The sequence below is a fragment of the Pseudomonas sp. LBUM1651 genome (assembly GCF_059716135.1).
On the sequence record NZ_CP166805.1, the window covers coordinates 6,190,759 to 6,242,728 of the forward strand.

Consider the following 51,970-nt stretch of genomic DNA (forward strand, 5'->3'; position numbering starts at 1 on the left):
GTTGCCCGCGAGGTTCTGCGTGACTGCCCGCCGCCGAATCCTCCGCTTCCTGCACCTCAGCGAGAATTCTCCGACAGTCTTCAAGATACCGCTGACCGGCTTCGCTCAAATGCACACTGCGGGTGGTGCGAGTCAGCAGCGACGTGCCAATGCGTTTTTCCAGCGCGGCCACTGCACGGGTGACACTGGCCGCCGACAGGCCCAAACGCCGCGCCGCCGCCGAGAAACCTTGTTCCTGGGCGACGGCGGCGAAGACCTGCATTTCCTGGAACCGGTCCACTGGGCATGTCCTCCATTCAAATAAAAATCGCAACCGTCAGGCTGCGATTTTGAGCGCGGCGTCGAAAACGACCTAGTCTGACATGACCGGGGAACAGTGAGGTCTTGGTCATGGCGAAGGACAAGAAGCGGGCACAAAAGCAGCGAATGGCTGACAGCTCGAAAATGAACAACAAAGACTACCTGAAAGCGCTACGCGAACTGCACGTCGAAACCGTCAAGCTGCAGGAGTGGGTGCGGCACAAGGGCATCAAGGTCTGTATTGTTTTTGAAGGGCGCGACGGTGCAGGCAAGGGCGGGACCATCAAAGCGCTGACCGAACGGGTAAGCCCGCGCGTCTTCCGGGTGATTGCGCTAAGTGCACCTACAGAACGCGAGAAAAGTCAGATGTATGTACAGCGCTACCTGCCGCATCTGCCGGCGGCGGGCGAAGTGGTGATCTTTGATCGCAGTTGGTACAACCGTGCGGGCGTGGAGCGGGTGATGGGGTTCTGCACCCAGGAACAAGTGGTGGGCTTCCTGAAGGCAATCCCGCTCGTTGAACGCGCAATCGTCGATTCCGGTGTCATCCTGATCAAGTACTGGCTGGAAGTGAGCCAGGAGGAACAGACACGACGGCTTCAGGCTCGCATCAAGGACGGACGCAAAATCTGGAAGCTCACCGGCATGGATCTCAAGTCCTACAGCCGCTGGTATGACTATTCACGCGCTCGTGACGACATGTTCAAGATGACCGACACCGAACATGCCCCGTGGTTTGTGGCCAACTCGAATGACAAGCGACGGGCTCGCCTGAACATCATCACCGACCTGCTCAGTCGCATTCCCTATGAAGATGTTCCGAGGGAAGCCGTGAAGTTGCCCAAACGCCAGAAGCCGGGCAGCTATCGAGAACCGGATTATCCACTGCGGTTGATTGCGGAAAAATTCTGAGCTGAATGTAAAAGGGGCAAGGTCCTGTCAATGACAGCGACCTCGCCCCTTGGATTTTGAGAATTAAAACTGTCGCGCTGGTGGTGCTTATTCTGCGGTCTCCAGGCTGCTGCGGGAAGATCGCAAAACTGTCGCAACTCCTCACATAGCCGCTTGAGCGCCATGTGCTAGAGAATTAAAACTGTCGCAGCTGGGAATACTCCTAACCGTCCGTCGCCACCAGCGGAAGATTGAGGCCCTAAACGCGGGCACTAGAGCCATCCGCATGACGACCCCTGCGAAGTTTTCATTCTCCGAATCCACCTGTTAGGGCCTTCCGCTAGCAGAGGGTAGACCCCTGGCAATAACACGGCGCGCGCCACGCTATCGTACGCCTCGCTCCGAAAAACCGCTGCAGCTCGACCGCCTCGTCGAACACGAAAGGCGCCTCAATAGCCTGCCGGGTGTAGCAGCATAAACAATGATAACGCCCCCCAGCAACGGTACAGGCAGCAACTCAAAGCCATTATCCTGCAAGCTGCTAACCTGATTCAGAACATTCTTCTTTGGGGGCCTTTCTGATGATGGATTTTCTAGGAAGCGCTGTTGCAGTCGCCGGAATTGGCGCGGTGGGCTTTGCGATTTTCTATCTATTATGCAGAGAGATTATTCGACAAAAGATATTCCCCAATTTAACCAAACAGCAAGCATATAAAATCATCAGGCTTATTATAGTTCTTGCATTTGTTGTTTCAATGGCTGGATTATTTGCATGGCTGTATGACAAATCCCCCTACACGCCAGTAGCAAAGCTTGAGTGGATAGAGGAAAAACAAGAATCCAAATCTGCTCTTTGGAAACTAACAGTTACGGGCGCTCCAATTAGCAACCTAGATGTTAACTCCATTGAATATTTAACCCTTGGCATCAATAACAAGGTCATAATGTGGACTTCTTGGCCACTTAGAAGAGATGACTCCGCTAATTATTATATAAATTTTGTGCAAGTTGACCACGATATAGAATTAATACTTAAGTCTTTAAATCAAGACGACCTCCCTTGGTTAATGCATTATACATTTCTAGCGAAAGCCACTTACGACAATGATATAACTGGAGCAAAATTTGAAAAAGTATGGGAATTCTCTTTCGAAATTGATAGAGAAACTACGTTTTGGTCAAATTCTGCAAAGGCTAAATCTTCTACTACAAGCCAGTATGAATATGAGAAATCACAACACAAAGAAATAGAGAATTGTGGACGGATTTTCTATGGACCAGGCGCGGTTATTACATTCTCGCTCATGCCGGATGAAGTTTATACAAAATACAAAATGCAAAAGCCAAAACCCGTGGATTGGAATGCTGTAGCGAAAAATAAGGATTGTATTAAAACCTAGAAGTGATGTAAGGCCTTCGCCGATAAGAAGCAGATTTGTCCAATGATCTCAGTAAGCCTAGCTCGTACTTGACTAGGCTAGCCCCGTACGGAGCTAAGCATCAGCGTTGCCATTTCAGTACTTTGGGCGTAAAGCGACCTCAGCAGGATACTCAATTTGGTGGAGTCGTAAATCCAAAACTGGCGCAGCCATAACAACGCGGCTTTGACTTATATTCCAGAGCACCGGCGGCTAATCTGCCGCCGGGCCTACGAAACCGCGCATAACCCCCTCCAGCCTTACTATCGACAAAAAACTGGTCGCAGCAGATAGCCTGTTCTTTGTGGCCCTGTCAGGAAATGAAGTTGTTGGCACCGTTCTCGCCGGATACGACGGCCATCGTGGATGGTTGTACTCGGTCGCGGTGCACCCGTCGCACCGCAGAAAAGGCATTCGTTGGGGCTAGGTTGGGCAAAAAGTGAAAACTGTCTCAACACCGATTTTTGAGAGTGTTAGCGCATGGCTTAGCAAAATACAAACTACAGACTCTATTTAAGCCATTGATTTAGCTATTTTTTTCGCATCACATGAAAAATTATGTGTGGCTAGCAGGCACCGCGTTGCCCCCAACAAGTGAATTTCCTACCTATCCGCCGGGCAATCCTGGCGACAGGACCATGCCATATTGATATCATGAGAGTCATTACCCAATAATGGAGTTCAAGATTTAATGGACTATATAACTAAGAAAATCGGCGACAAGTCTAATCTCTTCCAATTTAACGGTGACCATAGAGAGGCTGCAACCCAAGAACAATCTAGGCTAGAATATTTACTGATACTTATACTAAGCTACCTATGGAATAGAAACATAGATAAGATTGATAAAGATATTAGAGATCGTTGTATTCGCGAAATAGACCGCCCTTCAATCGGCTCAATATTAGAAATCTCAAGAAGCTTGGATATAGACAACGAATCTTTTGGAAATAATCGATTTAAGAAATTCCGCGAAACTATAAACTCTTATCCAAAAATAAGAAATGAGAAAATTGGGCATGGCTTTTCATTTGAAGATGACTCTGTAGAGCTTTACAAAAAATTTATTGATCTCTATGACACGCTAACAAAATCTCCTCCGGACTTCTTAAAAGGTGACATTGATATTGTCAAAGTCATGAGTTCCGATGAGAAAAATTATAGAGCTATAATCTATAAAGCTACTGGCGATTATGCACCAGTAACGATTCCAAAGCAGAAAGTTGAGCTTCAAGTAAACTCAACTTATATAAAATCGAAAAACTCATACAGCAAAATCTCACCCTTTATTGTAATAAGCGGAATTGATGAGTTTTATATTTATTCTTATACTGAAGACAAACTTGCAGCGCGAGCATTATTCAACAGATTGCTCACAACAGAAAGAAGGTACTTCGACGTACCCGAAATAACTTCAGCGTCTATTGAAGATTATGATTCAAGGAGACGTTCAGCGAATGGGACCATCGTAAACAACTATGTCAACAATTACAAAAAGTACATTGATACAAGCATAGTAAAAAAACTGCTAAATTTCCTAAAGAATAATAAATCAACCGTTTTTGCAACATTATGGGGGCACGGTGGCGTAGGAAAAACTGCCGCTATCCAACGTGTATGCGAAACATTGTTACAGGGACAGCACAAACACTTTGACTACATAGTATTTGCATCCGCCAAGGATAGGTATTACAACTATTACACTGGAGAAATAGAACAAATTGATAGTTCTGCAGACTCCCTTGACGCGATAATCAGATTTATAAATAAAACCATATTCAATCAAGAAAGCGCAAATGACGAGGAAATAATAAACTTCCAAGGTCACTCTTTGATTGTCTTAGATGATTATGAAACATTTTCTGCCGAAGAAAAAATCAAAATAATAGAATTTATAAAAAAACTTAATATCTCGCATCACAAAGTCGTAATCACAACAAGGTCTGCGAGTCACATCACGGGTGAAGAAATTCAAGTAGAAGAGCTAACATCAAAAGAAACTTTGGAGTTCTTCGATAGCGTAATAGAAAACGAGTTGAACATCGACCCCAGCCAATACAGACGCTTACTTGACTTAGCTGACTTCGAAAAAAAACTCCACGAACTAACCAGTGGCAGACCACTTTTCATATTCCAGGCAGCAATGGTTTACGGAGAGTCCGGCTCTATATCCGAAAGCATAAAAATAAATCTCGGAACACAAGAAACAGCAATGCAGTTTCTATACGGACGAATTTTCAACTATTTGTCAACTGACGCAAAAAAAGTCTTCAGTGCTATTGGTCTATTAGTTACAGAGGCAGATTTAACGAATGTACTCTCAAAGTTAAGATACATATTAAACATGGAAAGCGACACCCAGCGTTTTGAGCTTGCAATAGAAGAACTTACAAAGTTAAAAATTATAAAAATAACTGACTCGAAATTTTTTAAAGTGTACTCATCTGAAATTGCAAACATGATGCATCAATCATTTAAAGACGAAGGTGATGCAGGTGGTATCAAACATAGGCTATTGCTAATTGGCAGCGACAAAAAACTAGATACAGATCTATCGCTGCTCGATGACGCCGACAACTCTAGAGTTTCACGGAGACTTACCGACGTAATTAATAAGTACAGGCACATCATCTCTCGGCAAGCAACGCCAGAAAACATAAAAATAAAGGCAATTATAAACCTTGCAAAATATTTAATAGAAGATGAAGGCGACTTTGAGCAAGGAATAGCTACCTTAGAAGAATTCCATCATCGCTATAGCTCGAACCCCCACTTTGTAAAAATTTATGCAGCATACATGTGGCGCGGGGACGAAGCAGAAAAATATAAGGCTATAGATGCGGTGCGCACGGTAATTAACTCAAGGATATTAGACGATAACTCATCTGAGAAATACATTTTCCTCTCCACACTTATGAGCTACGAGACGTCCTTACTCACTCAACAAAGAGAGGATATCAAAAGCGCTCTGAATCTAGACGAAATATCAAAAGAAAATTACAAAAAAATATTTTCTGAACAAAGAGATTCTTTTTTTAGGATATATAAGCACCCTGGAGAACTAATACTTAAAACTGTGCGAGAGGACACACTTAAAGATTTTGATAACGAAACCAAACTCAGCTGCCTGAGTGGGCTATCCAGTCTTTTAGAAGTTTGTCTACGCCGGCAAATGTATGAAGAAATAGATGAGATACTAAAATACACTTTTAATAATTTAAAGTATAATTATCACGATGGATTAAAACGAAAACTTGAAAGAATAAATCGAGTTAGAAGTTCCGACTTAAAGCACTATGATGACTATATTACGCCGGGCAGTATTGGTGATCGTTTTAATAGCCTCCCCGCCAAACCAAAACTATCTATGAAGCCCAAAAGCTCTCTAGGGATAGCCCTGCTATCAGCGATGAAAGATGCGGAGCCTGCAGAATAAATAACCTTTCCCCGCTGAGCGCTTTTCTCAGCGGGGCCTATATTTATCCCGGTTTGCTTCGGACACGTCTCCAAACCGCCATCAGCTCAGTGGTTACGTCGCTGATCATCTGCGACTTCATTGACCCACCAATGATCTGGCGTGAAAACAGATCGAGCACCACCGCCAAATACAGCCAGCCTTCATATGTTCGGATGTAGGTAATTGTTGGGCTCTCTGACATCGAACTGGCGTTTCAGTAAGTTTGGTGAGACAACCGCTGGTTTTCCACCAGATTTTCCTGGTCGCCGCCGATACCCAGTCTGAGAACGCAAACCTTCAAGGCGCGTCAGCCTATCCACCCGATGACGGCCACAATTCACACCAACCTCGCGCAGATCATCATGGATCCTGCGATAGCCATAAACACCACCGCTTTACAGCCGGGAATGCTTGATCAAGCCGAACATTCGTTGATTCTCCTTGGCTCGTGCAGACTTTGGTTCAGATCGTCACGCGTAATAGCCGCTGGGATGAACTTTCAGCGTCAGGCAAAGCCGTCGAATGGAGTAGTCACCCGCCGGCTGCTTAATGAAGGCGTACTTCAGCCGCACTCCTTGGCAAAGTACGCGGCGGCCTTTTTAAGATGTCTCGCTCCTCCGTCACCCGTTTTAGTTCAGCACGTAGACGGCGAAGCTCAGCACTCTGATAGTCCTCTTGGACACGCTGCTCCTGAGGCTTGGTGTAGCGCTAAATCCAGGCACAGAGGCTGTGCACGGACACACCCAATCGCGCAGCCACCTCCGAAACAGGAAGCTACTTTTCGGTCACTTGGTTGACCGCCTGGATTTTGAATTCTTCGGGGTAACGCTGATTGCTTATGTCACCTCCTAATGGGCCTCATTTAAAGGCTTGGAGGTGTCTACAAACTAGGGGCAATTCACACTACATCGTCCGTGATGTTGGAAATTTCCTCCATCGCATACGCATAAATTTCCTGATTTTCAACAATACTCATATCGGTCCATCTCGTAGATAATTTGCAGGCACTAGATTGCCATCCTTCGTTCATTGTTACTCTTGGAACGTGACACTGTTTATCGGCTACTTGGCCAACGCTAAGTAGCGCTCAGAAAATCGCCCTGTCCTAGCCTACTGCAGTGCGGGCGGCGTCCGTACAGCCTGCCTTCAGGGACTTGGTATCTCTCTGATGACGCAGTGGGATTTCGCCAGAGAGATGGCCTCTGGCGACATTGCTGTGTTCGACATTGAGGATGCCGCGCCTCCAAGCCTTCCCATCTGCGAATTATGGCCGTCGTCGAATTACCAGCCATAGCGCTACAGGAGCGCTTAAGCGAATGATGCCCATCTGAGCAATGCCGCTTGATCCTGGGCTACTTGCGGGCAGGAACCTCTTCAAAACCAGCGGCAATCAGATTCGGGCGAAGTGCTTTCAAGCAAGTATGTGGCACGGCCAGCCAGAACAGGTTCCGCGCTCTGGTCACAGCGACATAGCCGATGCGACCTTCCTCGGTAAGGGTGCCGGCAAGCAAGGCGTCAACGTTCGGCTTTTTGGTTACGTACAGAACCGCACCGATAGACTCGCCCTTCACCTGGTGGATGGTTTCCACTCTAATCCCGGGCCCCCGATCTTTCTCCTCTACCGCACCAGTTAGGGGAAGATCCAACAACCCGGTTTTAGCCAGCTTGTTGCCCAGCCTGTCTGCAGCCTTCAACCCAAATTGCCCTTCGGTGGTCGAGAGAAGCTTTTTGAGATTGGTCAGTAATTGGGGATGCCACTCGGTTTTAGCCAAAAGCGTAGATGAAGGTAGCCCGGCCTCAGCGTCGCGGATGAACCCCCACAGCAGTCGTCTAAGCCCAAGCATCCATGCATCCTGCGGGGCACCCTGAAGGTGAGTGCTGAGACCATGCGGTGGCTTATCCATCAAACCCTCCACCGCTCGGCACACAAGCTTGAAGCAGTCTTGATAGCGGCCTTGCTGGTCTCGGACCAATGCTGCTTTGGTGAAAAGAGCGACCGTACCTTGACCTGGGGGAGCAGCTTTGCCGGATAGCACTGCCGCCCGGTCAGTCCCCCGGCTGAGGATCACCGCATCTTGATACTGCATGCCCAAGTCATCAATTTGCGCTTTGAACGATTCAAAAAGCTTAGGAAGCTCGGAGTCCTTGTACCCGACGAAGTACGCCCCCCCGTTTTCAGGCTCCCGATCAGCCTCATCCTCGCGGCCACAGAGTGAATTAGCGATGCTGATGATTGGAGGCAGTGAACGATAATTGCGCGAGAGCTTGTAGTCATTCACCCCCGCACGGTTGTAATAGGTGCCGAGGAATGAACCGTCAGCTCCTGCGAAGCCGTAAATGCCCTGGTTTACGTCACCGATGAGCGAGACTTGAACTCCAGCCTTGATGAGCAATTCCAAAATAGCCTGATGCAAGGTGCCCAGATCCTGGGACTCATCGACCAAAATCTGCGGGTAGCGGGCGGCAAGCGCTCGCAAGACTGCTGGTTGCCCGATCAACGTACGGTACACCCAATACCGGCCAAGCTCGTGCGTGTAGGCCCCAATGCGGCCCAGACGCTTGATCGTATCTAATGCCTTAGCATTATCGAGCTTCACCAAATCATCGAGGGTACCGGTAAAGAAGTAGAAGTTCCCATGCTCCAGCCCCACTTTGACGTCCTTGATGAGGGTCGGACGTCCTTCCTCAGGCCAGTATTTAAAGTTTGCTAGGAACGGCTCGGTACCGGATACAAAGTACGCAGCTTGGTCTGAGGACATTGTCCGGTAAGCGTGGGGACGCAGCACATGCTGGGTGAAGAAGCCGTCTAGCGTGTCCACTTCCACGCGTTTGCGGTTGGCATCATCTGGAAGGTCTGAAGCGAGCTGGGCGTAGCCTTTGTTGAAGGTATTGACCGCAACATTCGAGAACGACAAAAGTACAACCCGACCCCGACTATTTTCCATTTTTTGCCGGACGGCAATCAGCCGCCTGATCGCTGTGGCCGTCTTGCCGCTACCGGCGCAGGCCGTAACAGCGATAGGTCCAAGAGGCGCATTGATTATTTCCTTCTGCTCATCGGAGAGCTTCATGGCTTGATCGCTCCCTGACAGACATGCTCAATCGCCTTGCGAAGATAGTCAGGTACTTTACACGTTGGCGTGCTGGAAATCTGTTCAGCCAAGGCCTGGGCAAACCGGCCCTTCTGCAGGTTACCGCTACTCGCTTTACGCTCGAACATACCGCAAAAAAGCGCCTTCGCCTTCGCGGTGTTGTCTGGCTGAGCATCGACGATCTTGCGTAACGCTGCCGAAATGATCGGATGAGGGTCAGCCAAGGCCTTGAGCATCGGATCGCGGTTCGCCTCAAGCAATGCGAGGTCGTATTCCAACGTTTTCAAACCGTGGAACACTTTGACGAAAGCGTCTTCCGATTCCTTCATCTTGACTGTGTTGCTCGACAGCCTCACTTCGTCTCCCAGCGACGGGTAGACTTCTTTCCGTTTGAGCTTCTTCTTTTTCTTCGCAGGCTCAGCCAACGGATCGTCAGCGTTAGGATCATCCGCTTCAGGACCGTCGGCGACAGGGGCATCCGTTTCTTCGAGATACGCAGCCTCGGCGAGAATGTCTTCGATGTCACCTGCATCCAGCGCACCTTCCGCAAGCCTGTTGGCTTCTTCCTCCTCGAAAGGATCGGCGTCGGTTACGACGGCAACCGGGATCCGAAGTCCGTTTTCACCGAACAAGGGTAGGAAAGAATCGAAATTGAGTCCTTCGACACTGATCAGGCTGACCCCGAACTCTCGCAGGTCCAGCCCCATGAGCGTGGCCAAAGCATCGACGAGCATGAGCTCGGCGGCGCCTTCCACGAATATTACCCGGCGAGCAAAAAAGAGTTCGGCTCGGGTCACGTCCAGATAGCGCTCCAGCTTTTCGCGTTTGCCCTTACCGAACTTGATGTCGCGCGGGAAGAAGGTCTCTACGCCGGCATCGTTCTCAACCAAACACACCAGGGATTCGAGCTTGGAGTTGCTGGCAAAATTGGGGGAGTGACTGGTGACGAACAGCTGCACCGCCTTTTCACCTTCGCTCGTTGGCACGCCTGCGAGGTAGCGCAACAACACGCGCTGCAGCTGAGGATGCAAATGGGCTTCCGGCTCTTCAACAATCAAGCTGCGATACGCGGCGTCCGGATTCTTGGCCAGCTCGCTTAGCACTACCGCCATGAAAATCAGGTTGTTGAAACCTAGGCCATTCTGCTCAATTTCCATTGCTTGAGCCGTGAGGGAAAGCCGAGCAGATAACCGCTGAAAGTCCGTCGCGCTAAGCCCAACAGCGAGTGTCTGTGCCAATTGATCGCCCATCATCAGGCCGTGTCGGGACGAAATCGCGGTATGGGTGTTCTGGATCGCTTCGGTCTGTTGGAGCTTTTCGTCCAGTTCCTTCAATGCTTGGTTAATCGCGTCACGGCCAGGTTCATCCGTGAGCATGTGAAGCAGGTGTGCCAGCTGGCTGTTGCGGCTGGGTCGAAGTCCCTGAGCGGCATCCCGCAGGGGTTGGAGATAAACGCCCCTGAGGTTTTCCATCATGTCTGAGGTAAGGGCCACGTCCTGATGATCGCCACACCAACGCTTCACCCTGAAGCGTCCTGTCTGATCTGCGTCGGTATAGCGGACATGGATATGGGCTTCCATGGTCTTATCAGCAGCAGGCTTGAGCGCAGCGATAAAGTCCGCTTCATCATCGTGGCTTAGATCACGAAAGACAAAATGGAAGGAAATGTCGCCAGCCGGCTCGCCTTCAAGCGGACGGTGCCGGTCGGCGATATCAAGGCGGGGATACGGTTCGTCATGACCGGCGAGAAGGGTCCGAAGCGCATCCACTACAGCGCTTTTGCCAACATTGTTTGGACCTACCAGCACATTCAACCCAGGCTGAAATTTCAGCTTGGCGTCACGCAGCTTGCGGAAATTCTTAATAGTCAGCTCAGCGAGGTACATGAAAGTCTCCATCCGTGTTGTGCGGATAAAAGCCTATATGAGCTGAAGTGCGCAATAGGGCGTCCTCTCTCTGACTTCCAAGGTCCGATATTGATGAAGGCGATCGTGCCTTCAGGTGCGAAAAATGGATGCTACCCCCTCCTCGCCATGTCCCTCTTCCCACACCCTACACCCAGCAGCACGGCGAGCACACTGAGTACGTCGAGTACATTCAGCACAACTGAGCACCGAAAAACAAAAATAAAAACATTAGATTCAGCAGGTTATAAATACTTTCTGCGCGATATCGCGCAATTCGACTATCAGAACTAGTCTCATATCAGGAATTTGAGTGGCCTGTATCGTTCATTCACGTGCATAGAAATGCGCGATATGAGCGTGTAATGACGGTTTGCCATCGTCAACAGATGCCCGGAAACTGGACCCAACAGAAAACGGATAAGGGCTGCACAATGGCCAACGCAAAACAGTCAGCAAAACGCCGCTTAACGATGGCGGAACGTGCTCAGCAACTGATGCTGGTCCACTTTCCCAACATTCCCGATGCGTTGAAATGGACGCGAAAAACCCACGACGGCTTTAGCACGATTCCTCGAACCCTGCCCATTGCCATGCAGATTATTGACGCCGATTCGAAGGGGCAGCCTGCCGGGCACGTGCTGTTTTGTCTATGGGCGCGTATGCCCGATCATCCGGTCATAACGATCGAGAACCCCAGCACGTTTGCGGCTGAAGCCGGGTTTCTCGGGGAGCGGGCCGTGGACACCTGGCGTCGCCGGATGAAGAAGCTCCGAGAGCTGAACTTCATCATGACCAAGCCAGGCGCATCCGGCGAATTTCACTATGTGATGCTCACCAATCCTAACGCTGCGGTCGAGTGGATGCGCAACCACAGCAAGGTTCAGGATGGCCTGTATAGCCGCTTCATCGAGCGACTTCCGGAGATCGGTGCCTATGGCGACATAGAAGCGCTCCATGCCTATTGGGCCGCGCTCAAAGAAGCAGAGAAGGCGGCTGTGGCGGCTGAAGTTGCTAAGCAGGCATCGAGCCCCTCCGTATTGGACGAGCCGGCTCCAGCTCCACCCACCAAACCCAAGCGGATCAGGAGGACGAATGCTAATGCGTAGGAGAATACGGGGCGCTAAGTGCTAATTCACCCACATCGGCGCCCTCAAAAGTAAAGCCTTGAACCAACTGAGGGTCGAGTCTTGATTGGTCAGGGCTGTGGTGGTGCAACGCTTAGCTGATTGATACAACCTAGAGGAGGCCGAAAATGCAGTTACTGAGAAGAAGAGTTGCGGGCGCCGAGTGCCAATCCACCCACCTCGGCGCCCTCAAAAATAAATCCCTGGACCAGCTGGGGGTCGAGTCTTGACTGCTCAGGGCTGTGGTGGTGCAACGCTTAGCTGAACGATACAACCTAGAGGAGGACAAAATGCAATTACTGAGGAGAAGAGTCGCGGGCGCCGAGTGCCAATCCACCCACCTCGACGCCCTCAAAAATAAAGCCCTGAACCAGCTGAGGGTCGAGTCTTGACTGGTTAGGGCTGTGGTGGTGCAAGGTTAGGGGTGCTAGACCTCGCAAGGAGTCTAGCACCCCTTGATCTTTTTACGGCAGGGAGAAGGCCTTTGAATTCTCACAGATTAACGAACACTGGTTGGATATCAGTATCTGGCTCGTGCTTGAAGAAGTTAGCACCATACTGAGCTAAGCATCAGCGTTTGGTAACTGGGCAGGGATGTTGATGATCGAAGGCCTCAAGCTGGATCGAAAGCGCTTTGAGGAGAGAAAGGAATAAATCAAACAAATTCAATTCTTGGCAAGTAGAAAAAAGATCACAAAGGAGAATGCAAAACACTGATTAAGACAATTCGAGAAATCGAGAACAATATGAACCACAAGTTCTGGGATCATTCGAAGTAACGTGGCCAGCTGAGCAGGCATGCAAGCATTCACTTAGTCAAACTGACATGTGTCATGTCTAGCTGGCCCAATGCAATCAGGCTCTCTTCGCCTGCCGCTGCCGCTGCCGGAATCGCTTGATGAAATCGGCGTCGACTAGCTCATCGACCTTCAGGTCCAACCCGCAGTTAACCAATGAGGCCAAGCCGCTGTCAGAAAGAGCAAAGCTGTTGGGTATGAAGCTGCACTCCCTCACTCTGTTGTCGTCAATACGAGCCAGGAATGCTTTCACGAAGTCCGAGCGCCCAGATTTCCGGCTTTCCGTGGCAGCCGCAGTAGCCGGATCGTTGGCGATAACCTCAGCTCTCTCAGCATCGGTGCCGATGGCCTGAACCACTTCACTCAATGCCGGCCAATACTTAAGGTCGTACTGGTATTGGAGACGATCTATATCATCCTTCACGTAGCTCTCGTATAGACCATTGTGTTCCGAAGCTTCGTGCACGATATCTAGAATGTGGTAGTGGGTATCCGAGCTAAACCCCGAATGGTTATGAAGGTCATCGCGCCGACAGAGCAATGCTGACAGCTGATCAGCGAGCTCGCTGATTCGACTGTTGAGCCCTACCAGTTCTTCACGCGCCTGGCGGGCTGCTCGGTTCTTTTCAGGATTCCAACCGTCAGCAGCGTGGACGAAGACATCCCAAAATATGTAAAGGGCCCTCGGGGCCTGAGCCAACGAGCTGTAAACCTCCTCGTAGACGTCTGCTAGCTCAATACGGCGTGTGAGCATGCCGTCAATGATGCTACGCACGTTCGGCCAGATGCACTTGGTCTGGAGATCCTCCATCATGGTGCGCAGGAGGGTCTCGCAATGTTGTACTGCTTCCGTGGGCGCTTGGGACACTTAGTGATACCTATTTGGATAACGTGTGCCAAGGCTACCTCTCGACGTAGGGGACGGCGGTACCTATGTGAAATTCTTTTTCACCTTAATAGGTACGCATCCACCACCGGATGCCAGCCGACACGCCCTCAGTTGAAGTTTGGTGATCAGGGCGGCGACGCGCTGCGCTCTTCACTCCTTAGCATTCCAGCACAGGTGGCATTTTGTAACAGCCCCTACATTTGCTGGCGATACCAGCTGACTCGATCCTACAAGCTCCGCATCTGTTGAAAGACGGTGGTGAGGCCAGCAACGTCGTTCGTCGCGCTCGAGAAACGTATCAAAAAAACTAAATAAACTTCGTTCCGGTCGATATAGATTTCAGATCCTTCACAACCTAGCTTCACGTGAATGGAGGATCTACCCAAAACGCGTTGGCACACATCTTTGGATCGATGCTAAAAAAATGGCGCGACGTCCCTGCCTTTAAACCTGAGGAGTCACAATGGCGAGCTTTACAGAAGGTCACGAGTATCAGTTCACGCTACCGGATGGGCGCATCATCGTACTTCGCTTCCAGGGATTTGCTGGATTCATGGAGCCAGTTTGGGTTGACCCACAATCAGGGGCTGAGGTCGAGCTTCCACCTTTTCACAGCTATAAGCTCGTGTAGCGCGCTCAGGATCCCAGCTTGTGAAATCTGAGCAGTAGCAGCGCAGCATGCCCATGAATAGAAGGATACGCATTGTTCTGGGCGAGGATGCTGGCACCTGAGATTGGCGATCAGTCGCCAATTTGCATTGACGACATCGTGCCTTAATCGCATCTTGCAACGGATTGTTTCGAGCTTGTCTGTCCTATTCTTTGGTAAAGCCCCCGGATTGCTTACTGCGGGACCATTCACCGTAATCTGTTTCTCGCGTCCACGTAACTATCTCCCATACATAGTGAATGCTTGCATCCAGATCAGACTCAAGTGCCTTTGCAGCCTCGGCGGTGAGCATGGAACAACAGGCGATAGGACTGGCCCAACCATTGGGATGGCTTGGCTGCCAATTCCAATACCAAGAGTTGAATTCCCCCACCTGTACATCCTGGGACATCAGAGGGATTCGGCCCGCTGCGGGTACTAGCTCTATTTGGGGCATTGATGGTGTTGAAAATGGGATGTACGGGAGGCAACCGATATAATCACTCTGCAAATAACCCACATTTGACCCAACAAGCGGCAGAACCGTAGGCGTGAAATCGAGATCGTCCTTCGCCTGCCAGGACGGACAGATAAAAGCACGAAGCCCGTCCCGCATAGGGGAAACTCTCCCAAGCATCCATCTGTGCACGCCTAACCCAAGCTGTGTGTCCGTGATGCCCGCCGAGCTGGTAATTCCAAACACTGTGAGCTCAACGTGACGATGTGCCGTATCAGAAATTGCCGCAGAGAGATGCAAAACTCTTTGCTGACCCTCGGCCTCTATCAATCGTAAGCAATCCCGTACAACTAACTCTGCCAGCTTTGAGTCGTCATCAAAGGTCTGGTGGAGATCTTGCGCCCATCGTGGTGCCCGACCCGGCAACAGTTTCAAGAAAAGAGGATCCGCTGGTAGGGCTTTACACGCATATTCGACAGCGAGCGGTTGTGGCATTCCCCATTGCTCAACGGCACAGACCAGCGTTCGTAAATATGCTGATCTCGCCAGGTGCCCCTGGGTGGCGACGAATTGCCCTCCATTGCTGCGTTCTCTCCCCAGAAAATAACTCAGATGACCATCGGCGAGATTCTTCACACGGCCACTTAGAACATCGAACTCAAATGCCCATTGCCGACTCAGGGGAATCCCGGACATATCTTCCAGATGTTCCAACGCATGCTGAAAAACGGGTGGTATAAAGGTCCCACCGGCTAACAACACTTCAGAACTGCGTACATTCACGTGATGTGGCGCTTCCCCCGAGTGACATCCTGTCCAAGCGGAAACGATTGGCGGAACCCCAGAAGCTAGCGATAGGAGGAAGTCCGATGCAATCGAAGGACGGCCTATAGCCCCACGGACGCGGTTTAACAACTCTGCTCGCGCTTGCACGATCAAGAAAACCGACAATGCTTCCAAGCACTCTGACTCCAGTTGCCTAGTGCTGATCCAGTCCACCAAGGCATCTTCAAACACGCCAGCTGTTTTAGGAGCAGTCAGCGCGTCTGCCAGGGCATGCATTACGACTAATTTCCCCGCGGGGACTGGAAGAGCCAAACGAGCCACGCTGATGTCGGCTACCTGCCGTGGAGTCATTTTTCACCCTCTTGCCACCAAGTCGGCCGTAGCAATGGCTGGCAGGCGAATTCGGCAACGGTAGAATCGATCATGGCGTTCAAGACTGATAGGGCGCGTGCGGGCTGCGCTACCGCCAGCAACAGGCGCACCAACCCAGCATCAGGAATCGTCCGTTTTTTTTCGGTGTAGTGCGGTATCGGCAATGTCGAAAGCTTCAGAAATTCTTCCCATCGTTCCGGATATAGCGATCCGACCAGACCCAAGCGTTGCTGCGAGTCCTCATGCCCATAGTAGTACTCGCTCCATCCATATCGATACTGATGAGCACGTGCTAACCACACGAATGCTTTTTTGGGACCATACAGCTTGCGAGACAGGTTGAACGCCGGGTCAAGTAGCTCGGTCCCGCGAAAAAGTGTGGTAGAGCTTTCTAACATTCTCTCGAGTGCGTTAAGGAGCTCTGCCCCTTTCCCGTTGCTTTCCCAGAGCGAGAACCATTCGATAATCAGTTTGGAGGTTGCTGTGAAATCGCGCGTGGATTCCAGTGCCTTGATGTAGTCGAGTATTTTTGAGGGAGGGAAGTCCTCCGGCGCAGGCATTGAGGGACGCTCGCGAACGGAATTGTCAACAGCGTCATCCTTGTGGCTGGCCCTTATAGGGTCACCGCGCTCGGAACGCTCTGGAATATCCCACAAGCGCACCAACGCATAGACATCATTGTTGCTCTCACGGTGGGTGCGGTTTCGGAGAGCAGTCACTGTTTTTTCGCCCGAGGCATATGCCAATGCGGCAGACACTCCCGGCGCATTTACATCAGCACTTTTAGCGAACGCTGCGAACGTCTGATCGGCGTAGTACCACTCTCCGCGCGAAACCCAATGCTGGTAGTAATGCACATAGATGGATGGTTGAAGTTGCAACAGCGGACCCGCCAAGTCACACGGACTAGCTCCGGAGTCTTCCGTCATCGCATCGATCTGGTTGTAAATGGGAGCAAGCCTTTCTATCGCATGACTTGCAAATACGGGCTCAATAGAGGAAACAGCTTCGATAACGTCCAATAACTGACATAGGCCAGGGTCCTTACGCCACCCAAAGCCTGTCACGTATTGATAGCTGCACTCAAGCAGTTCGCGGGCTAGATCAGGGAGACCATAAGCTGTCGCCCAACTGCAAAGGTCGGCGAGCTCGTTAGCTTTTTCGTTGAAGGGGCCGACTGTGCTTCTAATCTTCTGTGCATGGCTCTGTATCTGCAAGGCCGCCGTTTCCTCGCTCAGCAGGTGGCACTGACGCATCAAGTAAGCTTCGCGAATATGCTCGAGTGCGAACATTTTCGATTGCTGACACTCAGTCCATTCTGCTGTGGAGATGTACTTCATACCGCTTCGAAGCCTACAAAGCAGAAATAGGTCAGCTGTAATCAAGGCCAAGGCTTTTCGAAATGCTCGAAAATCTGCCCAGCTCTCATGATCGTGATTGACCGGCCTATCCCCCGCAACGAACCGGTAAGCGATCGGAACTGGTGGTGTATCTCCTCTTGCCAGAATCTTTGCTGAGGCGTTGGCGGCCGCGACAAGCCTTAGGAATAAAGGCGAAAGCCACTCAGAACTCTTGCTAAGAGTCACCGCTTCGTGGACAGGCGCCCCTTGCAATTGGAGGCTATCGGCAACGACTGCAAAAAAGACCGAATGTAGATGGCTTGCGAGACCTGTCTCATCTCCATCCTCGCTGACAGCAAGGGCATGCAATGGGACGTACCGTGAAGAGGCTTTATTCGCAGACCCGTCGTATAGAAGAGCCCAACAAACAGACAAAGGATGTTTGGTGAACCGTTCGAACCCGTTCCAAGAGTGAAGGCTCGCCTGCGTCCAACCAGCCACTCGGACTGCTTGGGTTTCCAACACTCGTCGAAGTCTTGCAGGCATAGGAAGAGACGCAAACGCCATGATCGGGCCTAAGTCAGCGTAGCCGCTAGCGCTCTCCAGAAATGCTGCAAATAGCTTTTCTCCGTTTCGATGCGCCAGGAAAAGCTTCAACACTTTACCGGGATCGTATCGACCGGTCCCACCAACGACCTCCAGGTAACATTCAATCGCGCGCTCGTACTCTTGGTGTTTTATGGTCCGAGCGTGCAACCGGTCATTGATTTTGTGCCGCATGCGTTCCTGCACTTCACACGCACGCTCGACTTGGCCAAGCGATAGATAAAGCTGAGCTAATTGCTCCAACGATTGCAGGCTGGATTGGTTAGCACGTGAGGCTAAAAGCAGAGCTGGGTAGGGATCGGATGTCAGCTGTAATGCAGACTTGTACAGCAGACTCGCATCGTCCATCTGAAATTCGAGACCATTACTGAGGCGGTGCTTGAGAGCTCGCTTACGAATCGCGAGTTCGTAGTCACCAAACACAAAAGCAACCTCCTCGGCAGCTTCAAGGATCCGAATGATCTGATTGATATCGAAGGCTTGAACAAGTGCATCTAGCATCCACGCCTTGGTCGTACCGGTTAACAGGCCCGTTTGCTCCCCCCGTCTCGACTCGTACAACCATAACCATCCCCAGCGTAGATAGGGCGGAGCCTGGTTGTCTAGCCAGACTTCCACTTTCGGCAGCAAAGACTCCAGTCGGATTTGGTGATCGGGTTGTTGAGAAATGAACACATAGAGGCTGCCGTGAAATGCTCTGATCCCTGCATCCACAGTTGCCAGCAGGTGACCGACTTCGGCTTCCAAATTGACCTTATCAAGACGGAGACACGGCTCGAGCGCTCCAGAAGGCCAGATGAAATTGTCCTCCGCTATGAGATGCAGCGCGTCCTTTGCATCCCAAGAGAGTCGCTGCCAAAGCGACTTGTAATAAGCACGTACATCTCCGTATGGGGCAGGATCATTCTGGCGCACCAGCGTCGCAGAGAGCACTCGATGATCGCGAATCAGCTTCATGAACGTATACGTGAGCACCAATGGGTGCCCTTCGCTCAGCGACTGGAATGCTTCGGCCAATGAGCCCAGTTTTTGTTCAGATGGAGATTCCGCAGGCAGCTGGAATGCAGCAGCGCTGTAATGTGCTTGCAGCCACGCAGTGACAGAGGGTAATTGCATTCTTGGCAGTTCCACCCACTGCTCAGGCTCAACGAACTGGTGCATTCTTGATGGCAACTGCTCTTCACCCACACGCTGAGTGCCCAGTACTATCGTGACCCCACAAGGAGCAGGAAAAAGCTGGGTAAAAAGCTCATTCAGAGGTGAAATTCGCTCGTCATTCTCTCGCCAAACATGATCTAGCCCGTCGACAATCAGTACCAGGCGCTTCCCCTGACCGACACATGCCGCTCCACACTTATTGAGCCAATTTCTTATGTCCTCAGGGCGATTTTGAAGGGGGGCGACCACCTCAGTGAATTCTGACTCCATTTGAGCCATGAGCGATCGAGCAACGCTTTTGAAACTGAATCGATCCGAGGTGTCCTGCAGATCGAGAAAATAGTGGTGCCGGATGGTAGCTACAGCTTGGGATCGCAATTGCTCGCAGACGTAGCTAAGAAAGGTGCTTTTCCCTTGGCCAGGTGACCCCCACAATACCCGTGCGCCCCAGTCGCCATTCAAGGCTTGTTCAATGAATCCCGATGCAAAGTCGGGATCAGGCGGACAGTAGCCTTCTGGAACGCGAAACTCTTGGTCTAGGGGGCGAGGTTGCCTTTCAGAGATCGTGCTGCGTAAAACATCCAGCGTAATTCGACCGTCAGCCGGGGGGGCGTTCTTATAGATGCTCCACTCAATTGCACGACGGTAAAGGGTCAACCACCCTTCATGATTGGTGTGCTTCGCTTCGAGTAGTGATGAAAGCTCCATGGATAGAGATTCATAGCCTACATAGCTATGAGTGAATTCGAACCTCTCGAAGAACTCCTGAGCATTTTTTGCCCCACCAGCATGCAATGCCAATTGTTGACGTAGAGAGTCGTCAATTAGATCCCACCCCACCTTTCCATCGGAAAGCTGAGCAACGAACTCAGCGTCGGGCCTCCGGTTCGTGATCAACTGAGCCCGGGCAAGGCGGCCCGGGCCTACACGGAAGAAGGCACGCGTCCACTTTTCAAGAAGGGATGTGCCACGCTTCCCCTTCCGAGCCGTCAGCCATTCCCATGACAAGGCATAGTCCGGCTCGAACTCACTGACTGTGAACTTGACTTGGATCAGCTCCATCTGACCGTCCGTCCGCTGAATGACAATATCATCAAGCCCGCTAGCATCCTGCTCGTCGTCAGCCTCGAACTTTATCCACTCATAGATAGAGGGGTTGTCCAGCCAATCGCAAAGAGTCTTTATGCCCACCAGAGTCTGATAGACATAACCACTAGCAGGAATAGCGCTGCGTTTGACAGTCCGGTTCATATCGAGTCGCTTTCCTTGCTAATTGGATCGGGGCTATGCGGTCAAAAAGGATCTTCTTCCCTCTTCCTGCCGACCGCCACCTTAAGCTGAGTTTGTCATTTTCAACTATCACACATAGCCCTGACCAGATTTTTGCGTATGCACCTGCGCCATTTGGGTATCGGCAAAGTCACCGTAGAATGCGGCGACATTCAGAGTGTGGCCGTTCATGGAAAAGACACAGTTGCTATTGAGCAAAGCAGGAGTGTTGGTGCAGGAGTCCCAGGCAAAGCAGGCAGCATCGGGCGAAGCCTTCAACCTATTCACTATCACGAAAATCGAGCGAGTCGAGGTCAACACCCACTCAGCGATGCTTGCGGAGATATTGAATCCCCGAGGGCGGCATGGAAAGGGACCGCTCTTCCTTGGGCTATTCCTGTCCCACATGGGGATTGAACACGAGCCTCGCCTAGCGGAGGCTCGCGTGCGCAAGGAGGAGACATTTGCTGCCGTGCAGGGGCGCGTCGACATCGTTATTCATTTACCGAACCGAATAATCCTCATCGAGAACAAGGTCGATGCCGAGGATGGGGATGAACAACTCAAGAGATACGCTTATGTCGGCCAGGCGTCAGGCAAGCAGTGGGATCTGTTGTACCTCACCCTGCTGGGCACCGACGCCGATGAGAGTAGTTGTCGAGGAGTTGCCTATCGGCGTGTGTCGTACCGGGAGCACATCCTGGACTGGCTTGAGAAATGTGTCGCTGCAGCAGCCGATACATCCGCGCTTCAGCACGCGTTGATTCAATACTCGAACATCGTCCGTAAAATCACTGGAACGTCCATGACCCAGAACACCAAGCGCGCGCTGATCCAGTTGATTTCCGCCGGCAACGACTTCAAATCCGCAGACGCTATTGCTGAGGCCCTCCCATTTGCAAAGGGTGCCGCGCTGCAGCGTTTCTTTGACTCCGTAAACCGATCATTGTCGCAGACCTACACGCGTGCACAGCCGCCGGCCGGGTTCCCAGGCTTGGAATTCAATGAGGAGATCTGCTGCGCTTGGTTCAGGATCAAGGGCTTGAGGCCAAAGAACGTTGGAATGTTCCATGACATCGGTGTCGAAGGCGCATTGCTCAGGATCGAGGTCGCAACGGATGCTCTTCACTACGGACTGGTGCCTGTCAGCAGCGGCAAGCTAGGGTGCATTGAGCAACTGAGGGAGTTTGCCCATCCAATTCCTGGGCACCTGATCTATCGGGACTGGAGGGCCTTTAAATGGCTGTCGAGCGTCTACGAGGAAAACGTAGGGCGCAACATGGATCGCCTGTTGGCCACCGACCAGTTGCTTGAGCAGGTTTTTGAAACCATCAAGCAACTGACCAAGGCGCCCTCTGACCAGGTGTAAATGTCACGCCACGGAGTGTGCCGAGTACTCCGGCAACGACGGGGCGCGCTCCCATTCATTCGACGGTCGGCGCCAACAACGAGAAGGCTGGTTGTTGGCGCTGAGGGGGCTGACCCAAACTGCCTGAGTGTTCATGCTGATACGATGTTGGCCCAGGTTGCCGGAATTCGTTGACCCTCCTGGAGGGTCAGCAAACGATGATCTTGCGCGAAAATTCATAAGCTAAGTATGGGGCAGCCGAAGTCAGCAGCTAGGTCAAAATCGTATCAGCGCCAACATGCTGACCTTTATCAGCACTTGGCCGCATGCTCATGATCAGCAAAATTGTAGTGGTCTGCTGAAACCGGACACCCAATTACCGGCAAAAAGTAAGGGACTGCTATTCACTTCTTGAGAAAGGTCACCGCAAATGAATCTCGCACGACTTGCACTACTGGTCGGCGGACACGGGGAACCCGTGAAGGGTTGTGATTTGCCAACCGACGAAGCTGAAGCCTTAGTGCGGGCTAGGTATGCACAGCATTCGTTTTGTCTGGTGCGTGACTGGACGATACTCGATCTGGTAACGACCGTTGAAGAGCTGGAAGCACTTCGTACCCGTGGCTTAGAACCGGTCATGGTCTATGCGCTAAACGTTTTACTAGACAGCCGAGGACGCTTCAATTCCGGCGATTGGGTGCGTAGCTCATTCCAATTGAGCTACAAGGAGACAGGTTTTTTCCTCACCAAAAACACGGTGTATGTCCTGCTCGGAAATGGGATGCGACAGAAGATCACTATTAGAGACCTGGCAAGCCTGAGATAGCGGTCGAAATCTCGAGCGATTCTCCGTCTCGCCTGGTAATCGCTTGCTCCGTCTCGAAAAAATCAGCTCGGCTTCTTGGGCTTGTGCGGCTGAGTTACGAGGTCGAGACGATCGAAGAAGGCTTTGGCTTGTTCGTCCTTGCTGAGCTTCTTCGCCGCCGGCTGCCGAGAAGGCTTTTTCACGACGATCTCGGTACCGTCTTCTAGCTGCTTCTTCGCTGACCGTTCAGCCTCAGTCAATGACGAGTCGAAAACCTTCGCGATCACGCGCTGGTCCCGTTCGGCCTTGGCGAACTCCACGACGTTGGTCTTGTAGGCGGCCGGAAGCTCGAATGGGCATTTCAAATCAAGCCGCAGCTTAGACTGCCGATTCCCCAGCGCCAGAATCTGCAATTCCTCCACCTCGCTCGCATTGCTTGTATACGCAGCGGAGCGGTAGGCCCGACTAAGGTCCCGAAGCTCAACCCAGTGCCGACCGTCGCTTCGACTCTCGATATAGGCCTGCTTCAACAGCTGAACCGAAAGTCGTTTGATACCGAAGGTGCAGCGATAGAGCTCAGCCGCAAAATCCCCTGAACCAGGTCGGATGGCCCCGTCACTGACCCTCACGCACTCATCGACATAATCAGTCCAATCTTTGCTCCCTGGCAGATCCGGAAGCATGACGCGGGGCTGAGACAGTAATCGCTGCTTATCCTCGCTATTGCGACCAAAGAGTTTGTGGACCAGGCTGTAGTTGCATACGTAGACCGCAGGCGGGCCGATGGACGCCAAGGTCAGAAGAATATCGGTGATCTTCGCCACTCCTAAACCAGTGTTAATAAATTGCGTTTCATCCAGCAAAACCAGTGACACTCCGTCTCTGTTGGCCCGCCTGCGGGCCTCCTCTAGAAACTTTTTCTGATATCCACTTAGGGATTTCGCATCAGCAAAAATAAATTCCGAGAGCAAACTCTTACCGCTGATTTTCTCCCTCGCACTTGCATACCAATGCGAAACCAACGTGACCTGGCCTGAAAAATGATCGGAATAAAACTCAGCAGGTGGAGGCATTACTTTGCGCAGTGCTTCCAATGTACAACTTTTACCAACTCCAGCTAAGCCGGTAAGACATATAGGCGTAACATAAACTTCTAGAGGGGTATAGACCTTGGCTCGATTCTCTACCTCGCTCTTAAAGAGACCGCAGAAGTACAGGTGTGCCCGACCGATCATTTCATCAATGAACTGTAGCGAAAACTGATTTGGCAGATAAATGCGTTTCAACGTATCGCCTAGTATTTCAGCACCTATGGCAGGCTGCACATTTGATAACGAGAAAATAGGTTCGGGTCTGACCGTTACAAGTTTTCGGATTTTCTGGGGGTCCAAACTATTGCCGAAGCGACTTGCAATGACGTCGTTCATTTGCCCTTTCCTCGTAATCTGTCATAGTCTGCTGTATCGCGCTTGAAGGCTTCGTTTTTGGGTGGCCTTCCGACCTTCCTTTCTTCCTGATCCCAGTCTTTATCTGTTTGCTGTTTATGCATATCACGGATAAATTGCTTAGCAGCTGGTCGCGCATCCAAGTGCAACGCTAAGCTTTCGAGCCGAAGTCTATTTATTTCTTCCAGATCCCGAAGAGAAATGTCGATATCACCATCAACAGTTCGCTGGGTACGTACCATGTCAAGCTCATAAAGCACGCCTGCCAACTCGACCCAGATATGACGCATGCACATGGTAAGTACATAAACTTGTGTCGGTATAACTCCAGCTTTAGACACGCGATCAAACACGCCGGTAGCGGTCAGGCCAGCTGATCTATACTTTCTACTATATAGATAAACTGCGTCCTGACGAATTGCTCCAGGAAGCACCAATAGGAAATTCCTTACAGCTGTTTCAAACTGCATGCCTATAGATGAGTCTCTGCCTCGACCACTCCAGTAATTCCAGATCCCAAGCGGCGAAGGCACGACCCCTGCTGCATACATCCTTTCCTCCATTCGCCCGCGTGCGTCAGAGGTCAGGTTATCATCCAAGACCTGAAATATTTCCCGCCTAGACATCTCTACGAAATTTAGGCCGCTCTTGACGCATGTTGGCTGATCGAGGGTTTTCTTATCACGGGGATGTGAAGATTCGATTGAAGCCTTGGACTGACCGGAAAAAGTTGGAGTAGTCTCAAAAGTTCCTAGCCAATGGATTTCAGATTCGACTTCCAGGGCGGCTCCAGGTCCGCGGTCAAACACAATCCCGCCAGAGAGTCCCTCGCATGGCCACTGATCGTGAGTGATTTCGACGCCAAACAACTCACAGAATTTGACCTTGTTCAGTGCCATAGAGAAAAGGCACATCCGATATGCGGCTAAGTTCTCTTTGCCTTCGGAGAACCCGATACCGACGATTGCTCCTGATAACGCGCACACCGCGCGTACCACACAGAAGCTTTCAACCGCACTGCCCTCAGTGAGGCCTGTAAGCTTTTCAGAGATGTTGTAACCGTCGAACTCAACACTCTGATTTACATTCAGCAATCTTTCGGCAAAGCTCCCAACATCAGCTAACAGCGCTCGGGTCTTTTGCTTACCTCTAGTCCCTATTGACCGGGTTCTTTCGGTGAATAGTTTCTTGATCCAATCCCGCACCTGTGAAAGTGATGGAAAGGGATCTCCTTGGGGGTGGCGAAACTCGAACGAGTCGCCTTTTTTTGTAGCAATACAGCCAAATTCTTCCGTGAGTATTTTGCGGTATAGCGTTTCCTTCGTCTTGAAGGCAGATCTGTATTTGACATAACCAGATACAATCTTCGCGCGCATCTCCGGATCACATCGATAACCTGAAAACTTACCTTTCCGAGATGGACGTCCCAGTTTTCGTTTGTGACCGGGCGCGTCCCTATTCCAACCTCCTATGCGGTGAAGCCGTGGCATCAGCGCCCATTTGTTCCGGCCAAACGTAATGTATGTGTAGAACCACAAACGCAAACGGGCTGCGTTCTGTTTGGATGATTGCGCTTTGGCATATGCATTGATTATTGCGTCAGGGTTATCACTAGCTAGAATCTCTGGGATACGTGAAACCAGCTCAGCGATAGCAAGAAACCGGCGATTAACCTTTTGGTCATAGGTTTCTTTATCGGACCTACGGCGGTTCTCAAGGTTGGATACATCTATACCTTGGATGGGTTCCAGCCAGGGCGGGTACATATCTATGGACCGCGTCTCCTCGATCAGGCCTACCTCAAGACCCTCTTCAAATTCAAAGGTAGTCAGCGTAACCAGGGAAGTTGTGATCTGTCGACCCTGATAATCAAATTCAACCAACCTTGCTCGGTTATGAACAGCGTCATTCACCAGGAAGTAGTACGTGGTGCCCTTTGAGAGGCTGAGATAGCCCTCAGGTGCAATTAATTGTGCTCCGGTGATCACGAGTCATGCTCCTCGAAGAGAGTGCCGCAAGCCACCAGCAAATCGCCGCCATCGGTCTCCAAGGGATGGTCGATGAGAATCGGCTTTAAGAAGTTGACGACCAGTCGGCGCTCCCAGATGTCCTGGTAGATCCGAGCAATAAACTGACCCGGCGAGCCCCAGCGTCGACCGTATTCCAAAGCCGTGTACGCCACTGGGTTGCCACTGCGAACAGCGATCTGTACATCAGCGCTGAAGTCCTCCAGCAAATCTGCTTGATGGGAGAGGTGCAGGCCATGCATAGGAAACAGCATGTCCAGATTGGCGTGAACCGTCGTACTGATTTGGTCCAGTGAGAGCTGCAGCGTTCTGATCCCGGCGCTGGCGTAATAAGCCCTCTCGAGTTCAGCCCTTCGCTGCGCGTGTTCCTGGTCATTTCGCTGCTGGGCAGGGGTTTTGGCGCTGAACAGGCGACGCTCAAAAAATGCCGCCTTGCGGTCCTTGATGCTCCAATTCACCGCATAAGGCATACCATCCGGCCCCAGCAGGTACAGCAGCAAATCGCCTTGGTAGGGGAACGGGATTCTTTGGCGGCCCCCGCCAGGCATGCTGACGGTGACTTCGTGATGCTTGTGACCTATCTCTTCAGCGATTTCCGTAGTCCCACGGATTGGCGGAGGGAACGTTCCCTTGGTCAGTGGGTGCCCCTTGAGCGGATGAGCTGCACCGTATGGCCACAACATCTTCTGTTCGTGGATATCGAGTAGATCAGGGTGGTACAGAGCGAGCTGAGTGAAAACTCTCTCGGGTGTGGACAGGGCGTGAAGGGTACGGCTTAGCTTTCGGCTATTGAGCCGGGTAGCACGAGACCCTTTGGGCGCTTCCCGCGGGACCGCCAGAGTTGAAGGGATGTAAATGTCACCCCACTGAAACCGTCCCTGACGGCTCATGATGAGGTCGAATTTCTGCTGCTGGTTCATTCAAGCATTCCAATTTTCTTGGCTACTTCTGCCGGGTGCCTGGCTGGGGATAAAAAGCTAGGCACCTAGCAAGCCCTTGCCTGACGGGCAGGCCCCTATCTCCGGCGCTGTGGATAACGCTCGGTTTCTTGTGGATGATCGAAGTCGTGCGGGACTTGACGTCCCACATGCAGGGGATAGACAATGGAATGGTCAGCCCGTTAATCTGACTTATCCACAGGGGCCCAAGGTTGCACTTGGGCTTTTGTCTATCTGACTTCTAGATTTCTACGCTGGCTAGAATTCTGTCACTAGTCTCTCCTGGTCAATTCGGGTATTGTTCTATTAATCAGAACAAGTTGCTCTTAGTTCATTCCGCTTCGGTTAACCCATGATGTTACAGCTGCTAATTAGCTGATGACAATGGAAAAATTGCGTTCGCGTAGCTGATTTTAGAGATCCAAGGCAGCGGTCAGACCGACCTCTCTGAGCCACTCCGATCCGCTAAGCCGCCAATAGGTTTGGCATTAAAATCTCTATAAATATCTTTTTAATTCATTTTTAAAATTAGTAATCAGCCCAATACCACTAGAATTGGATTGAAAATCTCTGCCGGATTACGACGATGCGTGCTCCTAGCGATGGTTCATTGTCGGATTTTGCTCTGCGCTGGCTGGAGGATGAGACCTTCTTCAGCATCTGCAGTCGTCAGCATCGCTACCTTGGGAACATGAATTCGGCGTCGACGCTCACCTGGTTATTCGGATCTTCGAAAGCGGGTACTAATCATGATTTCCCTTTTAATCTCGAAGCATTGAATGATAAAGCCAAGGCCTCATGGGGCGACTCAACTTCTATTATCCTTGAGCATACAATTCTGCCGTTCTTCTTTCCATTCCAGTCCCCGCAGCATGTAGCACAAGCTATAGCTACTCTAAAAAGTCCTTCACTAGGGTCGCTCAAATATCGGCTTGGTTTGCTAACTGGTCGCTTTGGTGCTGAGCATCCATTGAAGGCGTGCAGTGAGTGCATGATTTCAGATCGCGCAGCCAGCGGGGTCGCCTACTGGCATTTGATGCACCAATACCCAGGCGTTGTGCTTTGTCCCAAGCATCACCTGCCTTTGAGAGAATGTTCTAAAAACCGTCAATGGTCTGGTCGTTTCCAGTGGTGTTTGCCCAATGACGATATATTGTCGCCAGTACAACATGATCGACCGGCCGATGTACTGCGAAAGCTCGATTCGCTAACACTAGCAATTCTTCAGCTGGCGAAATTTGGAAACAGGACGTGCTTTAATCCAGACGTCGTTTGCAAAACCTACCGAACCGCCTTGGCCGAGCTCAGCGCAGATAGACCATCGGTCGAGGGCACTGCGGCTTCGTTTGCACGCTACACGGCGTTGCTGCAGGCCCACACGACTTTGACCACTCTGCCGGGAACCACGGGTGGTGCAGCGGCGCTGCTCGGGCAGCTTACCCGCCAACCGCGTGGGTATTGCCATCCTCTGAAGCACTTGATCTTGATCGAGTGGCTATTTGGCTCATTGGATCTCTTCGTTGAAGCCTATAATCGATTGTCGATAGCGGAGTTGCTTAGCAACAATCTCCAGAATAAACCTGATGTCGAACAGCCAACTGGTCATATTCAAAGTCACCATTCCACCAGCGGAAAGACCATTATCCGTCGACCCAAAACCCTCAAAGAACCCGTGCGCTTATCAATTCTAGAAAGATTGTCGAATGGCGAAGATAAACAGGCAGTCTGCACATCCTTCAAAGTTACGATATCAACAATAAATAAGTTACTGCGTTCCGAACCGCATATTCGAGAGCTGTGGATGGCTCAGAGGAAATCGTCTAATACGAATGCTTACAGACAGGCATGGCTATCGGCGATGGAATCTTATCCTGACTTTGGTGTTAAACGAGTGCGCTCGTATATTCCTCACGTATATATCTGGCTCTATCGCAATGACCAGCTATGGCTAAACTCACAGATAGAGCAACTTCCCAGCGACCGGCGAGGAAATCATTCGAACATAGATTGGTTGAAACGGGACGCTGAATTATTCGAATCCATTCAGACTGCTACAAACTCTAAATCGAGCAAGAGTGCTGGTGTTAGCAGGGAAGCTTTATATTTTCGCTTTCCTGACCTTTCAAAATGTCTCGAACAGGATAAGCACTACCCGCGGACGAAAACACTAGTGCGCCAGCTTATAGGTAGACTCAAGAGCGGCCGGAGATGAATTGCAAGAAATCATCCTGTACTCACCCACTAATCACGAACAGCGAGATGCCTCTGGAGCCGGCTCCAGCGTTGGCTAGCACTCACCTTTCGCCAAGGTGTTTGAGTTGATCGATACGCTTGTAGGTCTCATAGAGCGAAATCAGGTCTCCTTGTACCATGACGTCCAAAGGCGAACGACCGTCGAAGAACGCGTTGCCGTTTGGAATCCCTGGAAAGTTCGTAACATTCGCCTGGTTGGCAAAAACCGTCCGCAGCGTGGCGTGGATGCGCAGGATAAGCCCGATTCGCTGCTGGTCGACGTCCAAACTGAGGGCGGTGCGTGTTTCCTCTTCGGCGCGGCGGAGGGTAGAACGAGAAATTCGCAGGATCTTACAGGCGTGCCCAGGCGACGCCTGCCAGCCGCGGATTATCCGAAGAACAGTCTTGAGTCCTACCGTAGCCTGCTCTTGGGTTAGCTACTGCACGCTCATCACACTCTCCAATTAAGGTTTGTGGTTAAGTCTATCTCTGGCTCTCTGAGCTGTCAGAGGCAGCTCATGCCCGTCGACCCCACCATCGGAATTCCGGGGAGTGGTGCGACTGTGATCGGCTTCAGGTCATTCAGCCTACCTGTAGGGTGCGGGAGGTTGCAGCACGGGTAGATTTTTGGGCGCCGGCAGTAGTAACCGTCAGCGCTAGTGTGCTCGCCCGAGTGCGGACTGGGATTTGGACAGGACCAATATCCCACGCCGTGCTCATAGTTTTCATCGACAAAATGGGCTGACTCGCTGCCGCCTGATTGGTAGGTGCACCACAGTGAGTCGGCAGCCCGACCGCTCTGCGCCAACGATCTGAGGTCCGCTGTAAAGTCATCACAGCTCTCATACACCCCCACCACCGCATCGCAAATCCGAGCATTCACGTTGGCCATAATTTGGTCCCTGCCACCGGTCCGCATGACCTCCAGCGCGTTGCGTAACATCCCCAACTCGTCGTGCAGGGACTCCATTTTTGCAGCTGCTGCACCTTGCAAATCTGGGATGAGTGCAGCGGATTTTTCCCAAGCTGCGTCGGCCGCATGCACATTGGAAATGTGACGGGTTGAGGTGCAAAGCTGGTGGTAGATCTTTGCGCGACGAAATGCCGTGGGATCTTCATTGGGTACCGTAGGTGCGTCAGCGAGGTGCCGGCCGCGGCACTTCCTCCACATGACATCGAGGTCATGCCCCAGGCGGTTGAAAGGCTTATCACAGAATGGGCACTGATGATGGAGGACTGCGTTGTGCTTGAAGCATACGGTCGCATAGGGGGCGACGTACCGCCGCCAGTAGGAGAAGCCGCGAACCTTCAGGTCCTCACGGACACATTCTGGACAGAACGAGGCATCCCACACGCTGAAGCGTTCACCTTCAGAAATGTACTGCTTTCCTGAGTAGGCGTGGTCCCAATGTCCTTTGAAGACGTGAGTCGACGCCATCATGGTGTGGCTGTGAACTAACCGATTGAAGCCGTAGCATCCTGGCCAACCCATGGCCTCCGCGAGCCTTTTCACATCAATGGTTTTCAGCACGTGACGAGTAGCAAGCTGCTGGAAGGTGGGGGGAACGTTGATGTGCCAGCTGAGAAGAAGGTTACGCCGCACGTATGACGCGAGCGATTCATCGGGCTGTATTTGCAATGGCATTGAGGAGCGCCGAAGCAAGTTGCGTGAGAGGCAACGGTGAGGAAGGAAGACCGTCTCGAGAGAGGAAGCCAGGCGCGGCTCCCTCCCTCTGCGACAGTCTTTAATCTTTAGCGACAGTTTTTAATCTTCAAGATCACCCTTGTTTCAGCTGTGGATAACTTATTCCACCGTCACCGACTTCGCCAGGTTACGCGGCTGGTCAACGTCCGTGCCTTTCAACACTGCGACGTAGTACGAGAGCAACTGCAGCGGGATGGTGTAGAGGATCGGCGACAGAATGTCGTGGATGTGCGGCATGTGCACAACATGGGTGCCTTCGCCGTTGGTCATGCCGGCCTGCTCGTCGGCGAAGACGATCAGTTGGCCGCCACGGGCGCGGACTTCCTGGAGGTTGGACTTCAACTTCTCCAGCAGTTCGTTGTTCGGCGCCACGGTCACCACAGGCATGTCGTTATCCACAAGCGCCAACGGGCCGTGTTTCAGCTCGCCGGCGGGATAGGCTTCGGCGTGGATGTAGGAGATTTCCTTGAGTTTCAAGGCACCTTCCATCGCTACCGGGAACTGCGCGCCACGACCGAGGAACAGCGTGTGATGCTTCTCGGCGAACAGCTCGGCGATTTTTTCCACGGTGCTGTTCATCGCCAGAGCTTCGCCAAGACGCGTTGGCAGGCGACGCAGTTCTTCGACCAGAGTGGCTTCGACACCTTTGGCCAATGTGCCGCGAACCTGACCCAGGGACAGGGTCAACAACAGCAGGCCGACCAGCTGAGTGGTAAACGCTTTGGTCGATGCCACGCCGATTTCGCGACCGGCATGCGTCAGCAGTGTCAGGTCGGATTCACGCACCAACGAGCTGATGCCGACGTTGCAGATGGCCAGGCTGGCGAGGAAGCCCAGCTCCTTGGCGTTGCGCAGCGCAGCCAGCGTGTCGGCGGTTTCGCCGGACTGGGAAATGGTCACGAACAGGGTGTCGGGCTGCACCACCACTTTGCGGTAGCGGAATTCGCTGGCGACTTCGACCTGACAAGGAATACCGGCCAGCTCTTCGAGCCAGTAACGGGCAACCATGCCAGCGTGATAGCTGGTGCCGCAAGCGACGATCTGCACGTTACGCACTTTGGCGAACAGCTCGGCGGCCTGTGGACCGAACGCCTGCACCAGCACGCCGTTCGGGCTCAGGCGACCTTCGAGGGTGCGCTGTACAACAGCCGGTTGTTCGTGGATTTCCTTGAGCATGAAGTGGCGGAATTCGCCCTTGTCAGCCGCTTCGGCGCCGTCGCGGTACTGCACCGTTTCACGTACGACTTCTTTGCCACTGACGTCCCAGATCTGCACGCTGTCGCGACGAATTTCGGCGATATCGCCTTCTTCCAGGTACATGAAGCGGTCAGTGACCTGACGCAGGGCCAACTGGTCGGAGGCGAGGAAGTTTTCCCCCAGACCCAGACCGATCACCAACGGGCTGCCACTGCGGGCAGCGACCAGGCGATCCGGTTGATCGCCGCTGATCACGGCCAGACCGTAAGCACCGTGCAGCTCTTTAACGGTGGCCTTGAGCGCCACGGTCAGATCCTTCAGATCCTTGAGTTTGTGGTTCAGCAGGTGGGCGATGACTTCGGTGTCGGTGTCCGAGGTGAACACGTAACCCAGCGCCTTGAGTTGTTCGCGCAGGGCTTCGTGGTTTTCGATGATGCCGTTGTGCACCACCGCCAGGTCACCGGAGAAATGCGGGTGCGCATTACGCTCGCACGGCGCACCGTGTGTGGCCCAGCGAGTGTGGGCGATACCGAGGCGACCGATCAGCGGCTCGGCTTCGAGTGCCAGTTCCAGCTCACTGACTTTGCCTGGGCGACGCATGCGCTCGAGCTTTGCGTCATTGGTGAAGACCGCCACACCGGCGCTGTCATAGCCACGGTATTCCAGGCGTTTGAGGCCTTCGAGCAGGATGGCGGTGATGTTACGTTCTGCGACTGCGCCGACAATTCCACACATGCTATTTCTCCTGACTGACAGCCGCGCATATCAAAGTGATGCCGCGGGCCTGAATCTGATCCCGTGCCTCAAGCGGCAGGCGATCATCGGTAATAAGGGTATGGACACTGCTCCAGGGCAGTTCCAGGTTGGGAATCTTGCGGCCGATCTTGTCGGCCTCCACCATCACGATCACTTCACGGGCGACATCGGCCATGACCCGGCTCAGTCCCAGCAATTCATTGAAGGTGGTGGTACCGCGCACCAGGTCGATGCCATCGGCACCGATGAACAACTGGTCGAAATCGTATGAGCGCAGAACCTGCTCGGCGACTTGCCCCTGAAAGGATTCGGAATGCGGATCCCAGGTGCCGCCCGTCATCAACAGCACTGGTTCGTGTTCGAGTTCGCTCAGGGCGTTGGCGACGTGTAGCGAATTGGTCATCACCACCAGGCCTGGTTGCTGACCCAGTTCGGGGATCATCGCAGCGGTGGTGCTGCCGCTGTCGATGATGATCCGTGCATGCTCGCGAATCCGCGAGACAGCAGCACGGGCGATCGCCTGCTTGTATTTGGAAACCGGCTGACCGATGTCGGCCACCAATTCCTGAGGCATGGTGACGGCACCGCCGTAACGGCGCAGCAACAAGCCATTGCTTTCGAGCGCCGCCAGATCCTTGCGAATCGTAACTTCCGAGGTTTCGAAGCGCTTGGCCAACTCATCCACACTGACTTCGCCCTGCTCATTGAGCAAGGCGAGGATATTGTGGCGGCGTTGTGGAGTATTGCGTTTCGACATGACTTGGTAAGTTTCGATTCGAAAGATAACGGAAGCAATCAAAACCTATCGACGAAACTTCGTCAAGCGGGAGGCGACAAAAAGATCTGTGGATAACCTGTAGGAGCGAGCTTGCTCGCGATGAATTTGAAGGCGGCGTTCTTTCAAGACAGCACGCGTTATCGTTCACGTCCCTCGCGAGCAAGCTCGCTCCTACAGTAATTGTGGATAACTTAAGTCTTTTTGATCTTCTCCGGCCGCTTCCAGCCGTCGATGTTCTTCTGACGTGCACGGCCGACCGCCAACTGCGCGTTATCCACATTCTGCGTAATGGTCGATCCGGCAGCGGTGGTTGCACCGCTAGAGATATCCACAGGCGCCACCAACGAGTTGTTGGAACCGATGAACACATCTTCACCCAACACGGTTTTCCACTTGTTGACGCCATCATAGTTGCAGGTGATGGTGCCCGCGCCGATGTTGGTGCGGGCGCCGATTTCGGCATCGCCCAGGTAGGACAGGTGACCGGCCTTGGCGCCTTCGCCCATATGCGCGTTTTTCAGCTCGACAAAGTTACCCACATGGGCGCGAGCCTCCAGCACTGTGCCGGGACGCAGACGGGCGAACGGTCCGGCATCGCTGCCTTCACCGAGAATTGCGCCTTCGATATGACTGTTGGCCTTGATCACCACGCCTTTACGCAGGGTGCTGTCCTTGATCACGCAGTTCGGGCCGATCACCACGTCGTCTTCGATGACGACTTTTCCTTCGAGGATCACGTTGATGTCGATCAGCACATCGCGGCCGACGGTGACTTCACCGCGCACGTCGAAACGCGCCGGGTCACGCAGGGTCACGCCTTGGGCCATCAAACGACGACCCGCGCGCAATTGATAGTGACGCTCGAGTTCGGCGAGCTGCTTGCGATCATTGGCGCCCTGCACTTCCATGGCGTCGTGAGGCTGCTCGGTCGCCACCACCAAACCATCGCTGACCGCCATGGCAATCACGTCGGTCAGGTAGTACTCGCCCTGGGCGTTGTTGTTGGAAAGACGACTCATCCAGCCGCCCAACTGCGCGAACGGCAGCGCCAGGATGCCGGTATTGCCTTCAGTGATCGCGCGCTCGGCTTCGCTGGCATCTTTCTGCTCGACGATCGCCGTGACCTTGCCGGCAGCATCGCGGACGATGCGGCCATAGCCGGTCGGGTCGTCCAGCTCGACGGTCAGCAAGCCCAATTGCTGCGGTGCAACGTGCTTGAGCAGGCGCTGAAGGGTTTCGACTTCGATCAACGGCACGTCGCCGTAGAGAATCAAAACGGTGTCGGACGCAATGAATGGCACGGCTTGAGCTACCGCATGGCCAGTACCCAGCTGTTTGTCCTGCAGGACAAAATTCAGATCATCCGCCGCCAGACGCTCACGAACAGCATCGGCACCGTGGCCAATCACCACGTGGATGCGCTGTGGATCAAGTTGTCGCGCGCTGTGGATAACATGGCCAAGCATCGAATTGCCGGCAATCGGGTGCAGCACTTTCGGCAACGCCGAACGCATGCGAGTGCCCTGACCAGCAGCGAGGATAACGATTTCAAGAGACATGACTGGCTACCAATCCTGGGTGGTCAGCGGCTGCGACCAGGTTGTGAAAATCGGAAAAGAAAAAAGGGTAGCCGAGGCTACCCTTTTTAATCAATCGCGCAACAAGTGATGGCCTGTTAGTGGCCGAACTTCTTGCGGATCTGCTGGACGGTGCGCAGCTGAGCTGCAGCCTCGGCCAGACGTGCGGCAGCAGAACCGTAATCGAATTCCGCGCCCCGCTCATGCAAGGCCTTCTCGGCAGCCTTAACGGCTTCCTGAGCGGAGGCTTCGTCCAGGTCGGCAGCACGTTGCACGGTGTCGGCAAGAACCTTGACCATGTTCGGCTGAACCTCGAGGAAACCACCGGAGATGTAATACACCTCCTCTTCCCCGCCCTGCTTGACCAGGCGGATCGGGCCAGGCTTGAGATTAGTGATCAGCGGCGCGTGGCCCAGGGCGATACCAAGATCACCCAGTGCACCGTGCGCAATCACCATCTCGACCAGGCCGGAAAAGATTTCTCCTTCCGCGCTGACGATATCGCAATGGACTGTCATAGCCATCTGATTGCCTCAACCTAAATTAGCGCCCGTTGCCGGGCGCCGGGATTACAGTTTCTTGGCTTTCTCGATCGCTTCTTCGATGCCGCCGACCATGTAGAACGCTTGTTCTGGCAGGTGGTCGTAGTCACCGTTGAGGATGCCTTTGAAGCCAGCAATGGTGTCTTTCAGGGAAACGTATTTACCCGAAGCACCGGTGAAGACTTCAGCCACGAAGAACGGCTGCGACAAGAAACGCTGGATCTTACGAGCACGGTTTACCAACTGCTTGTCGGCTTCCGACAGCTCGTCCATACCCAGGATCGCAATGATGTCCTTCAGTTCTTTGTAACGCTGCAGAACATACTGTACACCGCGAGCGGTGTCGTAGTGGTCCTGGCCGATCACGTTCGGGTCCAGCTGACGCGAAGTCGAGTCGAGTGGATCGACCGCCGGGTAGATACCCAGGGAAGCGATGTCACGGGACAGAACGACGGTGGCGTCCAAGTGGGCGAAGGTGGTCGCTGGCGACGGGTCAGTCAAGTCATCCGCAGGTACGTATACCGCTTGGATCGAGGTGATCGAACCGTTTTTGGTCGAAGTGATACGCTCTTGCAGAGTACCCATCTCTTCGGCAAGGGTCGGCTGGTAACCTACTGCGGAAGGCATACGGCCCAGCAGTGCGGATACTTCAGTACCGGCCAGGGTGTAACGATAGATGTTGTCGACGAACAGCAGAACGTCGTTACCTTCGTCACGGAACTTCTCGGCCATGGTCAGGCCGGTCAGTGCTACGCGCAGACGGTTACCCGGCGGCTCGTTCATCTGACCGTAAACCAGTGCCACTTTGTCCAGAACGTTGGAATCCTTCATCTCGTGGTAGAAGTCGTTACCCTCACGAGTACGCTCACCCACACCGGCGAACACGGAATAACCGCTGTGCTCGATGGCGATGTTACGGATCAGTTCCATCATGTTTACGGTTTTGCCTACACCGGCACCACCGAACAGACCCACTTTACCGCCCTTGGCGAACGGGCAAACCAGGTCGATAACCTTGATGCCGGTTTCCAGCAGGTCGTTGCCGCCCGCTTGTTCAGCGAAGGTTGGCGCAGGACGGTGAATGCCCCAGCGCTCTTCGGTGTCGATCGGACCAGCTTCGTCGATCGGGTTGCCCAGTACGTCCATGATCCGGCCCAGAGTCGCTTTACCGACCGGTACGGAGATGGCAGCGCCAGAGTCGGTGACTTCCAGACCGCGCTTCAAGCCCTCGGTGGAACCCATCGCAATGGTACGAACCACGCCGTCGCCCAGCTGCTGCTGAACTTCCAGGGTGGTTTCGGCCGCGCTCACTACTTTCAGCGCGTTGTAGATGCTCGGTACGCTGTCGCGTGGAAATTCCACGTCGATAACGGCGCCGATGATTTGAACGATACGTCCGCTACTCATAGCTGGATCCTCTGAATATTTGAACCGTTAAACCGCGGCAGCGCCGCCGACGATTTCCGAGATCTCTTGGGTGATCGCAGCCTGACGCGCCTTGTTGTAGACCAGCTGCAAATCGCTGATCAAATCACCGGCGTTGTCGGTAGCGTTCTTCATCGCGATCATCCGCGCAGCTTGTTCAGCCGCGTTGTTCTCGACCACCGCCTGGTAGACCTGCGACTCCACGTAACGGACCATCAAGCCGTCAAGCAGCTCTTTGGCGTCCGGTTCGTACAGATAATCCCAGTGGTGCTTGAGTTCTTGATCCGGGGTTGCCACCAGTGGAATCAACTGCTCCACGGTAGGCGATTGCGTCATGGTGTTGATGAACTTGTTGGACACCACGGACAGGCGATCAATACGGCCGTCCAGGTAGGCATCCAGCATCACCTTGACGCTGCCGATCAGGTCATTGATCGACGGCTCTTCACCCAGGTGGCTGATAGCTGCTACGACGTTACCGCCGAAGTTGCGGAAGAAAGCCGCACCCTTGCTACCAACAACACACAGATCAATCTCGACGCCGTTTTCGCGGTTTACCGCCATGTCCTTGACCAGAGCCTTGAACAGGTTGGTGTTCAAGCCACCACACAGACCACGGTCACTGCTCACCACGACATAACCGACGCGCTTTACTTCACGGTCGAGCATGAACGGGTGGCGATATTCCGGGTTGGCGTTGGCCAGATGGCCAATAACCTGGCGGATGCGCTCCGCGTAAGGACGGCTAGCAGCCATGCGCATTTGTGCCTTGCGCATTTTACTGACCGCCACTTTTTCCATGGCGCTGGTAATCTTTTGCGTGCTTTTGATGCTCGCAATCTTACTGCGAATCTCTTTTGCGCCTGCCATGTAACACCTATCAGGTTAGCAAGCGGGAGCCTTGCGGCCCCCGCTGCGGCTTACCAGGTTTGGGTGGCCTTGAACTTCTCGATACCGGCTTTCATGCCAGCGTCGATTTCGTCATTGAAGTCACCCTTCACGTTGATCTTCGCCATCAAATCGGCGTGATCGCGGTTGAAGAAAGCAATCAGCGCTTGTTCGAAGCTGCCGATCTTGGCGATTTCAACGTCAGTCAGGAACCCACGCTCAGCGGCATACAGCGACAGCGCCATGTCAGCGATCGACATCGGTGCGTATTGCTTCTGCTTCATCAGCTCGGTAACGCGCTGACCATGCTCAAGTTGCTTACGGGTCGCTTCGTCCAGGTCAGAAGCGAACTGGGCGAATGCCGCCAGTTCACGGTACTGAGCCAGAGCGGTACGGATACCACCGGAGAGCTTCTTGATGATCTTGGTCTGAGCGGCACCACCCACACGGGATACCGAAACACCGGCGTTCACAGCAGGACGGATCCCGGAGTTGAACATGGCCGATTCCAGGAAGATCTGACCGTCGGTGATGGAAATCACGTTGGTCGGAACGAACGCGGAAACGTCGCCAGCCTGGGTTTCGATGATCGGCAGTGCGGTCAGGGAACCGGTTTTGCCGGTCACTGCGCCGTTGGTGAACTTCTCTACGTATTCTTCCGAAACGCGGGATGCGCGCTCCAGCAGACGGGAGTGGAGATAGAACACGTCGCCTGGGTAAGCTTCACGGCCTGGTGGACGGCGCAGCAGCAGGGAAATCTGGCGGTAAGCCACTGCTTGCTTGGACAGATCGTCATAAACGATCAGCGCGTCTTCACCGCGGTCGCGGAAGAATTCTCCCATGGTGCAACCGGAGTACGGTGCCAGGAATTGCAGTGCTGCAGATTCCGAAGCGCTCGCTGCCACGACGATGGTGTTAGCCAGTGCGCCGTTTTCTTCCAGCTTGCGAACCACGTTGGCGATGGTCGATTGTTTCTGACCGATTGCAACGTAGACGCAGAAAATGCCGCTGTTTTTCTGGTTGATGATCGCGTCGATCGCCAGAGCGGTTTTACCGATCTGACGGTCACCGATGATCAGCTCACGCTGGCCACGGCCGACAGGGATCATGGCATCGACAGCCTTGTAGCCAGTCTGTACAGGCTGGTCTACCGACTTACGCCAGATCACGCCTGGAGCAACTTTCTCGACCGCATCGGTCTCGGTGTTGTTCAGCGGACCTTTGCCGTCAACAGGGTTACCCAGTGCGTCGACTACGCGACCCAGCAGTTCCTTACCAACCGGAACTTCGAGGATGCGGCCGGTGCACTTGGCGCTCATGCCTTCAGCCAGAGACTGGTAGGAGCCCAAAACTACGGCACCTACGGAGTCTTGCTCCAGGTTGAGAGCCATACCGAAGACGCCGCCCGGAAACTCGATCATCTCGCCGTACATAACGTCGGCCAGACCGTGAATCCGCACGATACCGTCAGATACGCTGACGACAGTGCCTTCGTTACGGGCTTGGGAGGTCACATCGAGCTTGTCGATGCGGCCCTTGATAATTTCACTTATTTCGGAAGGATTGAGTTGCTGCATTGCTCTGCTGCCCCTTCAAACTCAAGATTTCAATGCTTCGGCAAGATTCGCGAGTTTGCCGCGAACCGAGCCATCGATAACCAGGTCGCCGGCGCGGATGACAATGCCCCCAATAAGGGATTTGTCTTCCTCGACTTGCAGGCGCACTTCCCGGTTGAGTCGTGCACTGAGAACCTTGGCGAGTTTGTCTTGCTGTTCTTGGTTCAATGCAAAAGCACTGGTCACTTCAACGTCTACCGACTTCTCTTGTTCGGCCTTGTACAGGTCAAACAGAGCGGATATCTCCGGCAAAAGCGGGAGACGGTCGTTTTCGGCAACGACGTTGATGAAGTTCTGTGCCTTGGCATCAAACTTGTCGCCGCACACGTCAATAAACGTGGCGGCCTTGTCTGCGCTCGTCAGTCGCGGGGCCTTGAGCACGCGCTGCATGGTGTCGTCTTTCGACACTGCTGCAGCCAGGCCGAGCATGGCTGACCAAGAGGCCAGTTGCTGGTGGGCCTGGGCGTGCTCGAAGGCTGCCTTAGCGTAAGGTCGGGCCAACGTGGTCAATTCTGCCATGATCGCCCTCGCTTAAATTTCAGCAGCCAGTTTGTTTACCAGCTCCGCGTGCGCGTTTTGATCGATTGTGGCACCCAGGATCTTCTCGGCGCCGCCGACGGCCAGTGCACCCAGTTGGGCACGCAGCGCGTCTTTGACACTGTTCAGTTCCTGCTCGATCTCGGCCTGAGCCTGAACCTTCACACGGTCAGCGTCGATACGGGCTTTTTCAACAGCCTCTTCAACGATCTGGTTACCGCGTTTCTTGGCTTGCTCAATGATTTCAGCTGCCTGAGCCTTAGCTTCGCGCAGTTGTTGACCCGCTTTATCTTGGGCCAACTCCAGGTCGCGAGCTGCTCGGGCGGCAGCGTCCAGTCCATCCGCGATCTTCTTCTGACGTTCGTGCAAAGCCGCGATGACCGGAGGCCACACGAACTTCATGCAAAACAGTACAAAAATGAAGAACGCAACGGACTGGCCAATCAGGGTTGCATTAATGTTCACGCCAACACCTCGCTCGTTCGTTGCACATCAAACCAATCACTCGAAGGTTCGAGTGATTAGCCAGCGAGTTGACCAACGAATGGGTTCGCGAAGGTGAAGAACAGAGCGATACCGACACCGATCATGGTTACGGCGTCGAGCAGACCGGCAACGATGAACATTTTGACTTGCAGCATTGGAACCATTTCTGGCTGACGCGCTGCGCCTTCCAGGAACTTGCCGCCCAACAGGCCGAAACCAATTGCGGTACCCAGTGCGCCCAGGCCGATCAACAGTGCAACAGCGATAGCGGTTAGACCAACTACAGTTTCCATCTTTCCTCCCGACTTTTACGTCGTATGGTTTAGGTTTTTTAGATTTTAAAGCGGGTAAAACAAATCGTTTCATAGCCCTGTTCGGGCACCCACCCGTTTGACCGGGTGGGACATCAGACTAGTCGAGACTGGTCTTAATGGTTCTCTTCGTGCGCCATCGACAGGTAAACGATGGTCAGCATCATGAAGATAAACGCCTGCAGGGTGATGATCAGGATGTGGAACACAGCCCACGCCCACTGCAGAACTATGCCCAGGCCGCTAAGCCAGAGCAGACCGCTGCCGAACATCACAGCAATCAGAATGAAGACCAGCTCGCCGGCGTACATGTTGCCGAACAGACGCAGTGCCAGCGAGATTGGCTTGGCCACCAGCGTCACGAACTCCAGCAGGAAGTTCACCGGAATCAACAGGGCCTGAACAAAGATGTTCTTACTGCCGAACGGGTGCAGGGTCAGTTCGCCGATGAAGCCGCCGATGCCCTTGACCTTGATGCTGTAGAAAATGATCAACGCGAACACCGACAGGGCCATGCCCAGGGTAGCGTTCGGGTCAGTGGTCGATACGGCACGGAATGGAATGTGCGCATCACCAGTGATCAGGATGGCCAGCTGAGGAATCCAGTCGACCGGGATCAGGTCGACGGCGTTCATCAGGAAGACCCAGACGAAGATGGTCAGTGCCAGCGGTGCAATCACCGGGCTACGGCCATGGAAGCTGTCTTTCACGCTGCCATCGACGAATTCGACCAATACTTCAACGAAGTTCTGCAAAGCACCAGGCTGACCGGAAGTCGCCTTCTTTGCCGCCATGCGGAAAAGAAGAACGAAGATCAGACCCAAAGCGACCGACCAGCCGAGGGTATCGACGTGGAAAGCCCAGAAGCCCATTTCTTTGGCTTCTGCTGCGGTGTGGGCAAAACCCCACCCGCCGGTTGGGTGCTGACCGAAGGTCAGGTTCTGCAAGTGGTGCTGGATATAGCCCGAAGCGGTTGTTTCTGCCATGGTTGCCTCAAACGCCCTAAGGTCTCGAAAGTCTTGTTCTCATCAGCAGGGGCGCGAACCAGCTGACCAGTTGGGTCAACACGAAGACGCCGAATACAGCTAGCGGCGCCAATGGCTTCACACCTGCAAACGTCAATGCAAAGAGCACTGCCGTCAAAATCAGTTTGCCCGCCTCGCCGGCATAAAAAGACCGGACGATGGCTTGAGCTGCTCGGGCGCCGGAAAACCGAAATGCCCTGTGAGCGAAATAAACATTGGGCAGCAAGGCTATCAGGCCTCCGCAGAGTCCTGAGTACCCGGCAACGACTCCGTGCCATTGCCAGAGCGCCAAAGCGGCGATCAGCAAAACGACAAACTGAGCCATCAACACCGGAAAAACTGCCAGGCGATGGAACGGCAAGCGGTTTGGCGTGCGGCTTTCCATCACAATTACTCCCCAATGGTCGGCTGCCAGAATTCAATAACTTGGCATAATTTGTGCCGACAAAATGCGCGCAGAGTATAGGGGCGGTTCTGCCCCTATTCAACTGTCAGGTAGTGATTTCCGACTGCACGCTACATGAGGAAATGTTTCAGCGAATGTGTGCGAGCACACCCTGAAGCTCATCGAGGGAGTTGTAACCGATCACCAACTGCCCCTTCCCCTTCTTTCCGTGTCGGATCTGCACCGCAGAGCCTAGGCGCTCGGCCAGGCGCTGCTCGAGTCGGGCGATATCCGGGTCCGGTTTTACCGGTTCGGCAGGCTCCTGTTTGCCACTCAACCACTGGCGAACCAGTGCCTCAGTCTGGCGCACAGTCAGCCCTCGTGCGACAACATGTCGCGCCCCTTCAACCTGTTGATTTTCCGGCAAACCAAGCAAAGCTCGCGCATGACCCATTTCCAGGTCGCCGTGGGACAGCATGGTTTTGATAACTTCCGGCAACGCGATCAAGCGTAGCAGGTTGGCCACGGTCACGCGGGACTTGCCCACCGCTTCGGCCACTTGTTGCTGAGTCAGCTGGAATTCCTGCTGCAAACGCTGCAGGGCTACCGCTTCTTCGATCGGATTGAGGTCTTCGCGCTGGATGTTCTCGATCAGCGCCATGGCGATGGCGGTTTCATCCGGCACATCGCGAACCATCGCCGGGATGGTTTCCTGGCCAGCCTGCTGGCTGGCGCGCCAGCGGCGTTCGCCGGCAATGATTTCGAAGCGGCCGCTACCGATCGGACGAACCACGATCGGCTGCATCACGCCCTGGGCCTTGATCGACTGCGCCAGCTCTTCCAGCGCCTGAGGATCCATGTCCCGGCGCGGCTGGTACTTGCCGCGCTGGATCAGGTCCAGGGGCAAATGCTGCAGCTCACGCTGATCGGCTTGTACCGCCTGCTCTTCCAGCGAGCTGACAGTCGGACCGCTCAGCAGTGCATCCAGTCCACGTCCGAGACCTCGTTTCTTGACGGCCATGGGGATTCCTTAAGTTGGCTGAGCAGCGGCGGTGCGTGAGTTTTTGCGCTGACGGCGAACCATCTCGCCCGCCAATGCCAGATAGGCAATGGCACCCCGTGATGTTTTGTCGTACGCCAGCGCCGGCATGCCATAGCTTGGCGCTTCGGCCAGGCGGATGTTGCGCGGAATGACGGTATCGTAGAGCTGCTCGCCGAAGTGTTCCTTGAGCTGAGCCGACACGTCGTTCATCAGGCTCAGGCGCGGGTCGTACATCGTGCGCAACAAGCCTTCGACTTTCAGGTTCGGGTTCAGCAGTTCAGCGATGCGCTTGATGTTATCCACAAGGTCGCTCAAGCCTTCGAGCGCAAAGTACTCGCACTGCATGGGGATAATGACCCCGTCAGCCGCGACCAGAGCGTTCAGTGTCAGCATCGACAGCGACGGCGGGCAGTCGATCAAAATGTAATCGTAGTTTTCACGGATCGGCGCCAACGCGCTGCGCAAGCGGCTCTCCTTCATCTGCATTTCCAGCAGAACCACTTCGGCCGCGGTCAGGTCACGGTTGGCCGGCAACAGCTGGTAACCACCGTGTTCGGAGTAGTGCATGGCCTGGGCCAGATCGCACTCGCCGATCAGCAAGTCGTAAACCGAATTTTCCAGGCCGTGTTTATCCACACCGCTACCCATGGTGGCGTTGCCCTGTGGATCGAGATCGATCAACAGCACCCGGCGCTTGGTAGCGACCAGGGATGCTGCGAGGTTGATGCAGGTGGTGGTTTTGCCCACACCACCTTTTTGGTTCGCTATCGCGAATACCTTAGCCATTCTTGCTTGTGTTCCCAATCATGCCGTGCGGCGCAGTATCAGCAGATGGCGTTGGCCTTGGCAACCAGGTACGGCCAAGGCGTGTTCGCTATCGAGGTGGAAGTCTGCCGGCAATGCTACCAGCTCATCGGCCGGATGAACGCCCTTCATTGCCAGCCAGCGTGTATCGGCGTCGCCGAGGTGGCGCGTCCAGTTGCTGAAGTTCTCCATGCTGCTGAAAGCCCGGGAGATGATCCCGTTGAACGGCTGTGCAGGCTGGAAGGCTTCGACGCGACTGTGGATAACTTGCAGGTTATCCAGTTTGAGTTCGAGTTTGACCTGGGTCAGGAAGCGGGTTTTCTTGCCGTTGCTGTCCAGGCAAGTCACTTGCGACTCTGGAAACAGGATCGCCAGCGGAATACCCGGCATGCCACCGCCGCTGCCAACGTCCAGCCAGCGGCCGTTTTCGATGAACGACATCACGCTCAAACTATCGAGCAGATGACGCGAGACCATTTCGTCCGGATCGCGCACGGCAGTCAGGTTGTAGGCCTTGTTCCATTTGATCAACAGGGCCAGATAGCCCAGCAACTGCGCGTGCTGGGTTTCGGTCAGTGTGACACCGAGCTGGCGAGCACCTGTGGATAACTCTTCGGCGTGTTGCGAGGTGACCAACGAACTCAAGCGCTTTGCTCCAACTGACGGCCCGCGCCGCGTTTTTTCAAATGAATCATCAACAGCGAAATCGCTGCCGGCGTAACGCCCGGAATACGCGACGCCTGGCCCAGAGTCTCTGGACGGGTCGCACCGAGCTTGCTCTGGATCTCTTTGGAGAGACCGCAAATGTTCGTGTAATCGATATCCACAGGCAGTTTCGTGTCCTCGCTGGCCCGCAGGCGCGCGATTTCATCCTGCTGACGATCGATATAACCGGCGTATTTGGTCTTGATTTCGACCTGCTCGGCAACCTGTGGATCTTCTGCGCCACCGCCGGTTACGGCGATCAAACCAGCGTAGTCGATTTCCGGACGACTCAGCAGATTGAGCAAGTTGTATTCGTGGGTCAGCGGTGTACCGAATTTTTCGGAAATTGCATCACCCTGCTCGGTGCCCGGGCGAACCCAGGTGCTTTTCAGGCGTTGTTCTTCCAGAGCGATGCTTTCGCGTTTGGTGCAGAAAGCCGCCCAGCGCGCGTCATCGACCAGACCCAGTTCGCGACCTTTTTCGGTCAAGCGCAGGTCGGCGTTGTCTTCGCGCAGGATCAGGCGGTACTCGGCGCGGGAGGTGAACATCCGGTACGGTTCCTGAGTACCCAACGTAATCAGGTCGTCGACCAAAACGCCGATGTACGCCTCGTCGCGACGCGGACACCAGGCGTCTTTGCCCTGAGCGCGCAGTGCAGCGTTGGCCCCGGCCAGCAAACCTTGGGCGCCGGCCTCTTCATAACCGGTGGTGCCATTGATCTGTCCGGCGAAAAACAGACCGCCGATCACTTTGGTTTCCAGACTGTACTTCAGGTCACGCGGGTCGAAGTAGTCATACTCGATGGCGTAGCCCGGACGCACGATGTGCGCATTCTCCATGCCGCGGATCGATTGCACGATCTGCAATTGCACGTCGAACGGCAGGGATGTGGATATCCCGTTCGGGTACAGCTCGTGCGTGGTCAGTCCTTCCGGTTCGATGAAGACCTGATGGCTTTCCTTGTCGGCAAAACGGTGGATCTTGTCTTCGATCGACGGGCAATAACGCGGGCCGATACCTTCGATCAACCCTGCATCGGAATACATCGGCGAACGGTCGAGGTTCGCTGCGATGATCTCGTGGGTCCGGGCGTTGGTGTGGGTAATCCAGCAGCTCACCTGTTTCGGGTGCTGCTCTTTGGAACCCATGAACGACATCACCGGGATCGGCGTATCGCCGGCTTGCTCGGTCATCACCGAGAAATCCACCGATCGACCGTCGATGCGCGGCGGTGTTCCTGTTTTCAAGCGGCCAACACGCAGTGGCAATTCACGCAGACGATGAGCCAGGGCAATCGATGGCGGATCACCGGCGCGACCACCGGAATAATTCTGCATTCCGATGTGGATAAGTCCTCCGAGGAAAGTGCCAGTGGTCAACACCACGGAATCTGCGAAGAAACGCAGGCCCATTTGGGTGACAACACCTCGCACTTGTTCCTGCTCGACGATCAGATCATCAGCGGCTTGTTGAAATATCCACAGGTTCGGCTGGTTTTCCAATGCTTCGCGGACAGCGGCCTTGTACAGAACCCGGTCTGCCTGAGCGCGAGTTGCACGCACGGCCGGGCCTTTGCGGCTGTTCAGAACGCGAAACTGGATACCGCCTTTATCGGTCGCCATGGCCATCGCGCCGCCGAGGGCATCGATTTCTTTCACCAGATGGCTTTTGCCGATCCCGCCAATGGCAGGGTTGCAACTCATGGCACCGAGGGTTTCCACGTTATGCGTCAGCAACAGGGTTTTTGCACCCATGCGTGCTGAGGCCAGTGCTGCCTCGGTACCGGCATGACCGCCGCCGATGACGATCACTTCAAAACGGGAAGGGAAATCCACCACGCACCTCGTGCCTGCTTCAGTTAGGTAATCAGGAATGGTTTGAGCTCAGGTTTTTGGACCTGGGCGGCAAGTATAGGGACTTCGCCCTTCCTAAAGAACCCTCTGCACAAAATTTAACCAGCTGTGGAGAAGTCGGGGTTATAGAAATTAAAAAGAGAGAAATTTATTAAATCTTTGTTTTTATGTTTATTTCTACTGAGGCACCTTTCTGTGGATAGATCTCTATAGGCCTTTATATTCAATATGTACAGAGATTCAAAACCCTGTGGTCATGTGCCAATGAAGGCCTTGGATAACCGGTGTAAGCCTGTGGATGAAAGGGGTTGTTATCCACAGAGGTGGTTATCTTCAGTTTTGAGGCCCTGTTATCAACTGCCCTTAGTGGCAGTTATTCACAGGGCTTAATCCACAGAAAAGCGGCGATTGATCAAATCCCGGGCACGAAAAATCCGCCCGGGCAGAAAGAATCTGCTCGGCACAGGAGACAATTCAAGAAAAGGAATGAGAACAGACAGGCACGAACGGCCTGTCTGTGGACAACGGAAGGACTATTTACCGATGCAGAAGCTGGAAAAGATCCGGCCCAGCAGATCATCGGAGCTGAATGCGCCGGTGATTTCACCCAAAGCGTGCTGTGCCTGGCGCAAATCCTCGGCCAGCAATTCACCGGCACCTGCCAGGGTCAGCTGTGCACGACCGTGCTCGAGGGAAGCACTGGCATGACGCAATGCTTCAAGGTGACGCCTGCGAGCACTGAAGCTGCTTTCCGAGGTCTGCTCATAGCCCATGCAGGCCTTGAGGTGGTCACGCAGCAATTCCAGACCCTCACCTGCAGACTTGGCGCTGAGGCTGATGGTGACGTGACCATCCTCGCTCACTTCCAGGGCAATAGCTTCACCGGTCAGGTCTGCCTTGTTTCGGATCAGCGTGACTTTGGCCGGATCCGGGCGGGTCTCCAGGAATTCCGGCCATAGCGCAAACGGATCAAGTGCTTCAGGAGCGGTGGCATCGACGACCAGCAGCACGCGATCTGCCTCACCGATGGCTTTCAACGCCCGTTCCACACCTATTTTTTCCACATGGTCATCGGTATCTCGCAGACCAGCGGTATCCACCACGTGCAACGGCATGCCATCGATGTGGATATGTTCGCGAAGAATGTCTCGGGTCGTGCCGGCAATCTCGGTCACGATCGCCGCTTCTCGCCCAGCCAGGGCGTTTAGCAAGCTGGATTTGCCGGCGTTCGGCCGACCGGCTATGACGACCGTCATGCCGTCGCGCAACAAGGCACCCTGCCCGGCTTCTCGCAGTACGGTGGATAACTCGTCGCGTACTTTGTCGAGCATGCTCAGCACGTGGCCATCGGCAAGGAAGTCGATTTCTTCTTCCGGAAAGTCGATCGCCGCTTCGACATAGATGCGCAGGCCAATCAATTGCTCAGTGAGGTTATGCACACGTTCGGAAAAGGCGCCCTGCAAGGAACGCAGTGCATTTCGCGCTGCCTGTGCAGAACTGGCCTCGATCAAATCGGCAATTGCTTCGGCCTGCGCGAGGTCGAGTTTGTCGTTGAGGAACGCACGCTCACTGAATTCACCCGGACGGGCCAGACGGCAACCCAGTTCCAGACAACGTTTGAGCAGCATATCGAGAACGATCGGGCCGCCATGGCCCTGGAGTTCCAGCACATCTTCGCCGGTGAACGAGTTCGGCCCCGGGAAATAGAGCGCGATGCCTTGGTCTAGCACCTCATCGTTTTCACTCAGGAACGGGCCATAGTGGGCAAATCGCGGCTTGAGTTCACGACCACTGAACGCTTTGGCCGCAACGCTCGCCAACGGCCCAGAAATACGGACGATGCCCACACCGCCGCGACCTTGAGCGGTGGCGACGGCGGCGATGGTTTCACGAGGAACGCTCATAAACCGGTATCCAGACAAAAGTGACAGATAGCAAAACGCCCCACTAGGGGGCGTTTTGAGTGGTTACCCACAGAGTAAGTTACGCCTCGGCTTTTTTGGTAGCCGCTTCGATCTTACGCGTGATGTACCACTGTTGGGCGATCGACAAAACGTTGTTCACTACCCAGTACAACACCAGACCAGCCGGGAACCACAGGAAGAAGAAGGTGAAGATGATAGGCATCAGCTTCATCACCTTGGCCTGCATCGGATCCGGAGGAGTCGGGTTCAACTGCTGCTGGATGAACATGGTTGCACCCATGATGATCGGCAGAATGAAGAACGGATCCTTGATCGACAGGTCAGTAATCCACAGCATGAACGGCGCCTGGCGCATTTCAACGCTTTCCAGCAGAACCCAGTACAACGAAAGGAATACCGGCATCTGCACGAGGATTGGCAAGCAACCACCCAGCGGATTGATCTTCTCTTTCTTGTACAGCTCCATCATGGCTTGCGACATTTTCTGCCGGTCATCGCCATGTTGCTCTTTCAGTGCAGCCAGTTTCGGAGCGACCGCACGCATACGGGCCATGGATTTGTAGCTGGCTGCCGACAACGGGAAGAAGATCCCTTTGATCAGCATGGTCAGGAAGATAATCGACCAGCCCCAGTTACCAACCAGCGCGTGGATGTGTTGCAGCAACCAGAAGATTGGCTGGGCAATGAACCAAAGAATGCCGTAGTCGACAGTCAGTTCCAGACCTGGGGACAACTCTTTCAGCACAGCCTGGCTTTTTGGACCGGCGTACAGAACAGCGCTGGTCTCGGCTTTCGCACCTGGGGCAACAGTCATTGCCGGTGCGGTGTAGCCGATGATGTAGTTGCCTTTGCTGTCTTTGCGGGTCTGGACGAGGTTGTTTTCGCCCTTCGCCGGAATCCATGCGGTCACGAAGTAGTGCTGCAACCAGGCAACCCAACCCCCGGTGACGGTTTCTTTCAGCTGAGCCTTGTCCATGTCGCTCATCGACACTTTCTTGTACGGCTCGTTACTTGTCCACAGGGCGGCGCCCAGATAAGTCGCGGTGCCGGTGGCGGTGCTGGAAGAAGGATCGGAGCTGGCATCACGCTTCAGTTGCGCGAACATTGCACCGGACCAGGGCTGAGCGCTCTGGTTGTCGATCAGGTAGGAAACGGTTACGTCGTACAGGCCACGTTTCAGGGTGAAACGCTTGATGTAGTTGACGCCGTCCTTGCTGAACTTCAGGTCCACGACCAATTGGTCCTGACCGTCAGCCAGTTGATAAATCTTCTTCTCCGAGGCGTAAACCGGACGACCGGCAGGACTTGCGTCCGGACCGTTGGTGCCAATCAAACCGCTTTGAGCCAGATAGGTCCGCTCGTTGCCGTTATCGAACAGCTGGAATGGAATTTCCGGATGGTCCTGGCGACGTGGATACAGCGGCAGCGTCAGCTGGGCAACATCACCACCTTGTGGATCGATAGCCAGGTTGAGCACATCCGTTTTGATCTGGATGAGGTCTTTGCTTGCAGCTACCGGCGTTTCAGCAGGAGCAGTTGCACTGGTATCGCTTGCGGCGCGTGGAATGTCGTCACTGACAGAAGCATTCTTGCCAGTCGCCGTATCCGGTAGGCCCGGTGCGGTAGTACTGGAAGCAACATTCTGAGTCGGCAGGGCAGCCTGGCCATAGTCTTGGTTCCATTTAAGAACCATAACGTAGGACACGATTGCCAGGGCGACGATCAGGATCGTGCGTTTGATATCCATGATTACTCGGTCATCGAAGAAGAACGGGAGGTAGGGATAGGTGGAACCGGGTCAAAACCACCGGGATTCCACGGATGACAGCGACCTAAACGACGAAAGGTCAGCCAGCCACCGCGCAGAAGGCCATGATTTTCTATGGCTTCTAACGCGTAGCAGGAACAACTGGGGTAGAAACGACAGTGACTGGCCATCAGGGGACTAATGGCATAGCGATAAAACTGGATCGGAACGAGTGCCAGTTTACGCATCGGGACTGTCTACCCCTACAGTTTCGGTTTTGACTGCTGGTACTGGCGTGCTGCGTGCCAGACGTTTCCAGAGTTTGCCGAAATGCTGAATTAATTCGGGGTTTTCTACGTCACCCAAACCTTTGCGCGCGACGATAACGATGTCCCAACCGACCAGTGAATCCTGGTTCAGACGGAACGATTCGCGCATCAGACGTTTGAGGCGATTGCGCTCGACGGAGAGCTTTACGCTCTTTTTCCCGATAACCAGCCCGAGACGGGGGTGATCAAGATCGTTGTTGCGCGCAAGGAGCAGGAGATTTTTCCCCGGAACCTTGCCGGTAGGGGAGTCAAAGACTGCCTTGAAATGCCGGGGAGTAAGCAAACGCTTTTCCCGACTGAAGTCCTGACTCACCTCCAGTGCCGGCTTATCAAACTGCCAGACGCGCACGACCTTTGGCGCGACGACGCGACAGAACGGCACGACCGTTCTTGGTAGCCATGCGAGCACGGAAACCGTGGGTACGAGCGCGTTTGATAGTGCTTGGTTGGAAAGTACGTTTCATTGTCGTGTTACCTGGTTCGTCCACAACGGGCCGGAATGGCCCCCGTTTTAAGAGACCGGGGATTCTAGAGAAAGCAAGCCTCTAGGTCAATTTCCAACCAGCGTTTCCTTATAAATAGATCTCCAGTGCTTTTGCTCGCCTTCAACCTTGACCAAATATAAAAATAAAGAAGGAAAGTATTTAAAGCTTTTTTGTAAAGCTTATAAAAGCTAGGGCACCGACTATCTGTGGATAACTACCTTCAGGCCTTCTATCCCGTACTGTACAGAGAATGACAACTACAGTGGAAAACGGTGGTCAGCCTGTGCTGCGCTGTCGGATAAGCTGTGTGTGAAAGGGGTGGTTATCCACAGGCAGGTTATCCACCGAGTTTCGCCCCCACTTGTACAACGACCTCAGGGGCGGTTATCCACAGAGCTTATGCACAGACCATTGGTCGTCTTTTTTGCGTATAAATCGTTGATTCTTCTTGGTCGGTGACCCACCTACGTGTGGATAAGTCGGCGTCTGGTCGCTACAATGGCCGCTTGTTTTTGCCTCACCGGCTTTCAACTTAGGGGATATCC

Annotated in this window: 40 protein-coding genes and 2 pseudogenes (1 of these 42 cut by a window edge); 8 read left to right on the forward strand and 34 right to left on the reverse strand. The window is 53.6% G+C overall.

Annotated elements, in window-relative coordinates:
- A protein-coding gene (locus ACA066_RS29030; RefSeq protein ID WP_497697593.1) for a LysR family transcriptional regulator crosses the window boundary here: on the reverse strand, positions 1-280 show its start. Its footprint begins 623 nt before the window's first position; the window shows 280 of its 903 coding nt (coding positions 1-280); its start codon is at positions 278-280; its stop codon lies off the left edge, out of view.
- 110 nt (positions 281-390) lie between these two features.
- On the opposite strand from ACA066_RS29030, the gene ppk2 reads away from it, so the two are divergent.
- From ppk2 to ACA066_RS29050, 4 genes are all read left to right on the forward strand, one after another.
- A complete protein-coding gene (ppk2, locus tag ACA066_RS29035) occupies positions 391-1,212 on the forward strand; it encodes a polyphosphate kinase 2 (RefSeq protein ID WP_497697594.1) in 822 nt (273 codons plus the stop codon).
- A gap of 560 nt (positions 1,213-1,772) precedes the next feature.
- Positions 1,773-2,591, forward strand: coding sequence for a hypothetical protein (locus ACA066_RS29040; protein ID WP_497697595.1), 819 nt, complete (start codon positions 1,773-1,775; stop codon positions 2,589-2,591).
- 322 nt (positions 2,592-2,913) lie between these two features.
- Complete coding sequence (locus ACA066_RS29045; RefSeq protein ID WP_497697596.1) at positions 2,914-3,036, forward strand: GNAT family N-acetyltransferase; 123 nt, start codon at positions 2,914-2,916, stop codon at positions 3,034-3,036.
- A gap of 264 nt (positions 3,037-3,300) precedes the next feature.
- A complete protein-coding gene (locus ACA066_RS29050; protein WP_497697597.1) occupies positions 3,301-6,045 on the forward strand; it encodes an NB-ARC domain-containing protein in 2,745 nt (914 codons plus the stop codon).
- A 64-nt stretch (positions 6,046-6,109) separates the two neighbouring features.
- On the opposite strand, the pseudogene ACA066_RS29055 reads toward ACA066_RS29050, so the two are convergent.
- The 3 genes and pseudogenes from ACA066_RS29055 to ACA066_RS29065 form a co-directional block, all read right to left on the reverse strand.
- Positions 6,110-6,906 (reverse strand): annotated as a pseudogene (locus tag ACA066_RS29055) (IS3 family transposase); the annotation flags it as partial.
- Between the two features lie 512 nt (positions 6,907-7,418).
- Entirely contained in the window at positions 7,419-9,137 is a 1,719-nt protein-coding gene (locus ACA066_RS29060; RefSeq protein WP_497697598.1) for a UvrD-helicase domain-containing protein, read from the reverse strand.
- Positions 9,134-11,044 (reverse strand): ATP-dependent nuclease, encoded by a 1,911-nt coding sequence (locus ACA066_RS29065; RefSeq protein ID WP_497697599.1) that lies wholly within the window; start codon positions 11,042-11,044, stop codon positions 9,134-9,136. The genes ACA066_RS29060 and ACA066_RS29065 overlap by 4 nt, the downstream gene beginning before the upstream one ends.
- A 452-nt stretch (positions 11,045-11,496) precedes the next feature.
- On the opposite strand from ACA066_RS29065, the gene ACA066_RS29070 reads away from it, so the two are divergent.
- On the forward strand, positions 11,497-12,171 hold the full coding sequence (locus tag ACA066_RS29070) for a hypothetical protein (protein ID WP_497697600.1): 675 nt from the start codon (positions 11,497-11,499) through the stop codon (positions 12,169-12,171).
- Positions 12,172-13,044: 873 nt separating this feature from the next.
- Here ACA066_RS29070 and ACA066_RS29075 read toward each other — a convergent pair.
- The 3 genes from ACA066_RS29075 to ACA066_RS29085 form a co-directional block, all read right to left on the reverse strand.
- The gene (locus ACA066_RS29075; RefSeq protein ID WP_497697601.1) at positions 13,045-13,854 is read right to left on the reverse strand and encodes a hypothetical protein; all 810 of its coding nucleotides are present in this window, start codon (positions 13,852-13,854) and stop codon (positions 13,045-13,047) included.
- A gap of 836 nt (positions 13,855-14,690) precedes the next feature.
- A complete protein-coding gene (locus tag ACA066_RS29080) occupies positions 14,691-16,043 on the reverse strand; it encodes a hypothetical protein (protein ID WP_497697602.1) in 1,353 nt (450 codons plus the stop codon).
- Between the two features lie 71 nt (positions 16,044-16,114).
- The gene (locus ACA066_RS29085; protein ID WP_497697603.1) at positions 16,115-20,494 is read right to left on the reverse strand and encodes an ATP-binding protein; all 4,380 of its coding nucleotides are present in this window, start codon (positions 20,492-20,494) and stop codon (positions 16,115-16,117) included.
- A gap of 208 nt (positions 20,495-20,702) precedes the next feature.
- Between ACA066_RS29085 and ACA066_RS29090 the strand changes: the two genes are divergently transcribed.
- Both ACA066_RS29090 and ACA066_RS29095 read left to right on the forward strand, forming a co-directional pair.
- Positions 20,703-21,881: a PDDEXK-like family protein gene (locus tag ACA066_RS29090; protein WP_497697604.1), complete on the forward strand. Its 1,179-nt coding sequence runs from the start codon at positions 20,703-20,705 to the stop codon at positions 21,879-21,881.
- 409 nt (positions 21,882-22,290) lie between these two features.
- Positions 22,291-22,686, forward strand: a complete 396-nt coding sequence (locus ACA066_RS29095) for a DUF6957 family protein (protein WP_497697605.1) — start codon at positions 22,291-22,293, stop codon at positions 22,684-22,686.
- A gap of 62 nt (positions 22,687-22,748) precedes the next feature.
- Here ACA066_RS29095 and ACA066_RS29100 read toward each other — a convergent pair whose 3' ends face one another.
- Genes ACA066_RS29100 through ACA066_RS29110 form a run of 3 tightly spaced genes read right to left on the reverse strand, consistent with a single transcriptional unit; the run spans position 22,749 to position 27,057 of the window.
- Complete coding sequence (locus tag ACA066_RS29100; RefSeq protein ID WP_497697606.1) at positions 22,749-24,092, reverse strand: AAA family ATPase; 1,344 nt, start codon at positions 24,090-24,092, stop codon at positions 22,749-22,751.
- Positions 24,089-26,098, reverse strand: coding sequence for a TnsB C-terminal domain-containing protein (locus ACA066_RS29105; RefSeq protein ID WP_497697607.1), 2,010 nt, complete (start codon positions 26,096-26,098; stop codon positions 24,089-24,091). Before ACA066_RS29105 ends, ACA066_RS29100 begins: the two co-directional genes overlap by 4 nt.
- A complete protein-coding gene (locus ACA066_RS29110) occupies positions 26,095-27,057 on the reverse strand; it encodes a PDDEXK family nuclease (protein WP_497697608.1) in 963 nt (320 codons plus the stop codon). The genes ACA066_RS29105 and ACA066_RS29110 overlap by 4 nt, the downstream gene beginning before the upstream one ends.
- Positions 27,058-27,661: 604 nt before the next feature.
- Between ACA066_RS29110 and ACA066_RS29115 the strand changes: the two genes are divergently transcribed.
- The gene (locus ACA066_RS29115) at positions 27,662-29,287 is read left to right on the forward strand and encodes a TnsD family Tn7-like transposition protein (protein WP_497697609.1); all 1,626 of its coding nucleotides are present in this window, start codon (positions 27,662-27,664) and stop codon (positions 29,285-29,287) included.
- A gap of 82 nt (positions 29,288-29,369) precedes the next feature.
- Here ACA066_RS29115 and ACA066_RS29120 read toward each other — a convergent pair whose 3' ends face one another.
- The 24 genes and pseudogenes from ACA066_RS29120 to rpmH all read right to left on the reverse strand — a co-directional run bounded on the left by ACA066_RS29120 (position 29,370) and on the right by rpmH (position 51,404).
- A complete protein-coding gene (locus ACA066_RS29120) occupies positions 29,370-29,594 on the reverse strand; it encodes a hypothetical protein (RefSeq protein ID WP_497697610.1) in 225 nt (74 codons plus the stop codon).
- 9 nt (positions 29,595-29,603) lie between these two features.
- Positions 29,604-29,726, reverse strand: a pseudogene (locus ACA066_RS29125) (antitoxin Xre-like helix-turn-helix domain-containing protein); the annotation flags it as partial.
- 86 nt (positions 29,727-29,812) lie between these two features.
- Positions 29,813-30,952, reverse strand: a complete 1,140-nt coding sequence (locus ACA066_RS29130) for a TniQ family protein (RefSeq protein WP_497697611.1) — start codon at positions 30,950-30,952, stop codon at positions 29,813-29,815.
- Between the two features lie 159 nt (positions 30,953-31,111).
- The gene (gene glmS / locus ACA066_RS29135) at positions 31,112-32,944 is read right to left on the reverse strand and encodes a glutamine--fructose-6-phosphate transaminase (isomerizing) (protein WP_497697612.1); all 1,833 of its coding nucleotides are present in this window, start codon (positions 32,942-32,944) and stop codon (positions 31,112-31,114) included.
- Between the two features lies 1 nt (position 32,945).
- Positions 32,946-33,722, reverse strand: coding sequence for a DeoR/GlpR family DNA-binding transcription regulator (locus tag ACA066_RS29140; RefSeq protein ID WP_497697613.1), 777 nt, complete (start codon positions 33,720-33,722; stop codon positions 32,946-32,948).
- 212 nt (positions 33,723-33,934) lie between these two features.
- Positions 33,935-35,302, reverse strand: coding sequence for a bifunctional UDP-N-acetylglucosamine diphosphorylase/glucosamine-1-phosphate N-acetyltransferase GlmU (gene glmU, locus ACA066_RS29145; RefSeq protein WP_497697614.1), 1,368 nt, complete (start codon positions 35,300-35,302; stop codon positions 33,935-33,937).
- Positions 35,303-35,418: 116 nt separating this feature from the next.
- Positions 35,419-35,844, reverse strand: coding sequence for a F0F1 ATP synthase subunit epsilon (locus ACA066_RS29150; protein WP_007969909.1), 426 nt, complete (start codon positions 35,842-35,844; stop codon positions 35,419-35,421).
- 45 nt (positions 35,845-35,889) lie between these two features.
- Entirely contained in the window at positions 35,890-37,269 is a 1,380-nt protein-coding gene (atpD, locus tag ACA066_RS29155) for a F0F1 ATP synthase subunit beta (protein WP_008155715.1), read from the reverse strand.
- Between the two features lie 27 nt (positions 37,270-37,296).
- Complete coding sequence (gene atpG, locus ACA066_RS29160) at positions 37,297-38,157, reverse strand: F0F1 ATP synthase subunit gamma (protein ID WP_219094712.1); 861 nt, start codon at positions 38,155-38,157, stop codon at positions 37,297-37,299.
- Positions 38,158-38,207: 50 nt separating this feature from the next.
- Complete coding sequence (gene atpA, locus ACA066_RS29165; protein WP_008155713.1) at positions 38,208-39,752, reverse strand: F0F1 ATP synthase subunit alpha; 1,545 nt, start codon at positions 39,750-39,752, stop codon at positions 38,208-38,210.
- A 21-nt stretch (positions 39,753-39,773) separates the two neighbouring features.
- Positions 39,774-40,310 (reverse strand): F0F1 ATP synthase subunit delta, encoded by a 537-nt coding sequence (locus tag ACA066_RS29170; RefSeq protein WP_497697615.1) that lies wholly within the window; start codon positions 40,308-40,310, stop codon positions 39,774-39,776.
- 12 nt (positions 40,311-40,322) lie between these two features.
- On the reverse strand, positions 40,323-40,793 hold the full coding sequence (locus tag ACA066_RS29175; protein ID WP_008027535.1) for a F0F1 ATP synthase subunit B: 471 nt from the start codon (positions 40,791-40,793) through the stop codon (positions 40,323-40,325).
- A gap of 56 nt (positions 40,794-40,849) precedes the next feature.
- Positions 40,850-41,107 carry a F0F1 ATP synthase subunit C gene (atpE, locus tag ACA066_RS29180; protein WP_002555987.1) on the reverse strand — a complete coding sequence of 86 codons (258 nt, stop codon included), beginning with the start codon at positions 41,105-41,107 and terminating at the stop codon, positions 40,850-40,852.
- A gap of 134 nt (positions 41,108-41,241) precedes the next feature.
- Complete coding sequence (atpB, locus tag ACA066_RS29185; RefSeq protein WP_017341701.1) at positions 41,242-42,111, reverse strand: F0F1 ATP synthase subunit A; 870 nt, start codon at positions 42,109-42,111, stop codon at positions 41,242-41,244.
- 16 nt (positions 42,112-42,127) lie between these two features.
- Positions 42,128-42,535 (reverse strand): F0F1 ATP synthase subunit I, encoded by a 408-nt coding sequence (locus tag ACA066_RS29190; RefSeq protein ID WP_010465473.1) that lies wholly within the window; start codon positions 42,533-42,535, stop codon positions 42,128-42,130.
- 148 nt (positions 42,536-42,683) lie between these two features.
- Entirely contained in the window at positions 42,684-43,556 is an 873-nt protein-coding gene (locus ACA066_RS29195) for a ParB/RepB/Spo0J family partition protein (RefSeq protein WP_008027541.1), read from the reverse strand.
- 9 nt (positions 43,557-43,565) lie between these two features.
- Positions 43,566-44,363 carry a ParA family protein gene (locus ACA066_RS29200; protein WP_017341702.1) on the reverse strand — a complete coding sequence of 266 codons (798 nt, stop codon included), beginning with the start codon at positions 44,361-44,363 and terminating at the stop codon, positions 43,566-43,568.
- A gap of 18 nt (positions 44,364-44,381) precedes the next feature.
- A complete protein-coding gene (rsmG, locus tag ACA066_RS29205; RefSeq protein ID WP_007948096.1) occupies positions 44,382-45,026 on the reverse strand; it encodes a 16S rRNA (guanine(527)-N(7))-methyltransferase RsmG in 645 nt (214 codons plus the stop codon).
- A complete protein-coding gene (gene mnmG / locus ACA066_RS29210) occupies positions 45,023-46,921 on the reverse strand; it encodes a tRNA uridine-5-carboxymethylaminomethyl(34) synthesis enzyme MnmG (RefSeq protein ID WP_497697616.1) in 1,899 nt (632 codons plus the stop codon). Before mnmG ends, rsmG begins: the two co-directional genes overlap by 4 nt.
- A gap of 551 nt (positions 46,922-47,472) precedes the next feature.
- A complete protein-coding gene (gene mnmE, locus ACA066_RS29215; RefSeq protein WP_497697617.1) occupies positions 47,473-48,843 on the reverse strand; it encodes a tRNA uridine-5-carboxymethylaminomethyl(34) synthesis GTPase MnmE in 1,371 nt (456 codons plus the stop codon).
- Positions 48,844-48,922: 79 nt separating this feature from the next.
- Entirely contained in the window at positions 48,923-50,611 is a 1,689-nt protein-coding gene (yidC, locus tag ACA066_RS29220; RefSeq protein WP_497697618.1) for a membrane protein insertase YidC, read from the reverse strand.
- A gap of 2 nt (positions 50,612-50,613) precedes the next feature.
- Positions 50,614-50,859: a membrane protein insertion efficiency factor YidD gene (gene yidD / locus ACA066_RS29225; protein ID WP_497697619.1), complete on the reverse strand. Its 246-nt coding sequence runs from the start codon at positions 50,857-50,859 to the stop codon at positions 50,614-50,616.
- Complete coding sequence (gene rnpA / locus ACA066_RS29230; protein WP_028620331.1) at positions 50,852-51,253, reverse strand: ribonuclease P protein component; 402 nt, start codon at positions 51,251-51,253, stop codon at positions 50,852-50,854. The genes yidD and rnpA overlap by 8 nt, the downstream gene beginning before the upstream one ends.
- 16 nt (positions 51,254-51,269) lie before the next feature.
- Complete coding sequence (rpmH, locus tag ACA066_RS29235; protein ID WP_003213577.1) at positions 51,270-51,404, reverse strand: 50S ribosomal protein L34; 135 nt, start codon at positions 51,402-51,404, stop codon at positions 51,270-51,272.
- Between the last annotated feature and the right edge of the window lie 566 nt (positions 51,405-51,970).

Bases quoted from the DNA above. Each gene is read 5' to 3' on its own strand.
- ACA066_RS29050 (WP_497697597.1), top strand. From the start codon at position 3,301: ATGGACTATATAACTAAGAAAATCGGCGACAAGTCTAATCTCTTCCAA.
- ACA066_RS29060 (WP_497697598.1), bottom strand. From the start codon at position 9,137: ATGAAGCTCTCCGATGAGCAGAAGGAAATAATCAATGCGCCTCTTGGA.
- glmU (WP_497697614.1), bottom strand. From the start codon at position 35,302: ATGTCTCTTGAAATCGTTATCCTCGCTGCTGGTCAGGGCACTCGCATG.
- mnmE (WP_497697617.1), bottom strand. From the start codon at position 48,843: ATGAGCGTTCCTCGTGAAACCATCGCCGCCGTCGCCACCGCTCAAGGT.
- glmS (WP_497697612.1), bottom strand. From the start codon at position 32,944: ATGTGTGGAATTGTCGGCGCAGTCGCAGAACGTAACATCACCGCCATC.
- ACA066_RS29115 (WP_497697609.1), top strand. From the start codon at position 27,662: ATGCGTGCTCCTAGCGATGGTTCATTGTCGGATTTTGCTCTGCGCTGG.
- rpmH (WP_003213577.1), bottom strand. From the start codon at position 51,404: ATGAAACGTACTTTCCAACCAAGCACTATCAAACGCGCTCGTACCCAC.
- atpG (WP_219094712.1), bottom strand. From the start codon at position 38,157: ATGGCAGGCGCAAAAGAGATTCGCAGTAAGATTGCGAGCATCAAAAGC.
- ppk2 (WP_497697594.1), top strand. From the start codon at position 391: ATGGCGAAGGACAAGAAGCGGGCACAAAAGCAGCGAATGGCTGACAGC.
- ACA066_RS29070 (WP_497697600.1), top strand. From the start codon at position 11,497: ATGGCCAACGCAAAACAGTCAGCAAAACGCCGCTTAACGATGGCGGAA.
- atpA (WP_008155713.1), bottom strand. From the start codon at position 39,752: ATGCAGCAACTCAATCCTTCCGAAATAAGTGAAATTATCAAGGGCCGC.
- ACA066_RS29190 (WP_010465473.1), bottom strand. From the start codon at position 42,535: ATGGAAAGCCGCACGCCAAACCGCTTGCCGTTCCATCGCCTGGCAGTT.
- ACA066_RS29095 (WP_497697605.1), top strand. From the start codon at position 22,291: ATGAATCTCGCACGACTTGCACTACTGGTCGGCGGACACGGGGAACCC.
- ACA066_RS29100 (WP_497697606.1), bottom strand. From the start codon at position 24,092: ATGAACGACGTCATTGCAAGTCGCTTCGGCAATAGTTTGGACCCCCAG.
- ACA066_RS29130 (WP_497697611.1), bottom strand. From the start codon at position 30,952: ATGCCATTGCAAATACAGCCCGATGAATCGCTCGCGTCATACGTGCGG.
- ACA066_RS29170 (WP_497697615.1), bottom strand. From the start codon at position 40,310: ATGGCAGAATTGACCACGTTGGCCCGACCTTACGCTAAGGCAGCCTTC.
- ACA066_RS29090 (WP_497697604.1), top strand. From the start codon at position 20,703: ATGGAAAAGACACAGTTGCTATTGAGCAAAGCAGGAGTGTTGGTGCAG.
- ACA066_RS29195 (WP_008027541.1), bottom strand. From the start codon at position 43,556: ATGGCCGTCAAGAAACGAGGTCTCGGACGTGGACTGGATGCACTGCTG.
- ACA066_RS29140 (WP_497697613.1), bottom strand. From the start codon at position 33,722: ATGTCGAAACGCAATACTCCACAACGCCGCCACAATATCCTCGCCTTG.
- atpB (WP_017341701.1), bottom strand. From the start codon at position 42,111: ATGGCAGAAACAACCGCTTCGGGCTATATCCAGCACCACTTGCAGAAC.
- atpE (WP_002555987.1), bottom strand. From the start codon at position 41,107: ATGGAAACTGTAGTTGGTCTAACCGCTATCGCTGTTGCACTGTTGATC.
- ACA066_RS29200 (WP_017341702.1), bottom strand. From the start codon at position 44,363: ATGGCTAAGGTATTCGCGATAGCGAACCAAAAAGGTGGTGTGGGCAAA.
- atpD (WP_008155715.1), bottom strand. From the start codon at position 37,269: ATGAGTAGCGGACGTATCGTTCAAATCATCGGCGCCGTTATCGACGTG.
- ACA066_RS29110 (WP_497697608.1), bottom strand. From the start codon at position 27,057: ATGAACCAGCAGCAGAAATTCGACCTCATCATGAGCCGTCAGGGACGG.
- ACA066_RS29150 (WP_007969909.1), bottom strand. From the start codon at position 35,844: ATGGCTATGACAGTCCATTGCGATATCGTCAGCGCGGAAGGAGAAATC.
- ACA066_RS29080 (WP_497697602.1), bottom strand. From the start codon at position 16,043: ATGCATGCCCTGGCAGACGCGCTGACTGCTCCTAAAACAGCTGGCGTG.
- ACA066_RS29065 (WP_497697599.1), bottom strand. From the start codon at position 11,044: ATGTACCTCGCTGAGCTGACTATTAAGAATTTCCGCAAGCTGCGTGAC.
- ACA066_RS29085 (WP_497697603.1), bottom strand. From the start codon at position 20,494: ATGAACCGGACTGTCAAACGCAGCGCTATTCCTGCTAGTGGTTATGTC.
- yidC (WP_497697618.1), bottom strand. From the start codon at position 50,611: ATGGATATCAAACGCACGATCCTGATCGTCGCCCTGGCAATCGTGTCC.
- ACA066_RS29040 (WP_497697595.1), top strand. From the start codon at position 1,773: ATGATGGATTTTCTAGGAAGCGCTGTTGCAGTCGCCGGAATTGGCGCG.
- yidD (WP_497697619.1), bottom strand. From the start codon at position 50,859: ATGCGTAAACTGGCACTCGTTCCGATCCAGTTTTATCGCTATGCCATT.